Source organism: Bradyrhizobium sp. GCM10028915 (genome assembly GCF_042666195.1).
Lineage (GTDB): Bacteria > Pseudomonadota > Alphaproteobacteria > Rhizobiales > Xanthobacteraceae > Bradyrhizobium > Bradyrhizobium canariense_D.
On sequence record NZ_JBHTFN010000044.1, the window covers coordinates 110,807 to 167,578 of the forward strand.

Genomic DNA, 56,772 nt, shown 5'->3' on the forward strand with positions numbered 1-56,772 from the left:
GACGGCGCGGATCGCTTCGGAGACGCTGCCGTGATCATGCCCGCAGCGGCCGAGCAGGCAGGCCTTGTCGAGATGGATGTGGCTGTCGACGAAGCCGGGCAGGGCGAGGCGTCCGCCGACATCGACTTCGGCAGCCTCGCAAGCGAGCGTCGGTTCGATGGCGGTGATCCGGCCGCGCGTGACGCCGATGTCCATCGGGTCGGCGGCACCACGCAGCAAGGCGTTGCGAAAGATAAGGTCAAAGGCGGATTGGGCGGTCATGGCTCTTGCGGAAGGAATTTAGTGCATTCGGCCGCGTTTGGCGGCTCCAGATTGTCGGCAGTGTAGCGACGGAAATGTTCAAAATATATGCACGTATTCCCCGAGAGCGGCGTTAGTATTCCGCAAGCCCTGGAGAATGAGCCATGTCCGCTGCCGCAAAAGCCGAAGCCGGTCCGTCGTCCGACGCCGAGATCGTGGAAGCCTATCTCACGGCGTCGATGATCCCCGATCCGGACGCCGCGGCTGCCTATATGGCGCCGGGCACGGTGATCACCTTTACCGGTGGGCGCGAGTTCGATCATCCGCGCGGCCCGACCGCTTTCAACGCCAAGCGCTACCGCTGGGTCAAGAAGAAGATGGACCGTTTCGACGTCTGCCCCGGCGACGGCGAGACCGTGGTCTATAGCGTCGGCACGCTCTACGGCGAATGGATGGATGGGTCCGCGTTCGAGGGCAACCGCTATGTCGACCGCTTCGTGGTGCGGAATGGCCAGATCACCAAGATGGACGTCTGGAACGACAGCGCCGAGCGGATCCTGGTCCAGCGCGGCATCGACGCGTAACAGCCATCCTGGCGCTTGAGCGCCCCGACTCCAGGGGGACAAAAGGCCGGTCCACCATATCGCAAGCCGCGATACCTGATAGATGCAAGCTCGTGTGGCGGCTGCCGCGCGCCTGCGCTATCAACGGTGCGATTGCTGCGCCCGGGCATGGGGGCGCAAGCCTCCTCGAGGAGTTCCCGATGCGTTTACCCACCGTTGTCCTGGCCCTCACATGCCTTGCAACTGCCGCCTCCGCCGAAGACCTGTCGGGTACGCTTCAGAAGGTCAAAGAGACCAAGAAGATCACGCTGGGCTACCAGGAGGCCTCGGTCCCGTTCAGCTATCTCGACGGCAACCAGAAGCCGGTCGGCTTTGCCATGGATATCTGCCTCAGGATCGTGGATGCCGTGAAGAAGCAGCTCGGTATGCCCGACATCGCCGTCGACACCCTCGCCGTGACGTCGTCGAACCGGATTCCGCTAATGGTCAACGGGACGCTCGACCTGCATTGCTCGGCGACCACCAACAATGCCGATCGCCAGAAGCAGGTCGCCTTCACCAACACGCACTTCCTCAGCGCAACGCGATTTGCGGCCAAGAAAGCCGCAAAGATCAACACCATCGACGATCTCAAGGGCAGAGCGGTGACGGCGGTGGCCGGCTCGGTCAACCTGACACAGCTCGCCAAGGTCAACACCGAGCGCAATCTGGGCATCAATGTGATGCCGGCCAAGGACCAGGCCGAAGCCTTCCTGCTGCTGGAAACCGATCGCGCCCAGGCCTACGCGCTCGACGACGTGCAGCTCGCGGTGGCGATCGCGCGCTCGAAGGAACCACAGCTCTTCATGATCAGTGAGGAGACGTTCTCGAAGCCCGAGCCTTACGGGATCATGTTGCGGCGAGAGGACGCTCCATTCAAGGCGCTCGCCGATCGCGCGACTGCGGAGCTGTACGCCAGCCAGGAGATCGAGGTCCTCTACAAGAAGTGGCTGGAATCGCCGACTCCGCCGAACGGCCTCAACTACAACGTCCCGATGTCGGGCGCCTTGCGCAACGCCTTCAAGAAGCCGAGCTCCAGCTTCGATCCCGATGTGTACGTGGTGAATTGAGTGAGGGCGCCACGGCGCTGGTTGTAATCGGGCTGCGTGTCAGCGTGCCCTCGCCCCTTGCGGGAGAGGGCAGCTCCGCTGGTTGATGCAGACTCACTGGGGTGAGGGGTTTGTCTCCGCGGAAGCAGACCCCTCATCCGGCGCTTCGCGCCACCTTCTCCCGCAAGGGGAGAAGGAAAGAGAGCGAGCCGCACGAGCGGAATGCTTCGTCCTACGCATTCGAATATTTCTTCAGCTCGAACCGCGCGATCTGGTTCCTGTGCACCTCGTCCGGCCCATCCGCAAGCCGCAGCAAGCGCGCGGTCGCATAGGCCTGGGTTAATCCGAAATCGTTCGACGTGCCGCCGCCGCCGTGGGCCTGGATCGCCCAGTCGATGATCTGGCAGGCCATGTTGGGCACGGCGACCTTGATCATCGCGATCTCCGCTTTCGCCACCTTGTTGCCGACGGTGTCCATCGCGTAGGCGGCGTTGAGCGTCAGCAGCCGCGCCTGCTCGATCATGATCCGGGCTTCTGCAATGCGTTCCTGCGTCACCGTCTGCTCGGAGACCGGCTTGCCGAAGGCGATGCGGCTGCGCACCCTCCGGCACATCTTCTCCAGCGTGCGCTCGGAGAGCCCGATCAGCCGCATGCAATGGTGGATGCGCCCCGGGCCGAGGCGTCCCTGCGCGATCTCGAAGCCGCGGCCCTCGCCGAGCAGCATGTTCTCTTTGGGCACGCGCACATCGGTGAAGACGACCTCAGAGGCACGGTCGGGCACACCATAGAAGCCGAACACGGGCAGGGGGCGCTTGACCTCGACGCCCGCAGTGTCCATCGGCACCAGGATCATGGATTGCTGCTTGTGGCGGTCAGCATTGTCGGGATCGGTCTTGCCCATGAAGATGCAGATCTTGCAGCGCGGGTCGGTCGCATTGGTGGTGTACCATTTGCGGCCGTTGATGACGTAATGGTCGCCCTCGCGAACGATCGAGCTTTCGATGTTGGTCGCATCGGATGAGGCGACGGCAGGCTCGGTCATGGCGAAGCAGGAGCGGATTTCGCCTGCGAGCAGCGGCTTCAGCCAGCGCTCCTTGTCCTCCTTCGTGCCATAGCGCTCCAGCACCTCCATGTTGCCCGTGTCGGGCGCCGAACAGTTGAAGACTTCGGGTGCGAGATGCGAGCGGCCCATGACCTCGCAGAGCGGGGCATATTCGAGATTGGTCAGGCCGGCACCGTGGCCGGAGTCCGGCAGGAACAGATTCCAGAGGCCTTCGGCGCGCGCCAGCGGCTTCAGCTCCTCGACGACCGGATAGACTTCCAGGGACCCAGCTCCTCCGCCTCGCGATAAAAGCGCTCCTCATTAGGATAGATGTGCCGATCCATGAAACTGTCGAGCTTGCGCTTGAGCTCGACGACTTTGGGGGACATCGGGTAGAGCATCTTTGGCCTCCTCGATCGATGGGCGGGGCGATGCGCGGTCGGCTCAAGCGACGCGATACTCTCTGAATTTCTCGCGCAGGGCCGATTTGAGCACCTTGCCGGTGCCGGTCATCGGGAATTCGTCCAGAAATTCGACGGCGTCAGGCATCCACCAGCTCGCGATTTTCGGACGCATGTGGTCGAGCAACGTCTTGCCGTCGACGGTCGCGCCCTTTTTGCGGACGACGAGGAGCAGCGGCCGCTCCTGCCATTTCTCATGGTTGATCGCGACCACGGCGGCTTGCAGCACATCGGGGTGAGACAAGGCCACGTCCTCGAGTTGGATCGAGGAGATCCATTCGCCGCCGGACTTGATCACGTCCTTGGAGCGGTCGGTCAGCGTGACGTGGCCCTGGGGGTCGATTACGGCCATGTCGCCGGTGATCAGCCAGCCGTCGCGGTCGAGGCCTTCGTCGAGTTTCATGTAGCCGGACGCAACCCACGGTCCCCGCGCGCGCAGATGGCCGACGCTCTTGCCGTCACGCGGCAGCTCGTTGCCGCCGTCGTCGACGATGCGCAAGGCGGTGCCGAAACAGGCGCGGCCGGACACCTGGCGGCGGTCGAACTTCTCCTTGTCCTCAAGATGCTCGGAGCCCGGCCGCAAGCCCGGCATCGAGCAGCCCAAGGCTTCGGTCATGCCCCAGGCCTGGACGTAGTCGATGTCATACTCGCGCTTGAGCCTCTCGACCATCGCGCGCGGGGGTGCCGAGCCCGACGACAATGTTGCACGAAGTGTCGAGAACCTGTTGCCGGTCCGCCCGAGCCAGTCGAGCAGGATCAGCCAGAAGCTCGGTACGCCCGCCGACAGCGTCACCTTCTCGCCTTCGAGCAGTTCATAAAGCTTGTCGGGCTCGTAATTGCGACCGGGCAGCACCAGCTTCGAGCCGGTATAGGGCGCGGTGAACGGCATGTTCCAGCCGTTACCGTGGAACAGCGGCGCCATCGGCATCATCACCTCGCGCACGCCTTCCAGGTGCCCGGGCAGGAAGTCGAAATTGCAGGAGACCATGGTCTGCAGGATCGCGGCGCGGTGCGAATAGATCACGCCCTTCGGATTGCCCGTCGTGCCGGAGGTGTAGCAGATGGTGGACGCCGATTTTTCGTCGAACTCCGGCCAGGCGAAGCCGGCGTCGTTCTCGTTCTCCAGCAGCTCCTCGTAGCAATGCACGTTGGCAAGCTTGGTCTGCGGCATCCGCTCGCGCGAGCACATCACGACATAGGCTTCGATCGATGTGAGCTGCGGCGCGATCGCCTCCACGATCGGCAGCGTGGCACGGTCGATGAACAGCAGCCGGTCCTCGGCATGATTGACGATGTAGACGAGTTGTTCGGGAAACAGCCGCGGGTTGATGGTGTGCAGCACATATCCCATGCCCGGCGCGGCGTAGAACATCTCGAAATGCCGGTGCGTATTCCAGGCCAGCGTGCCGACGCGGTCACCGGACATCATGCCGAGCCTCTTGAGCGCCAACGCCATGCGCTTGATGCGCGGATGGGCGTCGGCATAGGTATAGCGATGGATGTCGCCTTCGATCTCGCGAGCGACGACCTCAGCCTCGCCGTGATAGTCGGCGGCATACTGGATCAGGCCGCTGATCAGGAGCGGCATATCCATCATCAATCCCTGCATCGTCTCCTCCGGACCGCCATGTCGCTGCATGACGTACGCTTGTGATGTGCGCTTGAGGTTAGCGGAACGCCACGCGACGTTCACGCAAAAAGCGAGAGACGCGATTGCATGCGTCACTTTTTCAGGGCTAAGTGATGCGAGCTGCCGGCGAAGCAGTGTCCGCCGGGGGAGGAAACGGATGACAGCGGAAAGACACAAGACCGGTGCAGCCGGCGAATCTACAATCGACATTGCCGCACTCCGTGCGCGCTATCGCGACGAGCGCGATCGCCGCCTGCGCGCTGAAGGCAAGGCGCAATATGTCGAAGTGACCGGCGAGTTCGGGCGCTATCTCGACGATCCCTGGGCCAATTCCGGATTTGCCCGCGAGGCCGTCAGCGAACAGACCGAGGTGCTGATCGTGGGCGGCGGCTTCGGCGGCCTTCTGTGCGGCGCGCGACTGCGCGAAGCTGGCATCGATGATTTCCGGGTCGTGGAAAAGGCAGCCGATTTCGGCGGCACCTGGTACTGGAATCGCTACCCTGGCGCGGCCTGCGATACCGAGAGCTACATCTACCTGCCGTTGCTGGAAGAGACCGGCTACATGCCGGTGCGCAAATATGCGCGAGCCCCCGAGATCTACGAGCATTCGCGCCGCGTCGGCCGTCATTTCGGCCTCTATGAGCGCGCGCTGTTTCAGACCGTCATCACCCACATGGAATGGCGGGAGCAGGAGGCACGCTGGCTGGTCGAGACAGATCGCGGTGATTGCATCCGCGCGCGCTTCGTCATCCTTGCTGGCGGCCCGCTGAGCCGTCCGAAGCTGCCGGGCATTCCCGGTATCGAAAGCTTCAAGGGACACAGCTTCCACACCAGCCGCTGGGATTACGCCTACACCGGCGGCACGGCCGAAGGTGATCTTAGTGGTCTTGGCGACAAACGCGTCGGTATCATCGGCACCGGGGCCACCGCCGTGCAATGTGTGCCGCATCTCGGCCGCTCGGCCAAGGAGCTCTACGTCTTCCAGCGTACGCCGTCGGCGATCGGCGTGCGCGACGACCGCCCGACGGATCAGAGCTGGGCGCAGGGGCTCAGGCCCGGCTGGCAGCGCGAACGCATGGACAATTTCACCGCCGTGATCTCGGGCGAGCCATTCGAACAGGATCTGGTGCAGGACGGCTGGACCGGCCTGCTCGGCGAGATCCTGCTGGCGCCGCGCCGCCAGCCGCAGCCGGTGACTTCGATCGAGGAGGCGCTCAAGGTCATCGAGCAGGCCGATTATCGCAAGATGGAAGAGATCCGAGCGCGCGTCGATGCGATCGTCAAGGATGAGGCGACGGCTTCGGCGTTGAAACCCTGGTACAAGGCATTCTGCAAACGGCCGTGTTTCCACGACGAATATCTCGACACCTTCAATCGTCCCAACGTGCATCTCGTCGACACCAGGGGACAGGGCGTCGAGCGCATCACCGAGAACGCGGTCGTGGTCGACGGCAGGGCTTATGAGCTCGACTGCCTGATCTATGCCAGCGGCTTCGAGGTCGGCACCGACTACGCCCGCCGCATGGGCTTTGAGGTCTACGGCCGTGACGGCGTGAGCCTGTCGGCGCGCTGGCGCGATGGCGTCAAGACGCTGCACGGCTTCTACAGTCGCGGCTTCCCGAATTGCTTCCTGATCGTCATGGTGCAGGCCGGCCAGAGCGCCAACTTCCCGCACATCATCGACGAGCAGTCGCAGCACATCGCCTATGTGATAGCCGAGGCGCGCAAGCGCAAAGCCCGGACGCTGGAGCCGACGCTCGATGCCGAGAACGCCTGGGTCGAGGAGGTGGTCAAAGCTGCGCTCGGCCGCCAGACCTATCTCGCCGAATGCACGCCCGGCTATTACAACAATGAAGGCGTGTTCGATCCGATCGCGGCGAGAAACAGCCAGTATTGGCGCGGGCCGGTGGCATTCCTGCGGCTGCTGGACAAGTGGCGCCAGGAGGGCAATTTGGATGGACTGGAACTGTCGTATGATCACGCCATGGAGTCGGCGCCTTCGTCCGGGTAAGCTCGGGCATTGGATCACCCAGGGAGAGGACGTCGGACATGATCAGGGGCAGAACTGTAGCTGCGGCGGTTTTTGGGGCGATGACGCTGCTCGGCTGCCTGGCGCCCGCCGCCCACGCCGCGCAATGCGGCAGTTCGTCGGCCGGCTTCGAGGCCTGGAAGCGCGAGTTCAGCGCGGAGGCGCAGGGCAAGGGCGTCGGCCAGACTGCGCTCTCGGCGCTAATGCAGACCAATTACGCCAGTGCCACCATCGCGGCCGACCGTGGCCAGCGCAGCTTCTCGCTGACGCTCGACCAATTCCTCGCCAAGCGCGGCGCCACCACCATCGTTGCCAAGGGTCGCCAGCTCAAGCAGTCGCAAGCCGCCTTGTTCACCTCGATCCAGCAGCGCTATGGCGTCCCGCCGGGGCCGCTGATCGCGATCTGGGGCATGGAGACCGGGTTCGGCAGCCAGCGCGGCAACCAGAACATGCTCTCTTCGATCGCGACGCTCGCCTATGACTGCCGCCGTCCCGAATTCTTCACTGAGCAGCTCTATGCGGCGCTGAAGCTGATCGATCGCGGCACGCTGTCGGGGGCAACCCGCGGCTCGATGCACGGCGAAGTCGGTCAGACCCAGTTCATGCCCAAGAACATCCTGGCCTACGGCACCGGCAATCTCGAAGTTGCCGGCAATGCGCTGAACTCGACGGCGAATTTCCTCAAGGCCCATGGCTGGCGTGCAGGAGCGGGTTACCAGCCGGGCGAGCCGAATTTCGCTGCCATTGAAGCCTGGAATGCCGCCGGCGTTTATCAGAAAGCGATCGCCCTGATGGGACGGCAGATCGACGAGGGCGGAGGTACGGCCGCCTCGCGCTGACAGAGCCGCGTTTCGAAGGGGCTCAAGCTTCTTGGTTTTGGCGCGTTTGCTTTATGCGAACCGGCATCCACTTCGCTTGAGAACGCTCCTGCTCAGCAAGGCGTGATGCGCCGGCAAGAGAAAGTTGTTGCCAACTGGAACCGACGGCACGAGGTTTGCTTTGATCGAACAGGGCTGGGCATGAGGAGACTCAACATGGCAACCCAGATCGTGATGGACCAGACTGGCGACACGCGCCACGAGTTTGATCCTGGCAATGCCGAAGCGCTGGCGCGAGCCGAGCGGCGCTTTCGGGAGCTGACCGGAGCGGGCTTCACCGCCGCGCTGCGAACCGGACCTGGCGAAGTCACCCGGATCCGATCGTTTGACCCGACCGCGCAGGAAACGCTGTTCTATCCCCGCCTGGTTGGCGGTTGATCTGAGCTGCTCATGATCGCGGCAGTTTGGCTCCGTGGGCCGGCGCGTGCGCGTCTGCATGCGCTCCGCGAACTCTATCGGCGCTTCTTCGGCGAGAACACGCCGGATGCTCGCGGTCGCCGGCTCCTGGCCGAATGGCTGTCACCGGCGCAGCGCGCCCAATTCGAGCAGCACCGGTATTTCGATGTCGTCGGCGGCGATACCGGCAAGACCTATCGCATCCATTATGGCACCGCCGCCAACGTCCATGAGATCGACGAGGCCGGAAATGCGACGATGGGGTGGTGCTTCGTCCCGTCAGGCTTTCTCGTTCCCGGCGACGTGATGCTCGCACAGAAGATCGCGCTCGAAACCGACGAAAGGGGAGCTCTCGCGCTCGCCAACAGGTTTCCGCCAGCGACGCATTCGGAGCACTTCTACCGGCGGCCGTTCTAGGGCGTGGGCTATCAGTAATGGGTGGAGCGATAGGCATCCACCGCGTGCGCTGCAAAGACGCCGACGCTGCAAAGCGCGAGCAAGGCCGAGATCAGCTCGATCATAGTTCGTCCTCCTGCGGCGGCAGGGCGACGAGGTGCTGACAGCAGGAATAATCCCAGATCAGGTTGAGGAAGAATTGCATGGTGGCCGTCCCTGTATGCTTTTGACAACGAGATAACCGACCATCTGTTTCAGGCGTGTTTCGTCGCATCTGGAAACGGGTTTCTTGGGGAACCCCGGGCTGGTTTGTGCGCTGCGGAGCCGCTACATCCCGCTCTTGCTCAATCCCATTAGCCGCGGGGCGGCGCATCACATTGCGAGGCGAAATCATGGCGCAGGTCGAGTGGTTCGACGATCTCACCATTGGAATGCAGTTCAAATCCCCCGAAGTTCACGTCACCGAGGCCGACATCAAGCGGTTCGCGGCCGAGTTCGATCCGCAGCCGATGCATCTCGACCACGAAGCCGCCAAGCAGACCCTGTTCAGGGGTCTCGCTGCCTCGGGATGGCACACCGCCGCGATTGCCATGAGCCTCGCGATCCAGACCCGTCCCTTCGGCCCGCATCCGCTGATCGGTGCCGGCGTCGACGGGCTGCGCTGGACCATCCCGGTGCGGCCCGGCGACCGCCTGCATCTGGTCGGGGAGGTCATGAGCCTGACGCCATCGAAGTCGAAGCCGCAGGGCATCGCACTGGTGAAATGGACGATGTTCAATCAGAACGGCGAGGAGGTTTACACCTTCACCCCGATCGCGATCGTGCCGCGGCGAACCGCCTGAAGCCCTTGCGGGTCACCGGCAGAGGTGGTCATCTCAGTCCGGGGAACACGCTGGAGGCTGACATGAAACGATATCTTCTCGCCGCCGGGCTCCTGGCAGGCGCCTTGAGCGCAGTCGCTTTGACCGCAGGACCGGTGCAGGCGCAACAATCCAAGGTCGGCGACTGGACCATCGAAAAGCGTATGCAGGACGCGCATTGCAATGCGAGCCGCGGCTACAAGGACAAGGAAGACGAGAACCGGGACTACGTCATCGTCATCACCTATTCCGAGAAGGCGATCGTGATCGTGATGATCTATGACGGTTGGGAGTGGGACAAGGTCGGCGAGATCCTCCGGGCCGATGTCGGCACCGACGACGCCGATATCATGAAGAAGGCGAAGTGGGAGGTCATGGACAAAACTACCGTGCGCGGCATCTTCGAATACGAGCAGTCCATGATGGACCGGCTGTCCAAGGCCAAGCGTCTCTCGCTCGATTTCGAGGACGATGACGACGACAGCATCGAGATGCAGGTGCCGCGTGCCGGTGAAGCGCTGGCGGCATTGAAATTCTGCGAGGAGAATCGCAAGTAAACTGCCGGAGCCGAATGCGAGGCCGGCGGGATCGGTGGCGACAGGGTTCTGCGGTGCGCGCGCTGCCTGACGCATCGCACGCGTGACTCATCGCACACAGTCCGCGCGCTGTTCGCATTTATCCTAGTCTTTGGCGAAAACGTCCAAGCCGCATCCTGCGGTTGACGTTACGCAAGGACGATGTTCGATATTCCAGCATTTCGTTGCAACGTTTTCTCCCAGTCGAAGGCGGCCATTGAACGGCCCGTCTCCTTCGCCAGTCCCCGGATCGCGATCTTTCTCGCACGCCCGAGCCATACGCAGATTGCGTCGTCCGGCCGATGACAATCCTCCACGCAAATCGATTCTCGTCCCTTGTCGGCGAGATCTACGACGCCGCGGTCGATCCCGCACTGCGCAGCGGGGTGCTGGAACAGGTTTCGCATTTCGTCGGCGGATGTGCCGCGACCATCCTGTCCAGGGACAGAGCCAGGCTCTCGATCGAGATCCACGAGCATTTTGGCACCGAATCCCGCTTCCGCCAGCTTTATCGCGACCGATATGTGGAGCTGGACCCTCTACTCGATCGCCATTTTACGCTCGCGGCGGAGCAGACGATCGGCGTAGCCGACATCATGCCTCAGGCGGATTTTCTGGCAACGAGCTTCTATCGCGAGTGGGTGGAACCGCAAGGAGCGATAGACCTTGCAACCGTTGCCCTCGAGAAGTCGGACACGCGCACCACAATCCTGCAGGTGTTGCGCCACCGGTCGCGCGGAATGGTTGACGAGCCGATGCGTGAGCGCATGCGGCTGCTGGCTCCGCACCTTCAGCGCTCCAGGATCATGGGCCGACAGATCAGGGCACGCTCGCATACCGTGGACGACCTTGCCGAGGTCTTGGATGGGCTGAGCACGGCGATCTGCCTGCTCGACGCAGATGGCCGCGTCGTGCATGCCAACGCAGCATGCCGCGGGCTGTTCGCCGATGCCAGCCTGCTCGCAATGGTCGGCGACCGGATCGTGGCCCGCAACACCCAGACTGATAAAATATTCCGCGGCCTGTGCGAAATCGATTCAGGCAGCGAAACTCATTCCGCTGCCCGCCGCCAGATCGAGCTTGCGACATCAGTTGATGGACAGCACTATCTGCTCCACGCCTTTCCCTTGAAGCGCTATCGCACTCCATCGCGAGATGCTGCAGCCACGGTGCTGTTCGTTCAGAAGGCATCGGCGGCGACATGGCTCGCGGCTGATGCGATTGCGGCGGCCTTCAGGCTGACACCGTCCGAACTGCGTGTTTTAATGGCCATTATCGAGATTGGCGGTGTCCCCGACATTGCGGCAAAGCTCGGCATCGCCGAGACAACGGTGAAGACGCATCTCGGGCGCCTGTTCGAGAAGACCGGCGCCGGCAGGCAGGCCGACTTAGTCAAGATCGCCACCGGCTTTGCCGTTCCATTCGCGCATCGAACGAATGGCGGTGACGACGCCGTGTGATCCATTTCACAAGGCTCGCCGATACGTGCCGCGATCTCAATGCATTGTGATGAGCCCAGCTCCCGTGTCCTCCGAATGCAGGACGCGAGTCATTTGATACTTTCGTATATCGCGATCCAGAAAAGTGAAGAGCAGCAAGCGCCACGAAGAGATGCGACGACGGCGTCAAACGCGAGTGTGAGGAAACGACAGCGCACGGCCGGACCTGCTCGTCGGTTGGAGGATTGCAGTGAGCCAGTTTGATTTTTCCATTATTAATGTTTCGACGAACGAAATTCCCGAAAACGAGCGTATCCCGCTGCTTCGCGATTTCTACTGCCGCGGGGTGTTGAAGGCGGAGGTCGAGGCGAGAGAAGGAAAGCCGGCTACGGCGAGCTTCACGTCCCACGTCTTGCCGGAAGCCAAATTGCTGATCGGAGGATTGTGCGGAGCGCGCGTCAGTCGCACCAAACACCTGGTTGCCGATGGCGACGACAGCCTGGCCCTGATCGTGAATCGATCTGGCGTACTTGGAATATCCGAGCGGGGACACGATCTGAGCCTTCGTGCAGGGGAGGCGGTCCTGACCAGCGCGGAGGACGTCACGACGTTCGAGCGATTGTCGCTGGGTAGCTGCTTCTCCCTACGCGTGCCGAGACGCGTGCTGGCGCCGATGATCGTGGATGTCGATGACGCCGTAATGCGTGTCATGCCAGAGAGCTCGACAGGACTTCGATTGCTGGTCAACTATGCGGAGACACTGGTGCGGGAGAAGGCGTTCGCGACGCCAAATTTGCGCCAGCTCGGGGTCGGGCATCTGCACGATCTTCTGGCAATCGTTCTCGGTGCCACCAACGAGCCCCGGGAGCTGGCCGGGCGGCGCGGCGTGAAGGCGGCACGGCTGCAGAAGGCCAAAGTCTCCATCGCCAACAATTGCTGGCGGCAGGACCTGTCGGTGGCCACAGTCGCCCAGGAGCTCGGCGTGACGCCGCCTTATCTCCAGCGCCTGTTCGAGGCCGGCGGCAAGACGTTCTCGTCCTTCGTGATCGAACAACGCGTCAAGCGCGCCCATCGCATGTTGCGGGAACCCGGATACGCCGAGCGGACGGTCAGCTCGATCGCCTACGATGTCGGCTTCGGCGATCTCTCCTATTTTAACCGCTGCTTCCGTCGAACTTATGGCGCCACGCCCAGTGACGTCAGGAGCGGCGAAATGTCGTGACCGCGCACGACTGAGTTTCAAGTCAAATGCCGCTTGGAGACGGCAGGGGCGGGCGTGCGCCGCCCCCAGTTGGAGTGTTGCATGCGCCGTTTTTTCTTTGATCTTATGATCGGCAATATCGTGAAGATCGATCCGGGCGGCATGGTGTTCGAATGCCCCGAAGCGACATTCGTGGTGGCCAACGAGATGGCAAGCCACCTGTTCGTCTGGCGCGACGATTTGCGCGACCGCGATGCCTGCATCCGGGTCAGAAACGCCGACGGGCGCGAGATCTATCGCGCCGCGGTCTGGTCGGAGAATCTGGAGAAGGTCGGCTGGGACGAGATGTGAGCATCCCGGTGCGGTATCGCGACTCTGCATCAGTAGCACCCGAAACGAATATCCGCTCGTTACCGGCCGACGCCTCATCCGATCGGAGGATGCCGCATGCTGTGGTTGTGGTATGCTTGGTGATATTGATCACCCAGGCCATTTATAGCCATGCACGGACCACGGAAACTGCCCGACCTGGTCGAGGCCATCTACGATGCCGGGCTCGATCCCTCGCTGTGGAATAACGTCGTCACCGGCATCCGCGACTTCGTCGGCGGCCAGGCCTGCGGGCTGTTTTCCAAGGACTCGATCAGCAAATTCGGCGTCACGCACTATTATTGCGGGGCGGACCCGCACTACATCCGGCTCTATTCCGAGACGCATTCGAAGTTCGATCCGCTGACGGTCCTGCCGCCGCATGGCCAGATCGTCAGCATCCCGGATCTCGTCAATTTCGATGAATATCGGCGAGGACGCTTTTACCAGGAATGGATGCGGCCGCAGGGTTGCAGCGATGCGGCTAACGTCGTGCTCGAGAATTCGAATGCGAGCTGCCCCGTGATGATGACGGTGCTGTCGGGCCGCCGGATGGTGGATCCGGTGATGAAGCAGCGCCTCTCGCTGATCTTGCCGCACGCCAGCCGAGCGTTGCTGATCAACCGCGCCATGACCTCGCAACTGACGCTGGCGACGGCGTTGGCGGAGGTCCTGGACAATTTGGCCTGTGGCATCTTCCTGCTCGATGGCTTCTGCCGGGTGGTGCACGCGAATTCCGCAGGGCACGCCTTGCTTGCGGCCGACGATCTGGTTCGGTCCGTTGCCGGGCAATTGGTGACCAGCAGTGCGGAGGCCAATCAGACACTGTGGGAAGCGTTCGCGACCCGCCATGAAATTGCGCTGCTTGCCGCAAAGGGGCACGCGTTTTCGCTGCTTTCGCCTTCGGGCGAGCGCTACGTCGCGCACATCCTGCCGCTGTCGTCCGTCCTGCGGGACGGCAGCGAGCGGGTGGTCGATGCCGTCGGTGCGCTGCTGCTGTGTAAGGTATCGCTCGGCGGACAGTCCTATGGCGAATTGATCGCGCGGACATTCGACCTTACGCCGGCCGAGCTGCGCGTGTTCCTGTCGATCGTCGAGGTTGGCGGCGTCCCGGAGACGGCGGTCGCGCTTGGTATCGCGGAAACGACGGCGAAGACGCATCTGCATCGCGTGTTCGCCAAGACGGGCGTTTCGCGTCAGGCCGATCTCGTTAAGCTCGCGGCAGGATTCTCCAATCCGCTTGTGAATTAGACTGTTGAATTTTGCCTTCACGATTGAACCTTTCGCTCCCGCGAAAGACTCACGGAAGCCGCCAGGCATGAAGAACATTTCGCCATCTCCATGTGTCACCATTGGCTCTTCCGATGCCCCGACCTCCAAAACCGTCCGAGTTGATCGAGACTATCTATGACGCGGGTCTCCACCCGGAGTTGTGGAGCGAGGTCGTTGTCAAACTCAATGCCTTCATTGGCAGCCAAGCCTGTGGTCTGATTTCGAAGGACCCGGTCAGCAAATCAGGCGCGACGCATTATTATTGCGGGGTCGATCCGTACTACATTCAGCTCTATGCGGAGACCTACTCCCGATACGACCCGCTTGCTCGGCTTCCGCGCTATGGCGAGGTGCGCAATATCCCTGATCTCGTGGATTTCGACGAATACCGCCGCGGCCGCTTCTACCAGGAATGGCTGCGCCCCCAGGGCTGCGTCGACGTCGCCAACGTGGTGCTGGAGCAGTCGAAGTCGCCGTGTCCGATGCTAATGACCGTGATCCCGGGCAGGGAGATGCTCGGCGCGGAACAGCGGGCGCGAATGCAGTTCCTGGCTCCGCATGCGAGCCGGGCGCTGTTGATCAACCGGGCGATCGAGCGGAAGCAGCAGCGCGCGGTCGCGCTTGCCGACGTCGTGGACCGACTGAATGCCGGTGTCATCCTGCTCGATTCGACCTGTCATATCATCCACAGCAATCCGGCCGCGGCGATGATCCTAGACGTCGACGATGTCCTGCGGTCTGTCTCGGGCAGGTTGGTGGCAAGATCTTCCGCTGCTAATTCAGCCTTGCGCGATATTTTCCGTGACACCAGCGAGGTCGCGTTGGCGGCATCTTCGGGACGGAAAATTCCGTTGATGTCGCATGACGGTTCCTACTACGTCGCGCAAATCATCGCGCTGCCATCATTGCTGCGCGACGGGGTGGCCGAGCGCAGTTCGGCAGTGGGAGCCCTGTTCATCTGGAAAGCGGAACTCGACGGCCGCTCGTGTGCCGGGCTCATTGACCGCACCTTCGAGCTCACGCCTGCCGAACTGAGGGTCTTGCAGTCAATCGTCGATGTCGGCGGCGTGCCGGAGACGGCGGTTGCGCTCGGTATCGCCGAGACGACGGTGAAGACGCATCTGCATCGCGTGTTCGCCAAGACCGGCGTTTCTCGTCAGGCCGATCTCGTCAAGCTCGCAGCTGGATTTTCCAATCCGCTCGTGCACTGAGACGCGTTCAAAAACGCAGGCGAGTCGCCGTAGCTCGCAATAGGTTCAATCACAAGCATCATTAGAAAGTTATCGCACGTCGTTCGATCGAATGACGCGATTTTCCGCGTTGTCTTCTACTAGACGTCACACGATCTGTCGTTCGACCTACCAGACATTTTTGTGAAGCAACTCACTGCGAGCGGAAACGAATTCCGTCAATCTCTCGTGCAGGTTGAGAGGAGATTGTCATGCGGACGGCGTCACCAGTTCTGACAGGAAGATTCCGCGATATCGTCGCCCGCATGGGCGCGGTACTCCGCGCGCAGCGGGAAATCGACGCGGAGCGCGTGTTGCGGCGCTATCGCCACCTGCTGGACCAGCCGCACGAAGCGCCGTGTTTGAATGAAATTATTCCCGTTTCCCGTGAAGAGGATATCTTTGAAAATGCCAACGGAGTTGATCCGCGCGAGCGCACGAGCGACCACCCCAAATTCGAACGTGCGTAACGCCAGCATCGTCGCAATCGCGCTGACGGCAGCGCTCGTCGCTCTCGAACTGGTCGGCCTCGCGATGCTGGAGCGATCTCATGCTTACGCGCAGCCGTCGGTTCCACTCGTGCCGGCCGTTTTCACCGAGAGCGCCGATGTCCCCGTCTCGCAAATTCCCTACGATTGATCGGAGGGCAAATTGTGCCTGATGTCACGACTCTGATGCTGCTCAGCGTTGCCGTGTTCGCCGGCGCCTTTGTCTCCGGACTCTCGGGATTTGCCTTTTCCGCGGTAGCGGGCGCCATCCTGCTCCGGGTGTTTCAGCCGCTCGAAGCCGTACCGCTGATGATGGCGTGCAGCATCGGCGTGCAGGCCACCAATCTGTGGTCGCTTCGGCGCAATATCCGCTGGGAAGGCAGTCTGCTGCTGATCGTCGGCGGCTTGATCGGCGTTCCCATCGCGGTGTCGCTGCTCCAGAGCACCGATACGCATCTGCTCCGGCGCGGCTTCGGCATTATCGTTGCGCTCTATGCGGCCTACATGCTGCTGCGGCCGACGCTGGTGACGGCCGGCGAGGCGGTCGGGCGGCACTGGGTCGCGTTGATCGGGTTCGGTGGAGGACTGGTCGGCGGACTGACCGCGATGCCGGGCGCGATCCCGACGATCTGGTGCGACATGCGCGGCATGCCCAAGAGCGAGCAGCGCGGCCTGGTGCAGCCGTTCATCGCCGCGATGCAGCTGTTCGCGATCGCGCTGCTGTTCGGACATCAGGATCTGTCGTCAAAGGTCTTCGTCGATCTCGCGGTTAGCCTGCCGGCGCTGTTCGCAGGCTCCGCGCTGGGCGTGATCGCGTTCCACAGGGTCAACGAGACGGTCTTTCGCAAGACCGTGCTCGTTTTGTTGTTGCTGTCGGGGATTTCCCTGATCTAGTGCCCGACGGGTTGCACCGGCGCCGCGCTGGTGTCGCTGCCGTGATGCGTCAGCGGCTTCATGCCAGTGACGGTCCGCAGCAGCACATAGAACACCGGCGTCAGGAACAGGCCGAATACGGTGACGCCGATCATGCCGGAGAACACGGCGACGCCCATGGCGCGCCGCATCTCCGAGCCGGCCCCGGTCGAGAGCACCAGCGGCAGCACGCCCATGATGAACGCCATCGACGTCATCAGGATCGGGCGCAACCGCAGCCGGCTCGCCTCGATTGCGGCCCGGATCGGGGTGCGGCCTGCGAATTCGAGCTCGCGCGCGAATTCGACGATCAGGATCGCGTTCTTGGCCGAGAGTCCCACCAGCACGATCAAGCCGATCTGGGTGAAGACGTTGTTGTCGCCCTTGGAGATCCAGACACCGAACATAGCAGCCAGCAGACCCATCGGCACGATCATGATGATCGAGAGCGGCAAGGTCAGGCTCTCATAGAGCGCGGCCAGCACCAGGAACACCAGGAGGATCGCCAGCGGAAACACCCACAGTCCGGAATTGCCGGCGATGAACTCCTGATAGGTCAGGTCGGTCCATTCGAAGGCAAAGCCGGGCGGCAGCGTCTCCGCCGCGATCCGCGTCGCGACCTCCTGCGCCTGTCCCGAGGAGAAGCCGGGAGCAGCCGCCGCGTTGATATCGGAGGACAGGAAGCCGTTGTAGCGGATCGCCCGCTCGGGTCCCGCGCTCTGGCGAACGCTCAAGAGCGCCGAGAGCGGCACCATGTCGCCCGAGGACGAGCGCACCTTCAACTGCCGGATGTCGTCGGCGCGGGCGCGGAACGGCGCGTCGGCCTGCACCCGGACCGAATAGGTGCGGCCAAACTTGTTGAAGTCGTTGACGTAGTAGGAGCCCAGGTAAATCTGCAGCGTGTTGAACACCTCCGTCACGGGCACGCCCAATTGGAGCGCCTTGGTGCGGTCGATGTCGGCGAACAGCTGGGGCACGTTGACCTGGAAGCTCGAGAACACGCCGGCGATCTCCGGCGCCTTCTGCATCGCCGCCATGAACGCCTTGGTCGCCTCGTTCAGCGCCTCATAGCCGAGACCGGCACGGTCCTCGATCTGCAGCTTGAAGCCGCCGATGGTGCCAAGGCCGTTGACCGGCGGCGGCGGGAACATGGCGATGAAGGCTTCCTGGATGCCGGCATATTTCTTGTTCAGCTCGGCCGCCAGCGCGGGGCCGCTGAGAGAAGGATCCTTGCGCTCGTCGAACGGCTTGAGCGTGGAGAACACGATGCCGGCATTGGAGGAGTTGGTGAAGCCGGCGATCGACAGGCCCGGAAAGGCGACCGAACTCTCGACACCTGGCTGGGTCAGCGCGATGTCGCTCATCTTGCGGATCACCTCTTCAGTGCGATCGAGCGCTGCGCCGTCGGGCAGCCGCGAGAAACCGACCAGATACTGTTTGTCCTGGCCCGGCACGAAGCCGCTCGGCACCTGCTGGAACAGAAGCGCGGTCACGCCGACCAACACCACATACAGTCCCATCACTGCGGCCTTGCCTGATATCACCTTGGTGACGGTGCCGCTGTAATTCTCCGACGAGCGTGTGAACACCTTGTTGAAGCCACGGAAGAACCAGCCAAGGCCCTTTTCCATGATGATCGTCAGCCGGTCCTTCGGCTCATTGTGTCCCTTGAGCAGCAGCGCCGACAACGCAGGCGACAGCGTCAGCGAATTGATGGCGGAGATCACGGTCGAGATCGCGATCGTCAGCGCGAACTGCTTGTAGAACTGCCCGGTGAGGCCGGAGATGAAGGCGAGCGGCACGAACACCGCGATCAGCACCATCGCAATCGCGATGATCGGCCCCGACACTTCGCGCATCGCCTGGTAGGTGGCGTCGCGCGGCGACAGCCCTCCCTCGATGTTGCGTTCGACGTTCTCGACTACGACGATGGCGTCGTCGACGACGATGCCGATTGCGAGCACGAGCCCGAACAGGCTGAGCGCGTTGATCGAGAAGCCGAACACGTGCATGACCGCGAATGTGCCGACGATCGACACGGGCACCGCCAGCAGCGGAATGATCGAGGCGCGCCAGGTCTGCAGGAACAGGATCACCACCAGCACCACCAGCGCGATCGCCTCCAGCAGCGTGTGAATGACGGCCTCGATCGAGGAGCGCACGAACTGGGTGGGATCGTAAACGATCTGGTAGGACACGCCTTCCGGCATATTCTTCTTGATCTCGGCCATGGTGGCACGGACATGATCGGAGATCTCCAGCGCGTTGGAGCCGGGCGCCTGGAAGATCGGAATCGCCACTGCCTGCTTGTTGTCGAGTAGCGAGCGCAGGCCGTATTCGGACGCGCCGAGCTCGATGCGGGCGACGTCGCGCAAGCGCACGACTTCGCCACGCGTACCGGTCTTGACCACGATGTCGCCGAATTGCTCTTCGTTCGCAAGCCGCCCTTCCGCGTTGACGGACAGCTGCAGGTCGATGCCCTTGACATTCGGGGAGGAGCCGACCACGCCGGCAGCGGCCTCGACGTTCTGCGCCTGGATCGCCTTGACGATGTCGCTTGCGGTGAGCCCGTGTTCGGCAGCCTTCTGCGGATCGACCCAGACCCGCATCGAATAGTCGCCGGCGCCATAGAGCTGGACGTCGCCGACGCCGTCGATCCGTGCAAGACGGTCCTTGACATTGAGCACGGCGTAATTGCGCAAATACGTCATGTCGTAGCGGCCGGTGGGCGACAACAGATGCACGACCATAGTGAGGTCGGGCGACGACTTCTTGGTGATGATGCCGAGCTGCCGCACCACGGCGGGCAGGCGCGGCTCGGCCTGCTGCACACGGTTCTGCACCAGCTGCGTCGCCTTGTCAGGATCGGTGCCGAGCCGGAATGTCACCGTCAGCGTCATCGCGCCATCGGTGGTCGCCTGGCTTGACATGTACAGCATGCCTTCGACGCCGTTGATCTGCTCTTCGATGGGAGTCGCCACCGTCTCGGCGATCACCTTGGGATTGGCCCCGGGATAGGTCGCGCGCACGAGGACGGAGGGCGGCACGACATCGGGATATTCCGAGATCGGCATCGCGAACAGCGAGATCAGGCCGGCGAGGAAGATCAGGACCGAGAGCACACCGGCAAAAATCGGACGATCGATGAAGAACTTCGAGAGATTCATGGCTTTGCCCCTGCGCGAGAGACGACCCTCCCGCCATTCCCGGGCGCGGGAAAAGCCCGCAAATCCGGAAATCCAGAAGTGATGTCTTGGTAGTTCAACAAATTCGACATTCCGGCTCGCGCTGCCCGCGCGCTCCGGAAGCGGAGAATGCTAGCGTTGCACCACGTCCTGTTTGCTGTGGTTGGAGGCCTGCTGCGGCCCGCGCGCGCCCATCGACGCGATCTCCGTCTTGAGCAGGGCGCCGGGACGCACGCGCTGGAGGCCGTTGACGATAATGCGATCGCCGGTCTTCAGTCCCGTCGTCACGATACGCAACCCGTCGACCGAGCCGCCGAGGGTGATCGGCCGGTAGACCGCGCGGCTGTCGTCGCCGACCGCCATCACGAACTTCTTGTCCTGGTCGGTACCGATCGCGCGCTCGTCGATCATGACCAGCGATTGCTGCTTGGGCTGGCCCATGCGCACGCGGGCGAACTGGCCGGGGATGAGACGCCCGTCCTCGTTTCTGAACACCGCGCGGACACGGATGGTGCCGCTCTGGCCGTTGACCTGGTTGTCGATGAGCTGGATGTGGCCCTTGGCCGAGAGGCCGCCTGAGGTCGTCATCTCCACCGGGATCTGGTCCAAATTGCCGCGCTTGCCGGAGACATCTGCGATCGAGTTCAGCGCCCGCAGCACCACCTCCTCATCCGCATCGAACGACGCGTAGATCGGATTGACCGAGACCAGCGAGGTCAGCACGGGGGAGGCGGTACCGGCGGCGACGAGATTGCCGACGGTGATTTCGATCTTGCCGACGCGGCCGTCCACGGGTGCACGTACCTCGGTGTAGTCGAGATTAAGCTTTGCGGTCTGGAGCGTCGCCTCGGCTGCCTTCACGTTGGCGATGGCCTCGCGGTTGGCGTTGTCGCGCTGGTCGTAGTCGCGCCGCGTCACCACGGCGTTGCCGACCAGCTGCGCGCCGCGCTCAAGTTCATTCTGCGTGAACACGACGCGCGCTTTCGCAGCTTCGAGCTGGGCCGCGGCCTTGTCGACCTCGGCTGCGTAGGGCGCCGGGTCGATCTTGAACAGGATGTCACCAGCCTTCACCAGCGCGCCTTCGATGAAGTTGGCCGACAGGATCGCGCCGGCCACGCGCGGGCGAAGCTCGACGCGTTGAATGGCCTCGAGCCGACCGGAGAAATCGTCCCACAGCACGGTCTGCTTTGGTTCGATCAGCGCGACCGTGACAGGGACGGCTTGCTCGGCCGCGGCGGTCGCGGTCGCCTGCGCGGCACGAAAGTAATGGCCGGTCGCGATCGAGCCGGCTACGGCGAGAGCGCCCACGATGGCGACGCCGCTCAGAAGGCGGCGGACATGGCCGGGGCGAGTGGTATTGTGGGAGGGGGGCATTTGCGCTCCATATATGTAGTGTTCACTACAGATGTGGAGCTGGATACCGCAGCGCAAGATACTTATGTACCATTCGCTAAGAAAATTGTAGCCGCTTACCGCAAGTATTGGCAAGTGGAACAGAAAATAAAGCGAGAACAAAGAGATAGGATCCGACGTTAGGGTCAGGGACGACGCCGATTTCGAGGAGAACAGGCAAATGGGCATGGGACGCCCCCGCGAATTCGACGCCGAAACGGCGTTGGATCAGGCGATGGAAGTGTTTTGGCGCCATGGCTATGAGGGTGCCACGATCGCTCAGTTGACCGAAGCCATGGGGATCAATCCGCCCAGCCTCTATGCCTGTTTCGGCAACAAGGAAGGGCTGCTGAAGGCCGCGCTCGACCGCTATACCAAACTGCGCACCGTCTGGATGGACGAGGTCGTGGCGGCACCCACCGCCCGCGACGTCGCCGAACGGATGCTGATGGGCATCGCCGACAAGCAGACCGATCCCGCCAACCCGCCCGGTTGCCTGCTCGTGCAGGGCGGCATTGCATGCGGCACCGGATCAGAAAGCGTCCCCTTCGAACTCGCCGCTCGGCGCGCCCAGAACGAGGACCAGCTTCGCGATCGTTTTGTTCGCGCCAAGGCCGAAGGCGATCTCAAGCCGACCTCGGATCCCGCGGCACTCGCGCGCTACGTTTCGGCCGTCTCGGTCGGCATGGGCGTGATGGCGTCCTCAGGCTCCGACCGCGAGGCATTGCAGCAGGTCGCGAGCGTGGCGGTGCAGGCGGTCGAGGCGCAGTCGACTGCAAGAACATGACGAGCGTTGTCGTCTTCGCCTCTATCATCTCACCGATTGCGTGGCAGACAGCGACGGCGGCGGGACGAAGCCGCCGAACGCGCGTTCGATCAGTCCGGCGAGCGCAATCGGTGTGCGGTCCTCGAGATAAGGCCCGATGATCTGGACGCCGATCGGCAGGCCCGATGGAGTGCGCTCGATCGGAACGGCCGTTGCAGGCAGTCCGCAGGTCGAAGCGGGGTCTGCCCAGATGAAGCACGCATCGGCATAGGGATAGAGCTGTCCATCGATATCGAGTTGCCGCGCGTCGAACGGCTCGGACTGGTCCTGGGGAAAGGCCGGTACGGCGGCGGCCGGGTAGATTACTGCGTCGAACTCGCGGAACAGCTCCTGCCATCGTTGTTGCAGCCGCAGGCGCGCCGCGTCGGTCGCCAGCCATTCGCGATGGACCATCGCCCAGCCGCGCGCGCGCTCGGCCTGCAGGCTGCGGTCGTCGGGCGAGAGTTCTGCGGCAACTCCTTGCGCCTCTGCGAGGGCGGCCGGTGTCAGGCGTGGACTTCGCGCTGCGTTCAACAGCTTCATGTAAAGGCGGGCGGATTCGGCGAGATCGGGCAGAGACGCACTCGAGCGCGCGACGCGTGCGCCTGATCGTTCGAGCCGTTCCGACAACCGCCCGATGGCGGAACGCACGGCATCGCCTGTCGGCATCAACGGATGCGTATCGATCACGAGAATCCTGAAACCCCTGAGCTGGTCGTGTCGTGAGGCCGGCAACGCAAGACGATAGCCGATCCCGTCGCGCGTCTCGTCGGGGCCGGCGATCACGTCGAGCGCGAGTGCGAGATCCGAGGCAGTGCGCGTCATTGGTCCAACGACGGCGAGATCACCCTGGCCGGCAACGGGCGGTGCCGGCGGAAGGCTGTATCCGCGTAGCGGGACGAGGCCGAGGCTCGGCTTGTGTCCGAACACACCGCAGAAATGCGCGGGCACCCGGATCGAGCCGCCAATATCCGAGCCGATCGACAGCGGTCCGAATCCCGCAGCCAGCGCCGCTCCTGATCCGCCTGAAGAGCCGCCGGGCGATCGGCCGAGATCCCACGGATTGTTCGTCGTACCGTAGATGTCATTGTAGCTCTGGAAATCTCTGAGGCCGATCGGGATATTGGTCTTGCCGATGATGACAGCACCCGCCGCCTTCAACCGCGAGACGACAAGGGCGTCCTCCGCGGGTTGGAAATCTTTGAAATGCGGAAAGCCCCACGTCGTCGGCAGGCCGGCGACGTTGAACGGTTCTTTCAACGTCACGGGGATGCCGAGCAATGGCTGCCGCTCGCCGCGACCAAGTGCGGTATCGGCGGCGCGCGCGGCGTCTCGTGCGCGATCGAAATCGCGAACGATGACGGCATTGATCTGCCCGTCCAGCGCCTCGATGCGCGCGATCGTATGCTCGATCAACTCGGACGCAGAAAGCTTGCGCGCGTGCAGGGCGCTCAGCAATGTGCTGATCGAGCCGTAGTCCCAGTCAGTGGCGGTCAATCCGGGCGGCATCACGATCTCCATTGTCTTGCATCGCCGCGTCGATGTCGCTCGGCTGCAAATCGATCCGAGTATCGAGCATGCAATTTGGCGGATGGTATGAGGAGGCCACGCAACGGGAACCAGATCTGTCCGCCGGTCGGGGGCCGGAGGCGGCGCCTGGCCATCAGATCGCGGGATACCCACTGCTTGCCGCGGTCTATGCGCGATCGAGGGCTCTGTACGGGCTGCTACTCACGTGGCATTGGGGGCGGCGAAGCCTGGATACTGACGACCATGTTCGCCCTGACATTCCTTGGGACCTCCGCCAGCGTTCCGTCGGCGGAGCGCAACCATCCGGCTCTCCTGGTGGAGGCCACGGGCAAGCGCGTCCTCATCGATTGCGGCGAGGGCACGCAGCGCCAGTTGCTGCGCAGCGGCGCGGGCTTTCGACGGCTTGACCGCATTCTGCTGACGCATGCCCATCTCGATCACGTGCTCGGTATCCCCGGTCTCTTCTCGACGCTGGGGTTGCGTCAGCAATCGGACGCGATGACCGTCTATGGAGGCCAGGGCACGCTCGACATCGTCATCCGCATGCTTGCCGGCCTGTGGGGCGCGGGCAGGGCGCCGATCCCGGTGGAGTTCGCACCGCTGACCGAAGGACAGGTTATCGACGCCGGCGACTTCACCATCGATTGCTTTCCGGTTCGTCACCGCGACACCGACAGCTTTGGTTTTTGCTTCCAGAGTCCGGCACGCCGCCATCTTGAGCGGGAGCGCCTCGCCGAGCTCGGTGTTCCCGATGGGCCGCTGCGCGGAGAACTGGCCGCGGCACGACCAGTCGTGATCGCCGGCCGCACGATCTATCCCGAAGACGTCATGGGGCCGCCGAGCGGCGGCAGGAAGATTGTGGTCATCGGCGACACCGAAACCACTGACGGGCTGTCCAGGCATGTCGCCGACGCCGATCTGCTGGTGATCGAGGCGACCTTCCTCGATCGCGACGCCGCGACCGCCCGGGACTATGGTCATCTCACCGCGCGCGAGGCGGCTTCATTTGCCGCCGCGAACAACGTCAGGCAACTCGTGCTGAATCACATGTCGGGGCGTTATCGCGACGAAGAGATTCTGGCCGAAGCGACAGCGATTTTTCCAAACACGCGGATCGCCGCCGACTTCGATCGCGTCGTGATTTAGCGGCACCGCTCAAAGAGAGCGCAATCTCTGACGGTCTGTTTGTGAGCTGCTTAACCTGCGGTGGCTGGGGAACTAGGATTCGAACCTAGACAAACAGAGTCAGAGTCTGTTGTGCTACCGTTACACCATTCCCCAACGGAATAGCCGAACAAATTCAATGACTTGTTGATTTGTCCGGCTGTGGCCGATGGCACTTATCGCGCAAATCACGGCTCAAGCGTGGAGGGTTTCTACCCGCTCGGCTGTGGGCTGGCAAGCGCTGCGACGCAGGGATGTTTTGCGGTCCACATGGGACGTGCGGGCCGCGGCATCGTGGGCTCCGGCGGAGCGCCGCGGCGGTGCGCGACCGTTTGCCTCATCCGAAAATCACGTTTCCGGGTCGGATCGTCACGCACCGCATCGTCCTTCGGACACACAACCCAAGGAGATCCGTGATGCCCTATGTCGATGGTTTCGTGCTGGCCGTGCCGAAGGACAACATCGAGGCTTACAGGGCGCTGGCGAAAACGGCCTGCGCGATCTGGATGGAGCACGGTGCGCTCGATTATGTCGAATGCATCGGCGACGACGTGCCCTACGGCGAGCTGACTTCGTTTCCGCGCGCGGTGATGGCGAAGGAGGACGAGATCGTGGTGTTCGCCTGGATCGTCTATCGCGACCGGGAGACTCGCGACACCGTCAACAAGAAGGTGATGGCGGACCCGCGGCTGAAGTTGGATGGTATGCCGTTCGACGGCAAGCGCATGATCTACGGCGGCTTCACGACGCTGCTGCGGGCGAGCGACGTGATGGGGTAACGGCGCTGACCCGGCCCACACGTCGGTGCTTGTCCATGCAGCGTCGTGGCAAGCCGTTTTACTTGCCGGTACGGGGCCAGCATGCCATCCTCTCATCGCCAGGCATAAACAACCGGAAGCGGGCGCTTAGCCGAGCTTCCAAAAAAACTGGTTGGGGAAACCCTTGGGAGGTTTGATTTCATGAGATTGAAGCACGTCACCGGGCTGCTTTGCGCGGCCGCGATGTCCCTTGCGCTCGCTTCAGCCGCGCAGGCCCAGGACAAGGTCGTCAAGATCGGCGCGATCCTGCCGATGTCCGGCGGCACCGCCTCGATCGGGGCGCACGCCAAGGCGGCGCTCGAGGTCGCAATGGACATCATCAACAACGCTCATCCCGAGCTCGGCACTCTGCCGCTGGCCAAGAACGCAGGCCTTGCGGGCCTCGGCGGCGCCAAGATCGAGATCGTGTTCGCCGACAACCAGGGCAACCCGGCGACAGGCCAGAACCAGGCGCTGCGCCTGATCACGGAAGACAAGGTAGCCGCCGTGTTCGGCTCGTATCAGTCCGGCGTCACGCTGACCTCGAGCGCCATCGCCGAAAAATACGGCATTCCCTTTCTGAACTCCGAGTCGGTCGCCGCCAATCTCACCGAGCGCGGCTTCAAATGGTTCTTCCGCACCACGCCGATCGCCACCGACTTCGCCAAGGCCTATGTCGATTTCCTCGCCGACATCAAGGCGCAGGGCGCCAAGACCGATGCAATCGCGCTGGTTCACGACAACACCGAATACGGCACCTCGGTCGCCAACACGATCAGCGCCGCCTTCAAGGAGAAGGGGCAGGCCATCGCAGTTGACGTCGCTTATCCCGTCAACGCGACCGACGTGCAGGGACAGGTGCTCCAGCTCAAGGACAAGAAGCCCGACGTGATCATCATGATCAGCTACACGTCGGATGCGATCCTGTTCGCCAAGACCATGCAGTCGCTCGACTACAAGCCGGCCGTGCTTTTGGCCGACGACGCAGGCTATTCCGATCCCTCCTTCATCAAGGCGGTCGGAAAGATATCGCAAGGCGTCTTCAACCGTTCGTCATGGTCGGTAGGGCCGACCGGCTCACCATCGGCCATTATCGCCGACATGTACAAGAAGAAGAGCGGCGAGGAGATGGACGACACCGTTGGCCGTCAGATGCAGGGCTTCTTCGTGCTGGCCGACGCGATCGACCGCGCCGGCTCAACCGACCCGGCGAAGATCCAGGCCGCGTTGAAGGCGACCGATCTGAAGCCCGAGCAATTGATGATGGGCTACAAGGGCGTGAAGTTTGACGACAAGGGCCAGAATATCCTCGCCTCCGGGCTCATCATCCAGCTCCAGGACGGCGAGAACTACACCGCGGTGTGGCCGAAGGCTAACGCTGCGAAGGCGCCGGTGCTGCCCTACAAGGGTTGGTGAGATTTGAAGGCGGGGCTGCGCGCCCCGCCATTCCCGAAATGATTTGATCAGAGCAACGCTGGCTCATGTCCTTTGTCCTCGTGCAGGTGATCGTCGGCGGACTTCTGCTTGGCGCTGTCTATGCCCTGTTTTCCTCAGGCCTCACGCTGGTGTGGGGCATGATGAACATCGTCAATTTCGCGCATGGCGATTTCGTCATGCTCGGCATGTACGTCGCCTATGTCGTCTACACGCTGTTGGGAGGAGGGCCGATCCTCGGCGCGCCGCTGGCAACGCTGGTGCTCGCGACCGTCGGTGTCGTGGTCTATTTCGCCCTGATCCGCGATATCATGAAGGGACCGATGCTGGCGCAGATCCTCGGCACGTTCGGGCTTGCGCTATTGCTGCGTTATTCCGTGTTCTGGTGGTTCGGGGCCAACTTCCTGTCGATGCCTCCGAACATCGTGGGCGGCACCTATGCGTTCGCGGGCCTGCGCATCGAGGCCTCGCGGCTGCTTGCCGGCGTGGTTGCGCTGCTCGTTACCCTCGGGCTGCATCTGCTGCTGACGCGGACCTCGCTCGGCTCGAAGATGCTGGCGGTGGCGGAGGATCAAACCGCGGCCCAGCTCATGGGCATCCGTCCCGACACCATGCAGGCGATCGCCTGGGCGATTGCGGCCGGTGCCACCGGGCTTGCCGGCGCGCTGATTGCGAACTTCTTCTACATCGTGCCGACCGTCGGCGAGACGCTCGGCATTGTCGCCTTCGTCACGGTGTCGCTCGGCGGTTTTGGCAGTGTGCCGGGCGCCCTCGTCGCGGGCCTGCTGATCGGCGTGATCGAGTCACTGTCGGGCTATCTGATCGGCGCGATCTACAAGGACATCGTCGTCTATGTCCTGTTCCTGCTCTTCCTCTGGTTCCGGCCGCAGGGCCTGATGGGCAAGACCTGATGAGAAAGCTGTGATGCGGCGCTTGATCTGGCTCTCGGCCGTCGCAGCGTTCGCGATCTGCTATCCGCTGCTGCTGTCCTCGCCGTTCCAGCAGCGTCTGGGCGCGCTGGTGCTGCTCTATGCGATTGCAGCGTCTGCGTGGAATATCGCCGGCGGCTATGCCGGCCAGGTCTCGGTCGGCCACGTCGTGTTCTTCGGCTGCGGTGCTTATGCCGCGATGGGATCCTACGCAAAGTTCGGCCTGTCGCCCCTGTTCGGCATCCCTGGCGGGATCGTGCTCGCTGTGGGCCTGGCCGCGATCATCGGCGTGCCGACGCTGCGGTTGTCGGGCCATTATTTCAGCATGGCGACCATCGCGGTCGCCGAGACGATGCGGCTGATCGTGACCAACACCGACTGGCTGGGTGCGGCCGTCGGGCTCTCCGGGCCGACCGTGCCGCGCAACATCTTCGATCTCTCGTTCCTGTCGTCGTTGCCGTATTATTATCTCTTCCTCGCAATCCTCGTGATCACGCTGTTGATCACCTGGTGGATGACCAGCAGCCGCATGGGATTTTACCTGCGCGCGATCAAGGACTCCGAGCGCGCGGCGCGCTCGCTCGGCGCACCCGCCAGCCGCACCAAGCTCTACGCCTACATGCTGAGTGCGGCGCTGACGAGCGTCGCCGGCGCGCTCTATGCCATGATGTTCGGCTTCGTCGATCCCGAGTCCGGGTTCGGCATCCTGATTTCGGTGAAAATCCTGATCATGGCCGCGCTGGGCGGGGCAGGGCTGTTGTTCGGGCCCCTGGTCGGTGCCGCGATCCTGGTGCCGCTGGAGGAGATCTCGAACAGCTGGCTCGGCGGCAAGGGCGCCGGGCTCACCTTCGTGCTCTATGGCGCGATCATTGTGGTGATCGCGCGTTTCCAGCCTGGCGGTCTACTCAGCCTGTTCACTCGGCGCAGCAAGCCGACGAAGGACACGGGAGCTGGCCATGCTCCTTGAGGCACGCGAAATTACAAAGGCGTTCGGCAGCTTCAAGGCGGTGGACGATGCCTCCGTGACCTTGGAGCAAGGCGACATCCTCGGCCTGATCGGCCCGAATGGTGCGGGCAAGTCCACCTTCTTCAATTGCCTGACTGGCGATCTCAAGACCACCTCGGGCCGTGTTCTGTTCGAGGGGCGCGACATCACCGACTTCACGCCGGAGCTGCGCGCCGGGCTTGGGCTCGCCCGTACCTTCCAGGTGCCGCAGACCTTTGAGGGCATGACGGTGCTGGAGAACGTCATGATCGGCGCGTTCCTGCGCACCTCGCATCGCAAGGACGCCGAGACCAAAGCGCGCGCGGTGCTTGAGCGCGTCGGCATGATCAGGCTTGCGGATGCGCCGGCGCGTTCGCTCGGCACGCCGGGCCGCAAGCGGCTGGAGATCGCGCGAGCGCTGGCGACCGAGCCGAAGGTGCTTCTGCTGGACGAAGCCATGGCCGGCCTCAACGCCCATGAGGTGAGGCTCGCCATCGACCTCGTGCGCGACATTCACCGTTCCGGCATCACCCTCGTGATCGTCGAGCACATCATGGAAGTGATCATGTCGCTCGCCAGCCGCGTGATGGTGTTCCACCAAGGCAAAGAGATCGCCCGCGGCTCGCCGCGCGAGGTCACATCCAACCCGGCGGTGATCGAGGCCTATCTCGGCAAGCGCGCAGCGAAGGCAGCCGCCGGCCACACGCCGGTCGAACTGATGGGCGGGCCGGACCTATGAACGGGCCGTTGCTGCGGATCGAGCACCTCGAGGTGCGCTACGGCGATCTCATCGGCGTGTCCGACGTCTCGCTGGAGGTTCCCGAAGGCAGCGTGGTCGCGCTACTCGGCTCCAATGGCGGCGGCAAGACCACGACGCTGAACGCCATCGCCGGCCTCATTCCGGTGCATTCCGGATCGATGCGCTTTCGCGGCGAGGACATCGCCGGCGAGAAGGCGTTTGCGATCGTGCGCAAGGGGCTGGCGCTGTCGCCGGAAGGCTGGCGCCTGTTCGTGCAGCAGAGCGTCGAGAACAACCTCATGCTTGGCGCTACGCCGTTGCACGACAAGTCGCGCCAGGCCACGCTGCTCGAACGTGTCTACGAGATCTTTCCGCGCCTCAAGGAACGCCGCAACCAGCGTGCCGGCACCATGTCCGGTGGCGAACGGCAGATGCTCGCGGTCGGGCGCGCGCTGATGAGCGACCCGAAGCTGTTGATGTTGGATGAACCTTCGCTCGGTCTCGCGCCGGCGGTGGTCGAGTCCATGTACGAGACCTTCGGCCGCCTGCATCGCGAGGGCCTGACCATTCTGCTCGCCGAGCAGTCGATCGAGCTCGCACTGGAGGTCTCGGATTTCGCCACGGTGCTCCAGGTCGGCAAGAGCGTGCTATCAGGCACGGCGGCGGCGCTCGCGGAGGATCCGCAGGTGCAGAAGGCTTATCTGGGCGTGGACTGACCGATTTCCGCCTGGAGGCGCCCGGTATCGGGGGCGTTGGGCTGCAGTATGGATATGCAACAGTAACGGCGAGGCGTCGCTACTTGATCTTGTCGTAGGCCGCCGCGAAATCGCCGAGCGGCATCGGGATCGCGATCGTTTCCTTCGCCATGTTCTGGAAGGAGACCTTGAGCTGCTTGCCCGACCGCAAAGTCGCAAGCAGGTCCGGCGCGATCGGCGAGGAGGCGTAGCAGCCGCGGTTCTCGCAGGTCTGGATCTGGAGATCGACCGTCTTGCCCTCGTCAACCTGGAGCTTGGCGCCGATGGGAAGGTTGAGGCCAAGCGGCAATTGCAGCAGCGCCACCGGTGTGCGGGTGTCGGGCGCGATGCGGATGTTGATCAGAACGATGGTCTGGCCGGTCTTGGTCAGCACCGCGTTCTGCTCCATCGCGCATTCGAGCGGTGCGTCGCGGCTGACGCTGGTGCAGCGCACGACCCAGCCGGGCTGCTGCGCCGCAGCGCCGTCAGCCTGCGGCTGCGTCGGAGCCGGTGCGGGCTGTGCCGCCGGGGCAGACGGAGCTGCGTTCTTCTTGGCGCCTTGCTGGGCATGCGCGGCACCCGCCGACACCAGGAGAGCGGCTGCTAAGGCGACAAGTCTGGATTGCAAGGGCATGGCAAGACCGCGTTGACGTGAACCGAAGGCCTCGCTGTAACGTCGTGAGGCGCGCGGTGCAAGCTGCTACTCGGCAGCTTCCTTAACGGTGCCGTGCTCGACCGTCTCGTCGCCTTCGCCGCCACCCTTGCGGCCCCAGCCCGAGAACCAGTTGTTGAGCTCGTCGAGATAGAGATAGACGACCGGGGTGGTGAACAGCGTCAGCGCCTGGCTGACGATCAGACCGCCGACCATGGCGTAGCCGAGCGGCTGGCGAATCTCGGCGCCGGTGCCGTGGCCGAGCATCAGCGGCACGCCGCCGAGCAGGGCAGCCATCGTCGTCATCATGATCGGACGGAAGCGCAACAGCGCTGCCTGCCGGATCGATTCCGCCGGCGTCTTGTGCTCGTCGCGCTCCGCGGCGATGGCGAAGTCCACCATCATGATGCCGTTCTTCTTCACGATGCCGATCAGCAGAATGACTCCAATCAAAGCAATGAGGCTGAACTCGAAGCCCGCCGCCATCAGGATCGCGAGCGCGCCGACGCCGGCCGAGGGCAGAGTCGACAGAATCGTGATCGGATGGATGTAGCTCTCGTAGAGGATGCCGAGGATCAGATAGACCACGACCAGCGCGGCGAGGATGAGGAGCGGCACGGTGCCGAGCGACTGCTGGAACGCCTGTGCCGTGCCCTGGAAGCTCGAATTGAGCGTCGGCGGCGCGCCGAGGTCCGCCATCGCCTTCTGCACGGCCTCCGTAGCCTGGCCGAGCGCGACGCCCTGGGCGAGGTTGAAGCTGATCGTGATCGCCGGGAACTGGCCCTGGTGGCTGATCGAGAGCGGGCGAACCGGATCGGTGCTCCAGGTCGCGAAGGTCGACAGCGGCACCTGGTCGCCGGTTAGCGGAGACTTCAGGTAGAGCTTGTTCAGGCTCTCGAGGCTGCCCTGCATCTCCGGCAGGATCTCGAGAATCACCTTGTAGGTGTTGAGCTGGGTGAAATACTGCGTGACTTGGCGCTGTCCGAAGGCGTCGTACAGCGTGTCGTCGATCAGCTGCGGCTGGATGCCGTAACGCGCAGCCGTATCGCGGTTGATCTTGAGCTGAACCGTGGTGCCCTGGGTCTGCTGGTCGGTCGCGACGTCGCGCAGTTGCGGCAAGGTCTGCATCTTGGCGAGAATCTTCGGCGCCCAGTCATTGAGCTCGGCGAGATCGGCGTCCTGCAGGGTGAACTCGAACTGCGTACGCGTCGGCCGGCCGCCGAGCCGGACGTCCTGGGCCGCCTGCATGTAGAGGCGGGCGCCGGACACCTTCTCGAGCTTGGGACGCAGCCGCGCGATGATCTGCTGCGCCGAGGCATTGCGGACGCTGAGCGGCTTCAGCGTGATGAACATGTTGCCGTTGTTGCCGGCGCGGCCACTGCCGCCGATGTTCATCGCGATCGTTGCGACGTCGGGGTCGTCCATTACGATTTTGCCGAGCTCGACCTGGCGGCGCTGCATCTCCGCGAACGAGATGTCCTGGGAGGCTTCCGAGGTCGCCGTGATCAGGCCGACGTCCTGTTGCGGGAAGAAGCCTTTCGGGATCAGCACGAACAGATAGACCGACAGGGCAAGGGTGGCGAAGAAGATCGTGAGCGTGGTGCGGCGCCAGCTCAGGGCATGGTCGAGCACCCATTCGTAGCCGCGCAACATTGCATCGAAGCCGCGCTCGCTCCATTGGTAGAACTTGCCGTGGGTGACCTCGCCATGGGCGCGCAGGAAGCGCGAGGCCATCATCGGCGTCAGGGTCAGCGACACGAACATCGAGACGAAGATTGTCATCGCCAGCACGACGGCGAATTCGCGGAACAGGCGTCCGATGATGCCGCCCATCAGCAGCAGTGGAATCAGCACTGCGACCAGCGAGATGCTGATCGACACGATGGTGAAGCCGATTTCCTTGGAGCCCTTGAAGGCCGCCGCCATCGGCGATTCGCCTTCTTCGATGTAGCGCGTGATGTTCTCGAGCATCACGATAGCGTCGTCGACGACGAATCCGACCGCGATGGTGAGCGCCATCAGCGATAGATTGTCGAGCGAATAGCCGACGACCCACATCAAGGCGCACGCGCCCAGCAGCGCCAGCGGCACTGTGATTGTGGGAATGACAGTCGCCCAAAAACTGCGCAGGAAAATGAAGATGACCATGACCACCAGCGCTATGGTCAGCAGCAGCGTGAACTGGACGTCCTCGACCGCGGCGCGGATCGTCGTGGTGCGGTCGCTGATGAGCTCGATCTTGATCGCGGGCGGGATCGCGGCGACGAGGCGAGGCAGGGTGGCCTTGATCCGGTCGACGGTTTCGATAACGTTGGCGCCCGGCTGCTTGAAGATCACCAGGAACACGCCGCGCTTGCCGTTGGCCCAGGCCGCCTGCTTGGCGTCCTCGGCGCCGCTGACCGCTTGGCCGACATCGCGGATTCGCAAGGGACCGCCATTGCGATAAGCGATGATGACGTCGTTCCAGTCCTTGGCCTGCGTGAGCTGGTCGTTGGCGTAGATCGTGTAGGCGCGCTTCGGGCCGTCGATGTTGCCCTTGGGGCTGTCGACCGTGGTGATCGCGATCTGGCTGCGCACGTCCTCCATCGACAGGCCCTTGGCGACGAGTTTGGCCGGGTCGATCTGGATGCGGATAGACGGTTTCTGCTGGCCCCCGATGAAGACCTGCGCGACGCCGGAGAGCTGGCTGATCTGCTGGGCGAGCTGGGCGTCGACCGCGTCGCTGACGCTGGTCAGCGGCAATGTGTCTGAGGTTGCCGACAGCAGCAGGATCGGCGCGTCGGCCGGGTTGACCTTGCGGTAGGTCGGCGGCGACGGCAGGTTCTTCGGCAGCTGACCGCTCGCGGCGTTGATGGCGCCCTGCACGTCGTTGGCGGCGCCGTCGATGCTGCGGTTGAGGTCGAACTGGATGGTGATCGACGCGGTGCCCAGATAGCTCGTCGAGGTCATCTGGGCGATGCCCGGGATCTGGGCGAATTGCCGTTCGAGCGGCTGGGCCACCGACGAAGCCATGGTCTCTGGGCTGCCGCCCGGCAGATTGGCTGTGATCTGGATGGTCGGGAAGTCTACCTGCGGCAGTGGCGCGACCGGCAGCAGGGGATAGGCGACGAGACCGACGAAGAGAATGCCGGCCATCAGCAGCGAGGTGCCGATGGGATAACGGATGAAAGGTGCCGAAATCCCGCCCGCGTTCATTCCTGTCGGACCTTGTTCTGGGCCGGATCCGTACTCGCCACGGCCGTGGAGACGAGGCTCCCGGGCTGGACCTTGAATTGGCCGCCGGTGATCACTTGCTGCCCGGGCGTCAGCCCTTCGTCGACGACGGAACGTCCGTCGATGCTGTAGCTGACCTTGATCTTGTGCACCTCGGCCTTGTTGTCCTGATTGACAGAATAGGCGTAGAGGCCGTTGGTGGAGTGCTGGACCGCATCATCCGGGACAACGGTCGCATCCTTGAGGGTGCGCACCAGCAGGCGCGTTGACACCGACTGCCCGGGCCACAGCGCGTGGTCCTTGTTGTCGAACACCGCCTTGAGCCGGATCGTGCCGCTGCTGGTGTCGACCTGGTTGTTGATGACCGCGAGTTTGCCCTCGGCCAGCGTCTTCTTGCCGTCGGTGGTGAAGGCGATCACCCTGAGCGCGCCGGCCTTCTGGCCCTCGCTGATATAGGGCAGCTGATCCTCTGGCGCGGTGAAGATCACCGAGATCGGCTCGACCTGCGAGATCGTGACGATGCCGGTCTGCGTCGAGGCGTTGACGATGTTGCCGATGTCGACCTGGCGCAGGCCCGCGACGCCGGTGATCGGCGCCTTGACCTGGGTGTAGTCGAGCTGGGTCTGCGCGTTGGAGATCGCAGCATCATCGGCGGCGATCTGTGCGGTGAGCTGGGCGACCGTGGAGCGCTGGGTGTCGACCCGCTGGGCGGTGGCGAATTCGCCGAGCTTCATGGCGCGCTGGAGCTCGAGATTGGCGTTGGCCAGATTTGCCTCGTCCTGGGCCTTCTTGGCCTTGGCCTGGTCGAGCGTGGCTTGATAGGGACGGGGATCGATCGAGGCGAGAAGCTGGCCCTCCTTGACGATCTGGCCTTCGGTGAAGGCGATCTTGTCGATCTGGCCATCCACCCTGGTCCGGACTTGGACGGTGTTGAAGCCCGCAACCGTGCCCAGACCGGTCAGGTAAACCGGAAAGTCCACCTTCTGAACTGGCGAAACGCTCACGGGGACGGCGGACGGGCGCTGCGGCCCCTTTTGTGCGGTCTGGGTTTTTCCGGCGTCGGGCGAGCCGAATTTCTGCCAACCATAGTAACCTGCGGAGGCCACGGCCGCGATGATCAGAATCCAGAGGATCGGCCGGGACTTTTTCATATCGTCTCGTGTCGGCTCTTATGCCCTAAGCTACGAATTATGAGGCAATCATAGGGTTCCAGGAGGCTTGTATAATACACGCCAAGTTCCAGTGTAAACAGCACTATCGGTTGAGAATCCTAAACAATTGGAAAGCTTTGCACGGGTTAGGCAGCTCCGTGTCACTACGGTGTGCCGTGCTGCATTCCCCCCTCAGGAACGATCAGCGTGCAAAGTTTGTGCAATGCTCGAAAGCGGTGTGCTCTGGACTGAGCGGCGCCGCGCCTAGGCCGCAAGGCGACGGCTGGCAGGAACGGTTCTAATCGTGCGGAGCTCGTTTCGGTTGTCAGGGAAATCGGCATCGGTCATATCGACGCGCCACAACGGGAGCGCAGCATGGACGAACTGAACGGCAAGCTGATCGCGTGTCAGATCCTGATCACGGGACTGATCGCACGCGTCGCCAACGAGCAGCGTGATCCCTTGCGCTTTCTCACCGAGTTCCGCGACGAGATCAGAGCCGTCGTCAACGGCGTCAACATCGCAGGCATGGACAACAGCGACCGCGTGCGCGCGGTGGCGCGGAAGACCGTCGATGAATTGTTCTCGTTGATGAAGCCGCCAAGCAGCGATTGACCATGCGCCCGCGACCGCCGATTTAGCAGCATTTTCACGCGCTCTTTAGAACGACTCCAATCTCGATTTAGAACGATTTCAAACGGCAGTTTAGAATCGCTTTGATCTGGACTTATTCAAGCGTTCTCGCGGCTTACTCGCATTGACCCGCAATTTTGCGGCCGATACCAACACTCCAATCGCTCATCGAAGTGAATGGGCGAACTGGAATATGGGGCGTGTTTGGTAATGGGGCAGGTGGTCGCACCGAAGTCGTTGCGTTCGGTCGCAGCATTCGATGAAAAGTTCACGAGCGTTTCCGGCAAGAAGGTCTCCGCTGTCGCGGGCCTGATCGCAGCAGCATCGGTGTCGAGCGGCGCGGAGGCGCAGCAGTCGAACCTGCCGCCGGTGACGGTCGATGCGCCGGTCGCGCGTCCGCGCCCGGTGGCTTCGAAGCCGACGGCGGATCAGGTCCGCGCGCGCAATGCGCTTCGCCGCGCCGCGCAGCGGCAGCAGGCGGCGCAGCAGACCGCTCCCACCACGCCGTCCGGCGAGGTTGACCGCAATCCGTATTCGGATCCGGCGGCGCCATACAAGGTCGACCACGTCCAGGCCTCCGGCAAGTTTCCCGAGCCGATGCTGAACACGCCGAAGACCATCACCGTGCTCAGCAAGGAAGTTCTCGAGGACAAGAACGCCACGACGCTGAAGGAGATCGGGCGCTCCACCGCTGGCGTGACGCTGGGGTCGGGCGAGGGCGGCAACGCGTTTGGCGACCGCTTCTTCATCCGCGGCTTCGATGCGCGCAACGACGTCTTCATCGACGGTATCCGCGATCCCGCGGTCTCAATCCGCGAAAACTTCTTCACCGAGCAGATCGAGATCCTGCGGGGCCCCGCCTCGTCCTACGCCGGCCGCGGCACCGCTGGCGGTGCCATCAACATCGTCACCAAGCAGGCTGGCGACGTTAATTTCAAGCGGATGGATACCGAGTTCGGCACCGACAGAACCAAGCGCGTCACGCTCGACGTCAACCAGGTCGTCGATCCGACCTTCTCCGTGCGCGTGGGCGGGCTGTTCCAGGACGCCAACGTCGCCGGCCGCAACTATATCACCGACGATCGCTGGGGTTCTTTCATCTCGACCAAGTACACCCCGACCAACGACATCAAGATCACGACGAACTATGTCCACACCGATCTCAGCGGCTACCCGGATTTCGGCGTGCCCTTCTACAGGCAGGGCAATGTCCCCGTGACGTCGGCGGGCATTCCGCGCGGAAACTGGTACGGCTTTCTCAACCGCGACTTCCAGACGGCGCGGCAGGATTTCGGCACCGGCACGATCGAGTACAAGGTCAACGATGCCATCACGCTGACCAGCAAGGTGCGCGGCGAGCACTCGCTGCTGAATTATATCGGCACGCTGCCGCAGAACCCGATCACGACCAGCCCCAATCCGCTGCTCTGGACCACGACGGCCAGTGCGCAGAGCCGCTACCAGAATGTGGATGTATGGGCCAACCAGAACGAGGCCACATTCAAGCTCAACACCGGCGGGGTCAAGCACACCGCAGTGTTCGGCGTCGAATATGCCAACGAAAACATCTCGATCGACCGTTACACCGGCCTCTCGTCCGAACTGTTCGGCGGCGGCTCGACCAGCAACGGAGCGGTCACGGGGGTCAATCTCTACTCGCCGCAGTACACCTACATTCCCTTCAGCAACACGCCGTCGCTGGTTGGAAATCCGACGCGCTACGGTGTCAACACCAGCAGCGTCTACGTCATGGACACCGCGAACTGGCAGGACACCATCATTGTGAACGGCGGCGTGCGCTACGACGGCTACAGCCAGAGTTCGTCGACCAACGCGGCCTATTTGAAGCAGAATGCCGATCTCGTGAATTACAACGTCGGCGCGGTCTACAAGCCGATGTCGATCGGCAGCCTGTATGCAGCCTATGCGACCTCGGCCAATCCGTTCGGGTCGGAACTTGATGCGACCGCGACCGATTACGGTGGTGTTCCGCCCAACACGGCCGTTTTGCTCGGACCCGAGCGTAACAAGGCGATCGAACTCGGCACCAAATGGGAGCTCGCCGACCGTCACCTGTTGGTAACCGGTGCGCTGTTCCAGACGACGAAGGACAACGCGCGCGAGACCGTCAACAATCTGCTGACCTCGGGCGCTGCCTACAGGATCCAAGGCATCGACATCGAGGCCGAGGGCAAGCTCACCGACCGCTGGAGCATTTTTGGCGGTCTGGTGCTGATGCAGTCGAAGGTCACGCAGAGCGGCGTTGCCTCCAACATCGGTCTGCAGCTCGCCAACATTGCCCACCAGTCGTTCAGCATGCTGACCAAGTACAAGTTCGACGGCGGCTGGGAACTCGGCGGCCAGGCGGTGTACCGCTCGAAGGTCTATGGCGGCACGTTCGCGGCCAACACCAACGAGTTGCCGAGCTACTGGCGTTTCGACGCATTCCTCGAGAAGAAGATCGACCAGAACTGGACCATGAAGTTCTACGCCCAGAACCTGACGAACAAGCTCTATTACGACTCGTTCTATCGCAGTGCCGTGCCCTTCGTGGCGGTCGCGCCAGGGCGGGCATTCTACCTCGTGACGACAGCGAAGTTCTGATCATGCTGACGTGCCTTCCTGGCGTTCTGAGCAAGGATGATGTGGCGGATTTCCGCCGCATCATGGACGTCAGCGAATGGGAGGACGGGCGCTCCACCGCCGGCTCGCAGTCGGCGATGGTCAAGCGCAACGAGCAATTGGCGCCGGACAGCGAGGTCGCGCGCAAGCTCGGCAACCGCATCATTTCGGCGCTGACGTCGAACCCGCGCTTTATCGCGGCCGCGATCCCCCTCCAGATATTCCCGCCGCTGTTCAACCGCTATGCGGCCAGCAGCGGCCACCATTTCGGCCTGCACGTCGACAATGCGATCCGCGGAGACCGCCTGACCGGCCTTCGCATCCGCACAGACCTCTCGGTCACGCTGTTCCTGGCCGAGCCGGAGGAGTACGACGGTGGCGAACTTGTGATCGAGGACAGCTACGGTTCGCACGAAGTCAAGTTGCAAGCCGGGGACTGCGTGCTCTATCCCTCGACCAGCCTCCATCTCGTGACCCCGGTCACCAGGGGAACGCGGGTTGCGTCTTTCTTCTGGCTTCAGAGCATGATACGGGACGATCAAGCCCGGAGCATGATCTTTGACCTCGACACCGCGATACAGGCGCTGGTGGAACGGCTCGGGCGTGACGATCCCGAAACGGTCAAATTGACGGGTATCTATCACAACCTCATTCGCTACTGGGCCGAAGTATGAAGATCATGTCCTTCCAAGCAACCCTTGCCGCAGCTCTGGTGCTGGCGGCCGCCTGGCTTGCATCCCCTGTTTCTGCCCAGACACAAGCCGCGCCCGCGGCACCGGTCCAGTCGGCGGCTCAGCCGTCTGCGGTCGGCCCGGCCCCGGTTGTTGCTCCGCCTGCGGCGCCCCAAGCTGCCGCGCCTGCGGCTGCAAAGTCCGATACGGCAGCCGGCATTGCGCCCGCCATGAAAGAATTGTCGCCCTGGGTAATGTTCCAGTCGGCGGATATCATCGTGAAGGCGGTGATGATCGGGCTCGCCTTTGCGTCGCTCGTGACCTGGACGGTGTTGATCGCCAAGTCGATCGAATTGTCGATCGCCTCGACCAAGCTTCGCTCGGCGCTGAAGAAGATCGCGGAGGCGCGCTCGCTCGCGGAAGCGCAGATGGCGCTCGGCTCCAAAGCGGGGATCCTGCCGTCCTTCCTGGCGGCGGCGCTGCGGGAGGCGCGGATGTCGGCCGGCCTGTCCAGTGACACCGGCATCAAGGAGCGGGCGGCTTCGAGCTTCTCCGAGATCATGCGCGCGGAGGCGCGGCGCATCCGCGTCGGCATGGGTGTGCTCGCGACCATCGGCTCGACCTCGCCCTTCGTCGGCCTGTTCGGCACGGTGTGGGGCATCATGAACAGCTTCATCGGCATCTCGAAGTCGCAGACCACGAACCTCGCCGTCGTTGCGCCCGGTATCGCCGAGGCGCTGCTCGCCACCGCGATCGGTCTGGTCGCCGCCATTCCCGCCGTCATCATCTACAATTACTTCTCGCGCGTGACGAAGAGCTATCTCGAGCTCGTCAGCCGTGCCTCGGGCGCGGCGGGGCGGTTGCTCTCGCGCGATCTCGACCGCAGCCACGGCAGCGTGCATTCGCGCGCGGCGGAGTGAACCATGGGCGTTTCGCTCGCAGACAATGATGACGACGACGATTTCGGCGAAACGCATGAAATCAACGTCACGCCGTTCATCGACGTCATCCTGGTGCTGCTGATCATCTTCATGGTCGCAGCGCCGCTCTCCACCGTCGACCTGCCGATCGATCTGCCGACCTCGAGCGCGACGCCGCAGAAGAAGCCGGACAAGCCGACTTATCTCAGCATCAAGCCCGATTTGACGCTTGCCATCGGAGAGAACCCGGTCCACCGCGCCGAGTTGATCGGCACCCTCGACGGCCTGTCGGACATGAGCAAGGACAAGTATGTCTTCCTGCGCGCCGATCGCTCGGTGCCGTATGGCGAGTTGATGGGCGTCATGGAGCTGTTGCGCTCAGGTGGCTATTCGCGGGTGAAACTGGTTGCGCTGGAAGGCGCTCCGGGGGCGCCTGCGGCAGGCGCCCCTCAGCCTTAGAGGCCCGCTATGTCGGACGAGTCCAGACCAGCCCGGACGCTTTGGATTTTGGCAGCGGTGGCGGCCTTGGCGCTCCATCTGGGTGGTGCCGCGCTCGCGCTGGCGCACCTGCGGGCCGATGACGGCGACGATGGCCTCGGCGCGGCCGGCGCCGAGTTTGCGGTCGAGATAGCCTCGCCGAAGGCGCCTGACACCGACCTTCCGCCGGGACCGGATAGTGAAGCGATGCAGGAGCAGCAGGCACTTCCCGAGCAAAAGGCCGAGACCACGGAAACCGAGCTTCCAAAGGATCAGTCGCAACAGGTCGACGACCCCGATCGGGTCGTCACGGAAAACATCTCGAAGAAGCCGCAGGACGAGGATCCGAAGATTGCGGCGGTCGAAACGCCCGCTGCGGAGGCCTCGCCGAAGTCCGTTGCGACCGCGCGGCAGACGCTCGACGAGGACGCGCGCGAGGCCGAGAAGGCGCTGGCGCCCGTGCTGGGCATCGGCAAGGACATTCTAAAGCTCACGGCAGACTGGAATCGCAAGATTAGCGCGCACCTTACGGCCCACAAGGTCAATCCGGAGGGCAAGGAGCCCAACAATCAGAAGGTCAAGGTCAGCTTCGCGATCAACCGACGTGGCAACGTGCTTTCAGTCGACGTTGTCGAGTCGTCCGGGGATGCAGCTTACGATGCGGCCGCGATCTCGATTGTCCGCAAATCCGATCCCATCCCGCAGCCGCCTGCCAGCCTGACCGACGACCGGTTCGAGCGCACCGTCGACATTATCTTCACGCCGCCGGACGCAAGGAAAAAGAAGAAGACGGCTCAGCGCCAGTAGAGCCTGATCCCGACATAGACCACGACCAGGCAGGCGAAGATCAGGGCCACCGGGAGCGGCCGCTTCTGGGTTGCGCCCGCGGTCGCTGCCCGGAAGAAACTGGCCTTCTTCGGCTTCGGTTCGGGGCGGCGGAAAGCGGTAACATTGTCCGCCGCCGGTTCAGCCGCCCGGGGGCGGACGTCAGGTGGAGTTCCCGCGCCGCCCATCTCGGCATAGTAGGCCTTGTAGATGGCGCCGATGGTGGCCTCGGTAGCCTCACCCTCGTTCATCTGCGCCCGCAGGTTCTTGTAGCTCAGGAGGAACTCCTGCGCCTCCGGAGGCAGCGCGGACGACCCGTTGAGCTTGGCCATCATCTTCCAGGTGGCAAAATCGGCGCGAGCGCGGGTATCAGCGCGTCGCGCGATCAGCATATCGGCAGCTTTGACCAAGTCGGCCTCGAGCCCTTCGGCTTGTGTTCGGGTGTGCTGTTCAACTACGTATTGCCGGTCAGAATGAGAACAGCCTGAATCACATAACCGGTCAACGTTCGCAGTATTGCTGAAATAACATCAAGATTTAGACCGAACTGCGAGCCTGCCAGCGGTAGCAGGATCAGCAAGCCGATCAGAATCAGCATCCCGAACGGCTCGAGCCGCGCCAGCGGGAGGGCGAGCGGCCGGGGCAGCAGCCCTACCGCGACGCGCCCGCCGTCGAGCGGCGGGATCGGCATCATGTTGAACACCGCCAGCACCGCGTTGATCAGCAGTGCGTTCTTGAGATTGTCAAAGATCCATTGCGCCGAGTTCGCTGGGGCCCAGGGCAGGGCGTGCAGCGCAAGAGCTGCGGACAGCGCCAGCAGGATGTTGGTGGCGGGCCCGGCCAGCGCCACCCAGACCATGCCGAGTCTGGGGTCGTTGAGCTTGCGGAAATTCACCGGCACAGGCTTGGCATAGCCGAACAGGAATGGCGAATGCGCGAACAGCAGCATCGCCGGCAATATCAGCGTGCCGAACGGGTCGATGTGGCGGAGCGGGTTGAAGCTGACACGGCCGAGCTGCCATGCGGTATCATCACCGAGACGATGTGCGACGAAGGCGTGGGCAGCCTCGTGGAAGGTGATGGCGAGCACCAGCGGCAGCACCCACACCGAGAGGTCATACAAGGAAATGTTCACGGCTCGTCCGTCCCGGTTTGCCTGCGGTCTTGCAGCCGACCCAGCCAACCGGTGGTGCAGCAACGCGTCACCCCAACATAGGGTGGGCGGTCCCGAAATGCCACGCCGCAAATGATCGGCGAGACCAGCGGCCGTGACGTGGAGCCTTGGCGCCGGATGAGCTACGTCGGGATCGTCCCGTCATATCGGATCATGCCGTCCTCGATCGTCACCCAGCCCATCTTTTCGCTGACCCAGATGTGCTCGGTGGGCACAAACGCGTTGCGATCGTCGAAGGTCGCCAGCGCAACGCCAGCCAGCGTGCCGTTGCGCCGCCAGGCGAACAGGCGCGTGCCGCAGCGCCTGCAGAACACGCGGTCGATGTTCTCGGACGACGCATAGCGCTCGGTGTCGCCCTCGACAGTCAGTGCGCGCTGGTCGAATTGCGCGCGGGCGAAGTAGGGCGAGCCCATCGCCTTCTGACAGAGGCGGCAATGGCAGATGCGGACGTTGAGCGGCTCGCCCTCCGCCTTGAACCGCACCGCGCCGCACAGGCATCCGCCTTCTCGGATCATGGCTGCCTCAATAGGTTGCCCGCCCACCCGAGATGTCGAACACCGCGCCGGTCGAGAACGCGCAGTCCTCGGATGCGAGCCAGCTCACCATCGCGGCTAGCTCTTCCACCAGCACAAAGCGCGCTTTCGGGATTTTCGACAGCATGAAGTCGATATGCTGCTGCGTCATCTGGTCGAAGATCGCCGTCTTCGCAGCCGCGGGAGTCACCGCATTGACGAGAATGTCGTGTGCGGCCAATTCCTTGCCGAGCGACTTGGTCAGCGCGATCAGGCCGGCCTTGGACGCCGAATAATGCGAGGCGTTGGGATTGCCTTCCTTGCCGGCGATCGAGGCGATGTTGACGATGCGCCCGTACTTCTGCTTGAGCATCCAAGGCACGATCGCCTTGCAGACGATGAAAGGGCCGTCGAGGTTGATGCGCAGAACTTTCCGCCATTCCTCGAGATCGGTCTCCCAGACCGGCTTGTTGACGCCGGCGATGCCGGCATTGTTGACGAGGATGTCGATCTTGCCGAAGGCGGCCAGCGTCGCGTCGCGGGCCTGCTCGACGGCCGCGGTATCGGTGACGTCGACCTTGAAGACGCAGGTGTTGTCGCCGATTTCCTTTGCCGTCTTCTCGGCCAGGGCTGCATCAAAATCCCAGATCGCGACCTTGGCGCCGGAGGCGACGAAGCGCTGAACAATGGCGCGGCCAAAGCCCTGCGCGCCGCCGGTGACGATGGCGACACGGTTGTTGAGATCGATCTTGTTCATGCCGGGCCTCTGGCGTCAGAGCATGTAGCCGCCGTCGACCACGAGGTCGACACCGGTGGTGAAGGCGCTCTCGTCGCTGCCGAGATAGACCGCCATGGATGCGATCTCGTCGGCGGTGCCGAGCCGGCCCATCTTCTGGCGGGAGACGAACATCTCCTTGCCCTGCGGCCCTTGCGCTGCGGCACGGTCGAGCATCGAAGGCGTCTCGACGGTGCCCGGGCAGATGCTGTTGCAGCGGATGCCCTTGGTGATGAAGTCGAGCGCGACCGCGCGCGTAAGCAGCGACACCGCTGCCTTCGAGGCGCTGTAGACGTAACGGTTGGCCGGCGGCCGCAGCGCCGCGCAGGAGGAGATGTTGACGATGCTGCCGCCGCCGCCCGCGAGCATGTCCGGCAGGAAGGCCCTGATGGTCCGGTGCATCGACTTGACGTTGAGGTCGAACGAGAAATCAAAATCCTCTTCCGAACACTCCAGGATGGTGCCGTGGTGCACGAAGCCGGCCGCGTTGAGCAGGATGTCGACCTTGCCGACGCGCTTGGCGAAGGCGTTAACGTCGGCGGTGCTGCGCACGTCGAGCTTGGCGACCTCGGCGATGCCTTCCTTGGTCAGGCTCGCGATGCCGCTCTCGTTGATGTCGGTGGCGATGACGGTTGCGCCTTCACGCGCGAATGCAATGGCGCATGCGCGCCCGATGCCTGCCGCTGCAGCCGTGATGACGGCGCGCTTTCCCTTGAGGCGGTCTGCCATTTGTATTCTCCTCGATTTTCTCAGTGCCGTAGCCCGGATGAGCGCGCGAGCGCGATATCCGGGAGCGGATGTCCCGGGTGTCGCTCCGCTCACCCGGGCTACGTGTTCCTAACTCAGTGATTATCCCGCGCTACGCCAAATGTGCCGGCGACGTTCTGATAGCGCGTAGCGAGCTCCATGCAGGCACCGGTCGACTGCTGGCCGACGGTGTTGCGATAAAGCTCCTGCCACGGCGTCTGGTTCGGCGGATGCTTGAAGCCGCCATTCGCCGCCAGCTCGGCGTGGCGCTTCTTCACCTCGTCGTCGGAGATGAGAATGTTGGCACTGCCCTTGTTCAGATCGACGCGTACCTTGTCGCCGTTTCTGAGGATCGCGAGCCCGCCATTGGCGGCGGCTTCCGGCGAAGCATTGAGGATCGAAGGGGAGCCCGAGGTGCCCGACTGGCGGCCGTCGCCGATGCAGGGCAGGGACATGATGCCGCGCTTGATCAGCGCCGCAGGGGGCTGCATGTTCACGACCTCGGCGCCGCCGGGATAGCCGATCGGGCCGGTGCCGCGAATGAACAGCACGCAACGCTCGTCGATCTCGAGTGAGGGATCGTCGATCCGCTCGTGATAGTCCTCGGGACCCTCGAACACGATGGCGCGGCCCTCGAATGCATTGAGATCGGTCGGGTTGCTGAGGTAGCGATCGCGGAACTCCTTGGAGATCACGCTGGTCTTCATGATCGCGGAATCGAACAGATTGCCCTTCAGCACCAGGAAGCCGGCGTCCTTCACCAGCGGCTTGTCGTAAGACCAGATCACGTCGTTGTCGGGTTTTGGCGCATTGGCGCAGTTCTCGCCGATGCCGCGGCCGTTGACCGTGACCGCGTCCTCGTGGATGCGCTTGTGCTTCATCAGTTCGCGCACCACGGCCGGCACGCCGCCGGCGCGGTGGAATTCCTCGCCGAGATAGAAGCCGGCCGGCTGCATGTTCACCAGCAGCGGCACGTCGTGGCCGACCTTCTGCCAGTCGTCGATGGAGAGCTCGACGCCGATGTGGCGCGCCAGCGCGTTAATGTGGATCGGTGCGTTGGTCGAGCCGCCGATCGCCGAATTGATCACGATGCAGTTCTCGAACGCCTTGCGGGTCAGGATGTCCGAAGGCTTGAGGTCTTCCCAGACCATGTCGACGATGCGTTTTCCCGTCTCGTAGGCGATCTGGCCGCGCTCGCGATAGGGGGCGGGGATCGCCGCACAGCCCGGCAGCGAGAAGCCGAGCGCTTCCGCGAGCCCGTTCATGGTCGAAGCGGTGCCCATGGTGTTGCAATGGCCGACCGAGGGCGCCGATGACGCCACGATCTCCATGAATTCTTCATAGTCAATCTCGCCGGCGGCGAGGCGCTCGCGCGATTTCCAGACGATGGTGCCGGAGCCGGTGCGCTCGCCATTGTGCCAGCCGTTCAGCATCGGCCCGCCCGACAGCACGATCGCGGGCAGGTTGACGGTCGCCGCCGCCATCATGCAGGCCGGCGTGGTCTTGTCGCAGCCCGTGGTCAGCACCACGCCGTCGAGCGGATAGCCGTAGAGGATTTCGACGAGGCCGAGATAAGCGAGGTTGCGGTCGAGCGCCGCGGTCGGGCGCTTGCCGGTCTCCTGGATCGGATGGGTCGGGAATTCCATCGCAATGCCGCCGGCCTCGCGGATGCCTTCGCGGACGCGATGGGCAAGCTCGATATGGTGGCGGTTGCAGGGGGAGAGGTCGTTGCCGGTCTGCGCGATGCCGATGATCGGTTTGCCGGACTGGAGCTCGGCGCGGGTGAGACCGTAGTTCAAATAGCGCTCCATATAGAGCGCGGTCATGCCCGGATTATGCGGATTGTTGAACCATTCCTGCGAGCGGAGGTGGCGGCGAGCGCCGTTGCCGGCGGGGGCATGCCCATTGGTTGGTTTTTTTGTCATTGGTTTCTCCTGCAATGCAAACGCACTGGCGTCCGTTTTATGGTATCGGCTTGTGCGATGCCCAACGGCGCGAGCGACGATTTGCCTGCCCGCTGGCGGGTCGTTTCCTCACAAATCCGATACTAGTCATGGCCACTTGGTAACGCTACCATTTTGTTCGCAACACCCCCGCCTGAAACGGCTGGCCGGTTGTCGGAACGCCGGGCCGACGAGCTTTGCCGCTCGATCACCTTGAAGCCGAGATCGAGCACCGGCTGCTCCGGACGCCGTCCGTCGATCGCGTCGATCAGCATGCTGGCGGCCGTGTTGCCCATCTCGTAGCGGTTGGTGCGCACGCTCGTCAAAGTCGGGACGGCGGAGGCCATGAATTCGAGATCGTTGAAGCCTACGATCGCGATCTGTTCGGGGATCGCGATCTCGCGGCGCCTGCATTCGAACAGCACACCCAGCGCGAGGTCGTCATTGGCGCAGAACACCGCGTCCATGCCGGGCTCCCGCGCCAGGAGATCGGTGAACAGGGCGCCTCCGAGCGTTACCGAGGTCGGAGTCGCCGTGGTGACGACGAGGCGTTGGTCGAACAGTCCGGCGTCTTTCATGGCCGAGACGTATCCGTCGAGCCGGCGCTGCACCCGCGGATCCATCCGTGCGCCGACGAAACCGATCTTGCGGTGACCTTGCGCGAACAGATGCGCAACCGCCGCACGGGCTGCGTCATAGTGCGAAAAGCCGATCATCATGTCGATCGGATTGGGTCCGATCTCCATGATCTGCACGATCGGGCAGTCGGCGGCATCGAGCATTGCGCGCGATTCCGTGGTCTGGTCGATGCCGGTGACGATCAGCCCGGCCGGCTTCTGCGCAAGAAACAGCCGCAGCAGCTTCTCCTCCTGGAGAATACTGTAGCGTGTGTTGGACAACTGGATCGAGTAACGGCTGTTTTCGGAGGCGTCGTAGATGCCGCGTAGCACGTCGGAGAACACGTTATTGGTCAGCGACGGAATCAAGACACCGATCACCTCGGTGCGCTGCGAGGCCAACGCGCGCGCCGCCAGGTTCGGTACATAGCCGAGCTCCCTGGCTGCGCTCTCGACCCGGGTCCGTTTGGCGAGCGACAGCGCCTCGGGATTGCGGAAGAAGCGGGACGCTGTGATCGGGCTGACGCCGGCGAGCTCGGCGACTTCCGCCAGCCGGATTTTGCCTGACTTGGTGCGGTTTCGACCCATTTGCTGCTCTTAACACACTCAATGTCGCAAACAAAGGAACGTTGACAGCGCTACCAGCACGGACTAACCAAAGACAAATTGCCAAAACCGCACAAACTGCCGACAATGTCGCCCGCTAAGGTTGGGCTTCGCTCGGTGAAGTCTGAAAAACAAGACGGTCGCGGCGCGAGATGCGTCGTGGACTTTCGAGGAGGGAGCTAGATGTCGTCTGTGCAAATCCGCGACGTGCGGAAATCGTTCGGCAATTTTGAAGTCCTGCACGGCGTTTCGATTCCGATCGAGGACGGCCAGTTCGTTGTCCTGGTTGGCCCCTCCGGCTGCGGCAAGTCGACGCTTCTGCGCATGCTCGCCGGTCTCGAGAACATCACCTCAGGCACGATCTCGATCGGCGACCGCGTCGTCAACAATGTCCAGCCCAAGGAGCGGGACATTGCGATGGTGTTCCAGAACTACGCGCTCTATCCGCACATGACGGTCGGCGAGAACATGGGCTTCTCGATGAAGCTGCGGGGCGAGAGCACCGAAGAGATCAACAAGCGCGTCAAGCGCGCCGCCGAGATCCTGGCACTGTCGCCGCTGCTCGAACGCTATCCGCGCCAGCTCTCCGGCGGCCAGCGCCAGCGCGTCGCCATGGGCCGCGCCATCGTGCGCGATCCGCAGGTGTTCCTGTTCGACGAGCCCTTGTCGAACCTCGACGCCAAGCTGCGCGTCGCGATGCGCACCGAGATCAAGGAGCTGCACCAGCGGCTGAAGACCACGACGGTCTACGTCACCCACGATCAGATCGAGGCCATGACCATGGCCGATAAAATCGTGGTCATGCATGACGGCATCGTCGAGCAGATGGGTACGCCGCTCGAGCTCTACGACAAGCCCGAGAACCAGTTCGTCGCCGGCTTTATCGGCTCGCCGTCCATGAACTTCCTGAAGGGTCATGTGCGGGTCAACGGCGTTGCGACCTTCGAGGGGCCGAATGGCGTCAAGCTGCCGCTCAGGAACGCGCCGGCGGCGTCCGACGGGCGTCCTGTCGTTTACGGCGTGCGTCCCGAGCATTTCACCATCGCTGACGACGGCGCCGATGCCGAGATCGTTGTGGTCGAGCCGACCGGCTCGGAAACGCAGGTGTTTGCGAAGCTCGGTGGTGAGCAGGTCGTCGCGGTCTTTCGCGAACGTCACCAGTTCAACCCGGGCGACAAGGTCAAGCTGAAGCCCGATCCTTCCGTGATTCATCTGTTCGACGAGGCGACGGGCAAACGCGTATAGCGACGCCAAAGAACTGCCAAGCAGAACTGCCCCAATACAAGACGACCCAATACAAATATAAAATTTAGGGAGAGAACGATGAGCGATTTCGACAGGCGAAGTGTGCTTAAAGTCGGTCTGGGCGGCGCGGCGCTGCTGGCCGGCCCGGGCATTGTCCCGGTACGCGCGGCGGAGTGGACCAACACGCCCGAGCCGAACGCTTCCATCCGCGTCTTGCGCTGGAAGCAGTTCATTCAGGCCGAGTTCGACAAATTCGCCGAGCAGACCAAGGCGTTCTCCGAGAAGACCGGCGTCAAGATCAAGCTCGAGGCCGAGAGCTGGGAGGACATCCGCCCCAAAGCCGCGGTCGCCGCCAATGTCGGCGCCGGTCCCGACCTGATCATCGGAACGCTCGATGATCCCCACAAATTCCCGGAAAAGCTGATCGACATGACTGACGTCGCCGACTATCTCGGCGCGCAGTATGGCGGCTGGTACCCGGTTGCCGAACGCTACGGCAAGAAGGGCAACAGCTGGATCGCCATTCCGCAGGGCGCGACCGGCGGCTGCCTGAACTATCGCGTTAGCCACGTGAAGGCCGCCGGCTTCGATGAATTTCCCAAGGACACTGCCGGCTTCCTCAAGCTCTGCCAGGCGCTGAAGAAGAACAACACGCCGGCCGGGTTCGCACTCGGCCACGCCACGGGTGACGCCAACGGCTGGTGCCAGTGGGCGCTGTGGGCCTTCGGCGGCAAAGTCGTCAATGAAAAGAACGAGGTCGTGATCGACTCGCCCGAGACGATCGCCGCGCTCGAATACGTCAAGCAGCTCTACGAGACCTTCATCCCCGGCGTGCTGTCGTGGAACGACTCGAACAACAACAAGGCGTTCCTCAACGGCGAGCTCAGCCTGACGCTGAACGGCATCTCGATCTGGACCGTCGGAAAGAACTCGACCGATCCGAAGCAGCAGGAGATCGCCAAGGACATGAACCACGCGCCGATGCCGATCGGTCCGGTCGGCGTGTCGACCGAGCAGCAGAACGTGCTGGTTTATTACGGCTACAAGCACTCGAAGTATCCGAAGGCGGTCAAGGAATACATCAAGTTCATGATGGACAAGGCGAACTACGACGCCTGGGAGGTCTCCTCCAACGGCTACGTGTCGCCGCCGCTTCCGGCCTACAACGACAACCCGGTGTGGACGTCGGATCCGAAGATCACGCCGTATCGCGACTGCCTGAAGCGCTGCCGCGACAACGGCTATGCCGGCGATCTCGGCTATGCCTCGGCCGCGGTGATGGGCGACTTCGTCGTCGTCGACATGTTCGCCGAGGCGGCGTCGGGCTCGGTGACGCCGAAGGCGGCAGCCGCACGCGCAGCCGAGCGCGCCAAGCGCTACTATCAGGTCTGATCAGCTCCAATCTACGCGGCGTCCGGTTCGCCGGACGCCGCGACTTTTCGTCGAGGGGAATCCGACATGGCAGTTATGGCCGAGTCCACTGTCGCGCAGGCCAAGCGCAGCAGCTTGTGGACCAGAGCATTCGAGAGCCGGCATTTCCTCGGCGCGATGTTCATGGTGCCGGCAATCGCCATCCTCATCCTGTTTCTGGCTTACCCGCTGGCGCTGGGCTTCTGGCTCGGCATGACCGACACCAAGATCGGCGGCGCCGGGCGCTACATCGGCTTCCAGAATTTCGTCTCGCTGGCGAAGGACTCAGTGTTCTGGCTTTCGGTGTTCAACACCATCTTCTACACGGTCGCCGCCAGCGCGGTGAAATTCGCCATCGGCCTTTACCTGGCGCTGCTGCTCAACGAGCGGCTGCCGATGAAGTCGATGATCCGGGCGATCGTGCTGTTGCCCTTCGTCGTGCCCACGGTGCTCTCTGCGATCGCGTTCTGGTGGATTTATGACAGCCAGTTCTCGATCATCTCCTGGGTGTTGATCAAGGCCGGCCTGATCACGCGCTATATCGATTTCCTTGGCGATCCCTGGAATGCGCGCTGGTCGGTCGTCGCCGCCAATATCTGGCGCGGCGTTCCTTTCGTGGCGATCACGCTGCTGGCGGGATTACAGACCATCTCGCCCTCGCTCTATGAGGCCGCCAATCTCGACGGCGCCACCAATCTGCAGCGCTTCCGCCACATCACGCTGCCGATGCTGTCGCCGATCATCGCGGTCGTGATGACGTTCTCGGTGCTGATGACCTTCACCGACTTTCAGCTCATCTACACCATCACGCGGGGTGGGCCGATCAACTCCACCCATCTGATGGCGACGCTGTCGTTCCAGCGCGCTATCACCGGCGGCAATCTGGGTGAAGGCGCGGCGATCTCGAACGCGATGATTCCGTTCCTGGTCGCGGCGATCCTGCTCAGCTTTTTCGGGCTTCAGCGCTCCCGCTGGCAGCAAGGCGGGAGGGACTGACCATGACCACAGCGGACGACCAAAGCGTCGGAATGGACTACCTCGAGAGCTTCCCGCGGAAGTTTTTTCGGGTCTACCTTCCGCTCGGCCTGATCATCTTCTTCCTGCTGTTCCCGTTCTACTGGATGGCGGTCGCGACGTTCAAGCCGGACGCGGAGATGTACGACTACGAAAAGTACAATCCGTTCTGGATCGTGCATCCGACGCTGGAGCACATCAAGAAGCTGTTCTTCGACACCGACTATCCGCTCTGGATGTGGAACACCGTGATCGTCTCGGTGTCCTCGACCTTCATCTCCCTGTTCGCCAGCGTCTGCGCCGCCTATGCGATCGAACGCCTTCGCTACAAGGGCTCGCGCTATGTCGGCCTTGCGATCTTCCTCGGCTATCTGGTGCCGCCCTCCATTCTGTTCATTCCGCTGGCGGCGATCGTGTTTCAGCTCGGGCTGTTCGACGGCAATTTGGCGCTGATCCTGACCTATCCGACCTTCCTGATCCCGTTCTGCACCTGGCTCCTGATGGGCTATTTCCGCACCATCCCCTATGAGCTGGAGGAGTGTGCGCTGATCGACGGGGCGACGCGGCTGCAGATTCTGATGAAGATCACGTTGCCGCTTTCGCTGCCGGGCGTGATCTCGGCGGGCATCTTCGCCTTCACGTTGTCCTGGAACGAGTTCATTTACGCGCTGACCTTCATCTCCTCGTCCGAAAACAAGACGATCCCCGTCGGCGCGATCACCGAGCTCGTCAATGGCGACGTCTACCACTGGGGGGCGCTGATGGCGGCGGCTCTGACCGGCTCGGTTCCCGTAGTTATCCTTTATTCCTTCTTCGTGGAGTATTATGTGTCGGCGATGACCGGCGCCGTGAAGGAATGATCGCGGGGCCTGCCTCGAGAGCGCGCCAGGACGAATCGCCGAAATCGGCGCGTTCCGGCCAATAAAAGGAGTAGGCTCTTGCACATTCTGGTTCTGGGCGCCGCCGGCATGGTCGGCCGCAAATTGTGCGAACGGTTGTCGCGCGACGGCCGGCTCGGCAAGAGCGACATCACCAAGCTGACCATGCATGACGTGGTCGAGCCGAAGGCGCCGGAAAGAGCCGGGTTTGCCGTCGAGACCGTGTCGAGCGATTTCGCCGTGCCGGGTGCGGCCGAAAAGCTGATCGCCGGCCGTCCGGACGTGATCTTTCATCTCGCCGCGATCGTCTCGGGCGAAGCCGAGCTCGATTTCGACAAGGGCTACCGCATCAATCTCGACGGCACGCGAATGCTGCTCGATGCCGTCAGGCTTGCAGGCGGCGGCTACAAGCCGCGCGTGGTCTTCACGTCCTCGATCGCGGTGTTCGGCGCGCCGTTCCCCGATGCGATCGGCGACGAGTTCTTCCACACGCCGCTTCTGAGCTACGGTGCGCAGAAGGCGATCGGCGAATTACTGCTGGCCGACTATTCCCGCCGCGGCTTCCTCGATGGCATCGGCATCCGCCTGCCGACCATCTGCATCAGGCCCGGCCTGCCCAACAAGGCGGCATCGGGCTTCTTCTCCAACATCCTGCGCGAGCCGCTGGCCGGCAAGGAAGCGGTTCTTCCCGTGTCCGAGGACGTCCGCCACTGGCATGCCACGCCGCGCTCCGCCGTCGGCTTCCTGCTGCATGCCGGCACCATGGACCTCGCCGCGGTGGGGCCGCGCCGTAATTTGACCATGCCGGGCCTGTCGGCGACGGTTGGCGAGCAGATCGCTGCGCTGAAGCGCGTCGCCGGCGACAAGGTCGCCGCCCGCATCAAGCGGGAGCCCGATCCCTTTATCGTCGGCATCGTCGGCGGCTGGCCGCGCAACTTCAATGCAAAGCGGTCGCTCGAGCTCGGCTTCACCACTGCCGAGAAGACTTTCGACGACATCATCCGCATTCACATCGAAGACGAGCTCGGCGGCAATTTCGTCGCCTGATCTCTGACTGAGCGGGTAAAGTGATGGCGAGCGTTGCTTGCATCGGCGAATGCATGGTCGAGCTCCGGCAGGCCCAGGGTGGACAATCCGCCGGACCTTCCAGCGGGCAGGGCGGGGGCCTCTACTCGCGTGGATTCGGCGGCGACACCCTCAACACGGCCGTTTACCTCGCGCGGCTCGAGGTCAAGGTCGATTATTTCACCGCGCTTGGCGACGATGCCCTGAGCGATGAGATGATCGCGGCCTGGACTGCGGAGGGCGTCGGCACGAGGCGCGTCGCGCGGCTGCCCGGCAAGCTGCCCGGCCTCTACATGATCCAGCTGGATACGAAGGGCGAGCGCCAGTTTTTCCACTGGCGCGACAGTGCGGCGGCGCGCCAGCTGATGAATCTGCCGGAGACGGACGATCTCCTCAACTCGCTGATGAGCTACGACATCGTCTATCTCTCTGCGATCACGCTCTCGATCTACGACACGGCTGGGCGCGAGCGCCTGCTCGCGGCGATCAAGCGCGCGCGTCTGCTTGGCACCCGCTTCGTGTTCGACACCAATTTTCGCGCGCGGGGATGGCCGGATCGTGAGGTCGCGCGCGAGGTGTTTTCAGCGGCCTTCGCGGCAGCCGACATCGTGCTGACCTCGACCGAGGATCTGCTCGCTCTCTATCCCGGCGAAAGCCACGAGCAGTTGATGGCGCGCATCCCAAGCCCCGAGCTGGTGTTCCGGCTCGCCGAGCCGGTCAGCCTGCTGCGCTTTCCCGGGGGGCCCTACGAGGTCCGCGCAGAGCCCATGACCAAGCCCGTGGTCGACACCACCGCGGCCGGCGACAGCTTTGCGGCGGCCTATATCGCGGCACGGCTCGCCGGTTCCGACCCGGTCGAGGCCGCCCAGGCCGGGCACCGCCTCGCCAGCCTCGTCATCTGCTATTCCGGCGCCATCATTCCGGGTTATGCCATGCCGCCGAAGAAACGGCATCGGCCGGCGACCACGCGTCAAGCGACCAAGTGAAACGAAAGCCAAGATGACCACGACTGCCCAACAGAACCACCTCGCCGCGCTGTTCAAGGCCGCGACTGTCATTCCCGTCCTCACCATCGAGCGTATCCAGGATGCGGTGCCGCTGGCGCGTGCGCTGGTGGCCGGCGGCGTCCGCACGCTGGAGGTGACCATGCGTACCCCTGTTGCGATCGAGGCGGCGAGGGCGATGATGGCCGAGGTGCCCGAGGCGGTGGTCGGCATCGGCACGATTCTCAATCCGGCCGACTTTACCCGTGTCGAGAAGCTCGGCGTTGCGTTCGGCATCAGCCCGGGCTTGACCCCGGACCTCTTGAAGGCCGCCACCCATAGCTCCTTGCCGTTTGCGCCGGGTATCGCCACGGCCTCCGAGCTGATGATGGCGCTGTCCTACGGCTTCGACATTGCAAAATTTTTCCCGGCCGAGCAGGCCGGCGGCATCAAGGGGCTGCGCTCGCTGGGTGGGCCGTTCCCGAACGTGCGGTTCTGCCCGACCGGCGGGGTCGGCGAGGCCAATGCGGCAACCTGGCTCGCGGAGCCCAATGTGGTCGCGGTCGGCGGTTCCTGGCTGTGCCCGACGGCGGAGATCAGGGCCGGGAACTGGGCCGGCATAACTGCCATCTGCCAGCGCACCCTCGAGGCCCTTAAACCCGCGTGAAGTCTTGCCATCCCTGAGCTAAGACTTAGGTCAGCAAGAGAGCGCCAGGGAGAATGACCATGACCGCCAGCATCGTCGGATGGGCGCATACGCCGTTCGGCAAGTTCGACACCGAGACCGTGGAAAGCCTTGTGGTGAAGGTCGCCAATGAGGCGCTGGCGGATGCCGGCATTTCGGCCGGCGATGTCGACGAGATCGTGCTCGGCCATTTCAACGCCGGCTTCTCGCCCCAGGATTTTACCGCCTCGCTGGTGCTCCAGGCCGACCCGAAGCTGCGCTTCAAGCCGGCGACCCGGGTCGAGAACGCCTGCGCCACCGGCTCCGCCGCCGTCCATCAGGGCGTGCGCGCGATCGCGGCCGGCGCGGCCAGGATTGTCCTCGTTGTCGGCGTCGAACAGATGACGCGCACGCCGGGGCCCGAGATCGGCAAGAACCTGCTCAAGGCGTCCTATCTGCCCGAGGACGGCGACACCGTCGGCGGCTTCGCCGGCGTGTTCGGCAAGATTGCCAGCTCCTATTTCCAGAAATACGGCGACCAGTCCGATGCACTGGCGCTGATCGCAGCCAAGAACCACAAGAACGGCGTCGCCAATCCCTTCGCCCAGATGCGCAAGGACTTTGGCTTCGAGTTCTGCCGCGCCGAGAGCGAGAAGAACCCCTACGTTGCCGGCCCCCTGAAGCGCACCGACTGCTCGCTGGTCTCGGACGGTGCCGCTGCCCTGGTGCTGGCCGACGCGGAAACCGCCAAGGGCATGAGCAAGTCGATCGGCTTCCGCGCCACCGCGCACGCCCAGGATTTTCTGCCGATGTCCAAGCGCGACATCCTCCAGTTCGAGGGCTGCACGGTCGCCTGGCAGCGCGCGCTGGAGAAGGCGGGTGTTGCGCTCGGCGATCTCTCCTTCGTCGAGACCCATGACTGCTTCACCGTCGCCGAACTGATCGAGTACGAAGCGATGGGCCTGACGCCGAGGGGGCAGGGTGCCCGCGCCATCAAGGAAGGCTGGACGCTCAAGGACGGCAAGCTGCCGGTCAATCCGTCCGGCGGCCTGAAGGCCAAGGGCCATCCGATCGGCGCCACCGGCGTCTCCATGCACGTGATGACCGCGATGCAGCTCGCCGGCCAAGCGCCCGAGGGAATGCAGCTCAAAAATGCAAAGCTCGGCGGCATCTTCAACATGGGCGGTGCGGCGGTCGCCAACTACGTCTCCGT

General features: G+C 63.3%; 53 protein-coding genes, 1 tRNA gene and 1 pseudogene (2 of these 55 only partly in view). 38 read left to right on the plus strand and 17 right to left on the minus strand.

Going from position 1 to position 56,772, the window contains the following annotated elements:
- On the minus strand, positions 1-261 hold the 5' end (the start) of the coding sequence (locus ACFQX9_RS20575) for an amidohydrolase family protein (protein WP_377790252.1). 981 nt of this gene lie to the left of the window's left edge; only the first 261 of its 1,242 coding nucleotides appear in the window; it begins with the start codon at positions 259-261; its stop codon lies off the left edge, out of view.
- A 143-nt stretch (positions 262-404) separates the two neighbouring features.
- Between ACFQX9_RS20575 and ACFQX9_RS20580 the strand changes: the two genes are divergently transcribed.
- Both ACFQX9_RS20580 and ACFQX9_RS20585 read left to right on the plus strand, forming a co-directional pair.
- Positions 405-824, plus strand: a complete 420-nt coding sequence (locus ACFQX9_RS20580) for a nuclear transport factor 2 family protein (RefSeq protein ID WP_018459291.1) — start codon at positions 405-407, stop codon at positions 822-824.
- A gap of 179 nt (positions 825-1,003) precedes the next feature.
- The gene (locus tag ACFQX9_RS20585) at positions 1,004-1,912 is read left to right on the plus strand and encodes an amino acid ABC transporter substrate-binding protein (RefSeq protein ID WP_085352769.1); all 909 of its coding nucleotides are present in this window, start codon (positions 1,004-1,006) and stop codon (positions 1,910-1,912) included.
- 211 nt (positions 1,913-2,123) lie between these two features.
- Here the strand turns inward: ACFQX9_RS20585 and ACFQX9_RS20590 are convergent.
- Both ACFQX9_RS20590 and ACFQX9_RS20595 read right to left on the minus strand, forming a co-directional pair.
- Positions 2,124-3,334, minus strand: a pseudogene (locus ACFQX9_RS20590) (acyl-CoA dehydrogenase family protein).
- A 43-nt stretch (positions 3,335-3,377) separates the two neighbouring features.
- Positions 3,378-5,003 carry a long-chain fatty acid--CoA ligase gene (locus ACFQX9_RS20595; protein WP_377791043.1) on the minus strand — a complete coding sequence of 542 codons (1,626 nt, stop codon included), beginning with the start codon at positions 5,001-5,003 and terminating at the stop codon, positions 3,378-3,380.
- A 178-nt stretch (positions 5,004-5,181) separates the two neighbouring features.
- Here ACFQX9_RS20595 and ACFQX9_RS20600 point away from each other — a divergent pair, with 178 nt between their 5' ends.
- The 14 genes from ACFQX9_RS20600 to ACFQX9_RS20665 all read left to right on the plus strand — a co-directional run bounded on the left by ACFQX9_RS20600 (position 5,182) and on the right by ACFQX9_RS20665 (position 17,050).
- Positions 5,182-7,035: a flavin-containing monooxygenase gene (locus ACFQX9_RS20600; protein ID WP_377790255.1), complete on the plus strand. Its 1,854-nt coding sequence runs from the start codon at positions 5,182-5,184 to the stop codon at positions 7,033-7,035.
- A 38-nt stretch (positions 7,036-7,073) separates the two neighbouring features.
- Positions 7,074-7,892 (plus strand): lytic transglycosylase domain-containing protein, encoded by an 819-nt coding sequence (locus ACFQX9_RS20605; RefSeq protein ID WP_204510926.1) that lies wholly within the window; start codon positions 7,074-7,076, stop codon positions 7,890-7,892.
- A gap of 195 nt (positions 7,893-8,087) precedes the next feature.
- On the plus strand, positions 8,088-8,309 hold the full coding sequence (locus tag ACFQX9_RS20610; RefSeq protein ID WP_007592399.1) for a hypothetical protein: 222 nt from the start codon (positions 8,088-8,090) through the stop codon (positions 8,307-8,309).
- Positions 8,310-8,321: 12 nt separating this feature from the next.
- Positions 8,322-8,744 carry a hypothetical protein gene (locus tag ACFQX9_RS20615; protein WP_018459285.1) on the plus strand — a complete coding sequence of 141 codons (423 nt, stop codon included), beginning with the start codon at positions 8,322-8,324 and terminating at the stop codon, positions 8,742-8,744.
- Positions 8,745-9,115: 371 nt separating this feature from the next.
- Positions 9,116-9,565, plus strand: coding sequence for a MaoC family dehydratase (locus ACFQX9_RS20620; RefSeq protein WP_018459282.1), 450 nt, complete (start codon positions 9,116-9,118; stop codon positions 9,563-9,565).
- 62 nt (positions 9,566-9,627) lie between these two features.
- Positions 9,628-10,140 carry a hypothetical protein gene (locus ACFQX9_RS20625; RefSeq protein ID WP_085352774.1) on the plus strand — a complete coding sequence of 171 codons (513 nt, stop codon included), beginning with the start codon at positions 9,628-9,630 and terminating at the stop codon, positions 10,138-10,140.
- A 320-nt stretch (positions 10,141-10,460) separates the two neighbouring features.
- Entirely contained in the window at positions 10,461-11,618 is a 1,158-nt protein-coding gene (locus ACFQX9_RS20630; RefSeq protein ID WP_377790260.1) for a LuxR C-terminal-related transcriptional regulator, read from the plus strand.
- A gap of 229 nt (positions 11,619-11,847) precedes the next feature.
- Positions 11,848-12,819, plus strand: coding sequence for a helix-turn-helix transcriptional regulator (locus ACFQX9_RS20635; protein WP_377790262.1), 972 nt, complete (start codon positions 11,848-11,850; stop codon positions 12,817-12,819).
- A gap of 81 nt (positions 12,820-12,900) precedes the next feature.
- Positions 12,901-13,149 carry a DUF6894 family protein gene (locus tag ACFQX9_RS20640; protein ID WP_204510928.1) on the plus strand — a complete coding sequence of 83 codons (249 nt, stop codon included), beginning with the start codon at positions 12,901-12,903 and terminating at the stop codon, positions 13,147-13,149.
- A 150-nt stretch (positions 13,150-13,299) separates the two neighbouring features.
- Positions 13,300-14,418: a helix-turn-helix transcriptional regulator gene (locus ACFQX9_RS20645; protein ID WP_377790264.1), complete on the plus strand. Its 1,119-nt coding sequence runs from the start codon at positions 13,300-13,302 to the stop codon at positions 14,416-14,418.
- A 113-nt stretch (positions 14,419-14,531) separates the two neighbouring features.
- Entirely contained in the window at positions 14,532-15,650 is a 1,119-nt protein-coding gene (locus ACFQX9_RS20650) for a helix-turn-helix transcriptional regulator (RefSeq protein ID WP_026233770.1), read from the plus strand.
- 230 nt (positions 15,651-15,880) lie between these two features.
- Positions 15,881-16,138, plus strand: a complete 258-nt coding sequence (locus ACFQX9_RS20655) for a hypothetical protein (RefSeq protein WP_085352780.1) — start codon at positions 15,881-15,883, stop codon at positions 16,136-16,138.
- On the plus strand, positions 16,131-16,307 hold the full coding sequence (locus ACFQX9_RS20660) for a hypothetical protein (protein WP_377790266.1): 177 nt from the start codon (positions 16,131-16,133) through the stop codon (positions 16,305-16,307). The genes ACFQX9_RS20655 and ACFQX9_RS20660 overlap by 8 nt, the downstream gene beginning before the upstream one ends.
- Positions 16,308-16,321: 14 nt before the next feature.
- Entirely contained in the window at positions 16,322-17,050 is a 729-nt protein-coding gene (locus ACFQX9_RS20665) for a sulfite exporter TauE/SafE family protein (RefSeq protein WP_085352782.1), read from the plus strand.
- On the opposite strand, the gene ACFQX9_RS20670 is transcribed toward ACFQX9_RS20665, so the two are convergent.
- Positions 17,047-20,235 carry an efflux RND transporter permease subunit gene (locus tag ACFQX9_RS20670; RefSeq protein WP_018459272.1) on the minus strand — a complete coding sequence of 1,063 codons (3,189 nt, stop codon included), beginning with the start codon at positions 20,233-20,235 and terminating at the stop codon, positions 17,047-17,049. The two genes, ACFQX9_RS20665 and ACFQX9_RS20670, sit on opposite strands and share 4 nt — an antisense overlap.
- Before the next feature lie 150 nt (positions 20,236-20,385).
- Positions 20,386-21,627, minus strand: a complete 1,242-nt coding sequence (locus tag ACFQX9_RS20675) for an efflux RND transporter periplasmic adaptor subunit (RefSeq protein WP_377790269.1) — start codon at positions 21,625-21,627, stop codon at positions 20,386-20,388.
- Positions 21,628-21,826: 199 nt separating this feature from the next.
- Between ACFQX9_RS20675 and ACFQX9_RS20680 the strand changes: the two genes are divergently transcribed.
- Entirely contained in the window at positions 21,827-22,432 is a 606-nt protein-coding gene (locus ACFQX9_RS20680) for a TetR/AcrR family transcriptional regulator (RefSeq protein ID WP_018459270.1), read from the plus strand.
- Between the two features lie 24 nt (positions 22,433-22,456).
- Here ACFQX9_RS20680 and ACFQX9_RS20685 read toward each other — a convergent pair whose 3' ends face one another.
- Positions 22,457-23,959, minus strand: coding sequence for an amidase (locus ACFQX9_RS20685; RefSeq protein WP_247409060.1), 1,503 nt, complete (start codon positions 23,957-23,959; stop codon positions 22,457-22,459).
- A gap of 264 nt (positions 23,960-24,223) precedes the next feature.
- Between ACFQX9_RS20685 and rnz the strand changes: the two genes are divergently transcribed.
- Entirely contained in the window at positions 24,224-25,126 is a 903-nt protein-coding gene (gene rnz, locus ACFQX9_RS20690; protein WP_085352786.1) for a ribonuclease Z, read from the plus strand.
- 61 nt (positions 25,127-25,187) lie between these two features.
- Here the strand turns inward: rnz and ACFQX9_RS20695 are convergent.
- A tRNA-Gln gene (locus ACFQX9_RS20695) sits at positions 25,188-25,261 on the minus strand.
- Positions 25,262-25,560: 299 nt separating this feature from the next.
- Here ACFQX9_RS20695 and ACFQX9_RS20700 point away from each other — a divergent pair.
- From ACFQX9_RS20700 to ACFQX9_RS20725, 6 genes are all read left to right on the plus strand, one after another.
- Complete coding sequence (locus ACFQX9_RS20700; protein WP_377790272.1) at positions 25,561-25,923, plus strand: DUF1428 domain-containing protein; 363 nt, start codon at positions 25,561-25,563, stop codon at positions 25,921-25,923.
- A gap of 180 nt (positions 25,924-26,103) precedes the next feature.
- A complete protein-coding gene (locus ACFQX9_RS20705) occupies positions 26,104-27,357 on the plus strand; it encodes an ABC transporter substrate-binding protein (protein WP_377790274.1) in 1,254 nt (417 codons plus the stop codon).
- Between the two features lie 65 nt (positions 27,358-27,422).
- Positions 27,423-28,286, plus strand: coding sequence for a branched-chain amino acid ABC transporter permease (locus ACFQX9_RS20710; protein ID WP_377790276.1), 864 nt, complete (start codon positions 27,423-27,425; stop codon positions 28,284-28,286).
- 13 nt (positions 28,287-28,299) lie between these two features.
- On the plus strand, positions 28,300-29,271 hold the full coding sequence (locus ACFQX9_RS20715; RefSeq protein WP_377790278.1) for a branched-chain amino acid ABC transporter permease: 972 nt from the start codon (positions 28,300-28,302) through the stop codon (positions 29,269-29,271).
- A complete protein-coding gene (locus ACFQX9_RS20720; RefSeq protein WP_247398213.1) occupies positions 29,261-30,028 on the plus strand; it encodes an ABC transporter ATP-binding protein in 768 nt (255 codons plus the stop codon). Before ACFQX9_RS20715 ends, ACFQX9_RS20720 begins: the two co-directional genes overlap by 11 nt.
- On the plus strand, positions 30,025-30,744 hold the full coding sequence (locus ACFQX9_RS20725; RefSeq protein WP_377790280.1) for an ABC transporter ATP-binding protein: 720 nt from the start codon (positions 30,025-30,027) through the stop codon (positions 30,742-30,744). The genes ACFQX9_RS20720 and ACFQX9_RS20725 overlap by 4 nt, the downstream gene beginning before the upstream one ends.
- Before the next feature lie 79 nt (positions 30,745-30,823).
- Here ACFQX9_RS20725 and ACFQX9_RS20730 read toward each other — a convergent pair whose 3' ends face one another.
- The 3 genes from ACFQX9_RS20730 to ACFQX9_RS20740 form a co-directional block, all read right to left on the minus strand.
- On the minus strand, positions 30,824-31,396 hold the full coding sequence (locus ACFQX9_RS20730) for an invasion associated locus B family protein (protein ID WP_085385622.1): 573 nt from the start codon (positions 31,394-31,396) through the stop codon (positions 30,824-30,826).
- 66 nt (positions 31,397-31,462) lie between these two features.
- Entirely contained in the window at positions 31,463-34,609 is a 3,147-nt protein-coding gene (locus ACFQX9_RS20735) for an efflux RND transporter permease subunit (RefSeq protein ID WP_018459260.1), read from the minus strand.
- Positions 34,606-35,778, minus strand: coding sequence for an efflux RND transporter periplasmic adaptor subunit (locus tag ACFQX9_RS20740; RefSeq protein ID WP_018459259.1), 1,173 nt, complete (start codon positions 35,776-35,778; stop codon positions 34,606-34,608). Before ACFQX9_RS20740 ends, ACFQX9_RS20735 begins: the two co-directional genes overlap by 4 nt.
- Before the next feature lie 375 nt (positions 35,779-36,153).
- Between ACFQX9_RS20740 and ACFQX9_RS20745 the strand changes: the two genes are divergently transcribed.
- From ACFQX9_RS20745 to ACFQX9_RS20770, 6 genes are all read left to right on the plus strand, one after another.
- Positions 36,154-36,393: a hypothetical protein gene (locus ACFQX9_RS20745; RefSeq protein WP_085352792.1), complete on the plus strand. Its 240-nt coding sequence runs from the start codon at positions 36,154-36,156 to the stop codon at positions 36,391-36,393.
- 228 nt (positions 36,394-36,621) lie between these two features.
- Positions 36,622-39,015, plus strand: coding sequence for a TonB-dependent siderophore receptor (locus ACFQX9_RS20750; RefSeq protein WP_085362163.1), 2,394 nt, complete (start codon positions 36,622-36,624; stop codon positions 39,013-39,015).
- A gap of 2 nt (positions 39,016-39,017) precedes the next feature.
- Positions 39,018-39,707: a Fe2+-dependent dioxygenase gene (locus ACFQX9_RS20755; protein WP_085352794.1), complete on the plus strand. Its 690-nt coding sequence runs from the start codon at positions 39,018-39,020 to the stop codon at positions 39,705-39,707.
- A complete protein-coding gene (exbB, locus tag ACFQX9_RS20760; protein WP_377790284.1) occupies positions 39,704-40,624 on the plus strand; it encodes a tonB-system energizer ExbB in 921 nt (306 codons plus the stop codon). Before ACFQX9_RS20755 ends, exbB begins: the two co-directional genes overlap by 4 nt.
- A gap of 3 nt (positions 40,625-40,627) precedes the next feature.
- The gene (gene exbD, locus ACFQX9_RS20765; RefSeq protein WP_377790286.1) at positions 40,628-41,083 is read left to right on the plus strand and encodes a TonB system transport protein ExbD; all 456 of its coding nucleotides are present in this window, start codon (positions 40,628-40,630) and stop codon (positions 41,081-41,083) included.
- Positions 41,084-41,092: 9 nt separating this feature from the next.
- Positions 41,093-41,908 (plus strand): energy transducer TonB, encoded by an 816-nt coding sequence (locus ACFQX9_RS20770; protein ID WP_377790288.1) that lies wholly within the window; start codon positions 41,093-41,095, stop codon positions 41,906-41,908.
- Here ACFQX9_RS20770 and ACFQX9_RS20775 read toward each other — a convergent pair.
- The 7 genes from ACFQX9_RS20775 to ACFQX9_RS20805 form a co-directional block, all read right to left on the minus strand.
- Positions 41,896-42,318: a hypothetical protein gene (locus tag ACFQX9_RS20775; protein WP_085352797.1), complete on the minus strand. Its 423-nt coding sequence runs from the start codon at positions 42,316-42,318 to the stop codon at positions 41,896-41,898. The genes ACFQX9_RS20770 and ACFQX9_RS20775 overlap by 13 nt on opposite strands.
- 62 nt (positions 42,319-42,380) lie before the next feature.
- Positions 42,381-43,061 carry a site-2 protease family protein gene (locus ACFQX9_RS20780; RefSeq protein WP_026233763.1) on the minus strand — a complete coding sequence of 227 codons (681 nt, stop codon included), beginning with the start codon at positions 43,059-43,061 and terminating at the stop codon, positions 42,381-42,383.
- Between the two features lie 161 nt (positions 43,062-43,222).
- Positions 43,223-43,615 carry a GFA family protein gene (locus ACFQX9_RS20785; protein ID WP_377790290.1) on the minus strand — a complete coding sequence of 131 codons (393 nt, stop codon included), beginning with the start codon at positions 43,613-43,615 and terminating at the stop codon, positions 43,223-43,225.
- A 7-nt stretch (positions 43,616-43,622) separates the two neighbouring features.
- The gene (locus ACFQX9_RS20790; protein ID WP_247391294.1) at positions 43,623-44,369 is read right to left on the minus strand and encodes an SDR family NAD(P)-dependent oxidoreductase; all 747 of its coding nucleotides are present in this window, start codon (positions 44,367-44,369) and stop codon (positions 43,623-43,625) included.
- A gap of 15 nt (positions 44,370-44,384) precedes the next feature.
- Complete coding sequence (locus tag ACFQX9_RS20795; protein ID WP_247297562.1) at positions 44,385-45,116, minus strand: SDR family oxidoreductase; 732 nt, start codon at positions 45,114-45,116, stop codon at positions 44,385-44,387.
- Between the two features lie 113 nt (positions 45,117-45,229).
- Positions 45,230-47,059, minus strand: coding sequence for an IlvD/Edd family dehydratase (locus tag ACFQX9_RS20800; protein ID WP_018459247.1), 1,830 nt, complete (start codon positions 47,057-47,059; stop codon positions 45,230-45,232).
- 122 nt (positions 47,060-47,181) lie between these two features.
- Positions 47,182-48,282 carry a LacI family DNA-binding transcriptional regulator gene (locus ACFQX9_RS20805; RefSeq protein ID WP_085395903.1) on the minus strand — a complete coding sequence of 367 codons (1,101 nt, stop codon included), beginning with the start codon at positions 48,280-48,282 and terminating at the stop codon, positions 47,182-47,184.
- Positions 48,283-48,483: 201 nt separating this feature from the next.
- Here ACFQX9_RS20805 and ACFQX9_RS20810 point away from each other — a divergent pair, with 201 nt between their 5' ends.
- The 8 genes from ACFQX9_RS20810 to ACFQX9_RS20845 all read left to right on the plus strand — a co-directional run.
- Positions 48,484-49,545, plus strand: coding sequence for an ABC transporter ATP-binding protein (locus tag ACFQX9_RS20810; RefSeq protein WP_007592328.1), 1,062 nt, complete (start codon positions 48,484-48,486; stop codon positions 49,543-49,545).
- A gap of 78 nt (positions 49,546-49,623) precedes the next feature.
- Positions 49,624-50,937, plus strand: a complete 1,314-nt coding sequence (locus ACFQX9_RS20815; protein WP_018459245.1) for an ABC transporter substrate-binding protein — start codon at positions 49,624-49,626, stop codon at positions 50,935-50,937.
- Between the two features lie 66 nt (positions 50,938-51,003).
- Positions 51,004-51,951 carry a carbohydrate ABC transporter permease gene (locus ACFQX9_RS20820; RefSeq protein ID WP_007592324.1) on the plus strand — a complete coding sequence of 316 codons (948 nt, stop codon included), beginning with the start codon at positions 51,004-51,006 and terminating at the stop codon, positions 51,949-51,951.
- A gap of 2 nt (positions 51,952-51,953) precedes the next feature.
- Entirely contained in the window at positions 51,954-52,829 is an 876-nt protein-coding gene (locus ACFQX9_RS20825) for a carbohydrate ABC transporter permease (RefSeq protein ID WP_007592322.1), read from the plus strand.
- Between the two features lie 78 nt (positions 52,830-52,907).
- Entirely contained in the window at positions 52,908-53,894 is a 987-nt protein-coding gene (gene denD / locus ACFQX9_RS20830; RefSeq protein WP_247297557.1) for a D-erythronate dehydrogenase, read from the plus strand.
- Positions 53,895-53,917: 23 nt separating this feature from the next.
- Positions 53,918-54,898 (plus strand): sugar kinase, encoded by a 981-nt coding sequence (locus ACFQX9_RS20835; RefSeq protein WP_204510939.1) that lies wholly within the window; start codon positions 53,918-53,920, stop codon positions 54,896-54,898.
- A gap of 13 nt (positions 54,899-54,911) precedes the next feature.
- Positions 54,912-55,562, plus strand: coding sequence for a bifunctional 4-hydroxy-2-oxoglutarate aldolase/2-dehydro-3-deoxy-phosphogluconate aldolase (gene eda, locus ACFQX9_RS20840; RefSeq protein WP_018459241.1), 651 nt, complete (start codon positions 54,912-54,914; stop codon positions 55,560-55,562).
- 59 nt (positions 55,563-55,621) lie between these two features.
- Positions 55,622-56,772, plus strand: the 5' portion of a protein-coding gene (locus ACFQX9_RS20845) for an acetyl-CoA acetyltransferase (protein WP_377790296.1). Its footprint extends 19 nt past the window's final position; only the first 1,151 of its 1,170 coding nucleotides appear in the window; the start codon lies at positions 55,622-55,624; the stop codon falls past the right edge of the window.

Coding starts and splice junctions, on each gene's coding strand:
- ACFQX9_RS20670 (WP_018459272.1), bottom strand. CDS start 20,235: ATGAATCTCTCGAAGTTCTTCATCGATCGTCCGATTTTTGCCGGTGTG.
- ACFQX9_RS20835 (WP_204510939.1), top strand. CDS start 53,918: ATGGCGAGCGTTGCTTGCATCGGCGAATGCATGGTCGAGCTCCGGCAG.
- ACFQX9_RS20705 (WP_377790274.1), top strand. CDS start 26,104: ATGAGATTGAAGCACGTCACCGGGCTGCTTTGCGCGGCCGCGATGTCC.
- ACFQX9_RS20775 (WP_085352797.1), bottom strand. CDS start 42,318: ATGCTGATCGCGCGACGCGCTGATACCCGCGCTCGCGCCGATTTTGCC.
- ACFQX9_RS20805 (WP_085395903.1), bottom strand. CDS start 48,282: ATGGGTCGAAACCGCACCAAGTCAGGCAAAATCCGGCTGGCGGAAGTC.
- eda (WP_018459241.1), top strand. CDS start 54,912: ATGACCACGACTGCCCAACAGAACCACCTCGCCGCGCTGTTCAAGGCC.
- ACFQX9_RS20810 (WP_007592328.1), top strand. CDS start 48,484: ATGTCGTCTGTGCAAATCCGCGACGTGCGGAAATCGTTCGGCAATTTT.
- ACFQX9_RS20710 (WP_377790276.1), top strand. CDS start 27,423: ATGTCCTTTGTCCTCGTGCAGGTGATCGTCGGCGGACTTCTGCTTGGC.
- ACFQX9_RS20600 (WP_377790255.1), top strand. CDS start 5,182: ATGACAGCGGAAAGACACAAGACCGGTGCAGCCGGCGAATCTACAATC.
- ACFQX9_RS20650 (WP_026233770.1), top strand. CDS start 14,532: ATGCCCCGACCTCCAAAACCGTCCGAGTTGATCGAGACTATCTATGAC.
- ACFQX9_RS20595 (WP_377791043.1), bottom strand. CDS start 5,003: ATGCAGGGATTGATGATGGATATGCCGCTCCTGATCAGCGGCCTGATC.
- exbD (WP_377790286.1), top strand. CDS start 40,628: ATGGGCGTTTCGCTCGCAGACAATGATGACGACGACGATTTCGGCGAA.
- ACFQX9_RS20655 (WP_085352780.1), top strand. CDS start 15,881: ATGCGGACGGCGTCACCAGTTCTGACAGGAAGATTCCGCGATATCGTC.
- ACFQX9_RS20685 (WP_247409060.1), bottom strand. CDS start 23,959: ATGCCGCCCGGATTGACCGCCACTGACTGGGACTACGGCTCGATCAGC.
- ACFQX9_RS20630 (WP_377790260.1), top strand. CDS start 10,461: ATGACAATCCTCCACGCAAATCGATTCTCGTCCCTTGTCGGCGAGATC.
- rnz (WP_085352786.1), top strand. CDS start 24,224: ATGTTCGCCCTGACATTCCTTGGGACCTCCGCCAGCGTTCCGTCGGCG.
- ACFQX9_RS20735 (WP_018459260.1), bottom strand. CDS start 34,609: ATGAACGCGGGCGGGATTTCGGCACCTTTCATCCGTTATCCCATCGGC.
- ACFQX9_RS20790 (WP_247391294.1), bottom strand. CDS start 44,369: ATGAACAAGATCGATCTCAACAACCGTGTCGCCATCGTCACCGGCGGC.
- ACFQX9_RS20625 (WP_085352774.1), top strand. CDS start 9,628: ATGAAACGATATCTTCTCGCCGCCGGGCTCCTGGCAGGCGCCTTGAGC.
- ACFQX9_RS20825 (WP_007592322.1), top strand. CDS start 51,954: ATGACCACAGCGGACGACCAAAGCGTCGGAATGGACTACCTCGAGAGC.
- ACFQX9_RS20740 (WP_018459259.1), bottom strand. CDS start 35,778: ATGAAAAAGTCCCGGCCGATCCTCTGGATTCTGATCATCGCGGCCGTG.
- ACFQX9_RS20745 (WP_085352792.1), top strand. CDS start 36,154: ATGGACGAACTGAACGGCAAGCTGATCGCGTGTCAGATCCTGATCACG.
- ACFQX9_RS20770 (WP_377790288.1), top strand. CDS start 41,093: ATGTCGGACGAGTCCAGACCAGCCCGGACGCTTTGGATTTTGGCAGCG.
- ACFQX9_RS20785 (WP_377790290.1), bottom strand. CDS start 43,615: ATGATCCGAGAAGGCGGATGCCTGTGCGGCGCGGTGCGGTTCAAGGCG.
- ACFQX9_RS20585 (WP_085352769.1), top strand. CDS start 1,004: ATGCGTTTACCCACCGTTGTCCTGGCCCTCACATGCCTTGCAACTGCC.
- ACFQX9_RS20700 (WP_377790272.1), top strand. CDS start 25,561: ATGCCCTATGTCGATGGTTTCGTGCTGGCCGTGCCGAAGGACAACATC.
- ACFQX9_RS20645 (WP_377790264.1), top strand. CDS start 13,300: ATGCACGGACCACGGAAACTGCCCGACCTGGTCGAGGCCATCTACGAT.
- ACFQX9_RS20755 (WP_085352794.1), top strand. CDS start 39,018: ATGCTGACGTGCCTTCCTGGCGTTCTGAGCAAGGATGATGTGGCGGAT.
- ACFQX9_RS20820 (WP_007592324.1), top strand. CDS start 51,004: ATGGCAGTTATGGCCGAGTCCACTGTCGCGCAGGCCAAGCGCAGCAGC.
- ACFQX9_RS20615 (WP_018459285.1), top strand. CDS start 8,322: ATGATCGCGGCAGTTTGGCTCCGTGGGCCGGCGCGTGCGCGTCTGCAT.
- ACFQX9_RS20620 (WP_018459282.1), top strand. CDS start 9,116: ATGGCGCAGGTCGAGTGGTTCGACGATCTCACCATTGGAATGCAGTTC.
- ACFQX9_RS20640 (WP_204510928.1), top strand. CDS start 12,901: ATGCGCCGTTTTTTCTTTGATCTTATGATCGGCAATATCGTGAAGATC.
- ACFQX9_RS20715 (WP_377790278.1), top strand. CDS start 28,300: ATGCGGCGCTTGATCTGGCTCTCGGCCGTCGCAGCGTTCGCGATCTGC.
- ACFQX9_RS20730 (WP_085385622.1), bottom strand. CDS start 31,396: ATGCCCTTGCAATCCAGACTTGTCGCCTTAGCAGCCGCTCTCCTGGTG.
- ACFQX9_RS20815 (WP_018459245.1), top strand. CDS start 49,624: ATGAGCGATTTCGACAGGCGAAGTGTGCTTAAAGTCGGTCTGGGCGGC.
- ACFQX9_RS20720 (WP_247398213.1), top strand. CDS start 29,261: ATGCTCCTTGAGGCACGCGAAATTACAAAGGCGTTCGGCAGCTTCAAG.
- ACFQX9_RS20605 (WP_204510926.1), top strand. CDS start 7,074: ATGATCAGGGGCAGAACTGTAGCTGCGGCGGTTTTTGGGGCGATGACG.
- ACFQX9_RS20680 (WP_018459270.1), top strand. CDS start 21,827: ATGGGCATGGGACGCCCCCGCGAATTCGACGCCGAAACGGCGTTGGAT.
- ACFQX9_RS20610 (WP_007592399.1), top strand. CDS start 8,088: ATGGCAACCCAGATCGTGATGGACCAGACTGGCGACACGCGCCACGAG.
- exbB (WP_377790284.1), top strand. CDS start 39,704: ATGAAGATCATGTCCTTCCAAGCAACCCTTGCCGCAGCTCTGGTGCTG.
- ACFQX9_RS20800 (WP_018459247.1), bottom strand. CDS start 47,059: ATGACAAAAAAACCAACCAATGGGCATGCCCCCGCCGGCAACGGCGCT.
- ACFQX9_RS20675 (WP_377790269.1), bottom strand. CDS start 21,627: ATGCCCCCCTCCCACAATACCACTCGCCCCGGCCATGTCCGCCGCCTT.
- ACFQX9_RS20580 (WP_018459291.1), top strand. CDS start 405: ATGTCCGCTGCCGCAAAAGCCGAAGCCGGTCCGTCGTCCGACGCCGAG.
- ACFQX9_RS20750 (WP_085362163.1), top strand. CDS start 36,622: ATGGGGCAGGTGGTCGCACCGAAGTCGTTGCGTTCGGTCGCAGCATTC.
- ACFQX9_RS20795 (WP_247297562.1), bottom strand. CDS start 45,116: ATGGCAGACCGCCTCAAGGGAAAGCGCGCCGTCATCACGGCTGCAGCG.
- ACFQX9_RS20725 (WP_377790280.1), top strand. CDS start 30,025: ATGAACGGGCCGTTGCTGCGGATCGAGCACCTCGAGGTGCGCTACGGC.